This window comes from Amycolatopsis sp. NPDC059021 (assembly GCF_042739895.1).
In the GTDB taxonomy this organism is placed as follows: Bacteria; Actinomycetota; Actinomycetes; order Mycobacteriales; family Pseudonocardiaceae; genus Amycolatopsis.
The window spans coordinates 8,032-58,820 of record NZ_JBHYIQ010000063.1; the positions used below are offsets into that span (position 1 = coordinate 8,032).

At 67.1% G+C, this 50,789-nt stretch carries 46 protein-coding genes, 1 tRNA gene and 1 pseudogene; 22 read left to right on the plus strand and 26 right to left on the minus strand.

The window, feature by feature from the left end; genetic code table 11:
• Positions 1–98: 98 nt before the first annotated feature.
• The 3 genes from ACFWX1_RS30755 to ACFWX1_RS30765 all read right to left on the minus strand — a co-directional run bounded on the left by ACFWX1_RS30755 (position 99) and on the right by ACFWX1_RS30765 (position 4,352).
• Entirely contained in the window at positions 99–1,979 is a 1,881-nt protein-coding gene (locus tag ACFWX1_RS30755) for a Xaa-Pro dipeptidyl-peptidase (protein WP_378393259.1), read from the minus strand.
• A 78-nt stretch (positions 1,980–2,057) separates the two neighbouring features.
• Complete coding sequence (locus ACFWX1_RS30760) at positions 2,058–2,870, minus strand: alpha/beta fold hydrolase (RefSeq protein WP_378393260.1); 813 nt, start codon at positions 2,868–2,870, stop codon at positions 2,058–2,060.
• A 45-nt stretch (positions 2,871–2,915) separates the two neighbouring features.
• Positions 2,916–4,352, minus strand: a complete 1,437-nt coding sequence (locus tag ACFWX1_RS30765; RefSeq protein ID WP_378393261.1) for a phytoene desaturase family protein — start codon at positions 4,350–4,352, stop codon at positions 2,916–2,918.
• Between the two features lie 114 nt (positions 4,353–4,466).
• Here ACFWX1_RS30765 and ACFWX1_RS30770 point away from each other — a divergent pair, with 114 nt between their 5' ends.
• From ACFWX1_RS30770 to ACFWX1_RS30780, 3 genes are all read left to right on the plus strand, one after another.
• Positions 4,467–5,204, plus strand: a complete 738-nt coding sequence (locus tag ACFWX1_RS30770) for a DUF2786 domain-containing protein (RefSeq protein ID WP_378393297.1) — start codon at positions 4,467–4,469, stop codon at positions 5,202–5,204.
• A 79-nt stretch (positions 5,205–5,283) separates the two neighbouring features.
• A complete protein-coding gene (locus ACFWX1_RS30775) occupies positions 5,284–6,021 on the plus strand; it encodes a Long-chain-fatty-acid--CoA ligase (RefSeq protein ID WP_378393262.1) in 738 nt (245 codons plus the stop codon).
• 151 nt (positions 6,022–6,172) lie between these two features.
• The gene (locus ACFWX1_RS30780; protein ID WP_378393263.1) at positions 6,173–6,907 is read left to right on the plus strand and encodes a GNAT family N-acetyltransferase; all 735 of its coding nucleotides are present in this window, start codon (positions 6,173–6,175) and stop codon (positions 6,905–6,907) included.
• Positions 6,908–6,916: 9 nt separating this feature from the next.
• Here ACFWX1_RS30780 and ACFWX1_RS30785 read toward each other — a convergent pair whose 3' ends face one another.
• The gene (locus tag ACFWX1_RS30785) at positions 6,917–8,155 is read right to left on the minus strand and encodes a cytochrome P450 (protein ID WP_378393264.1); all 1,239 of its coding nucleotides are present in this window, start codon (positions 8,153–8,155) and stop codon (positions 6,917–6,919) included.
• Between the two features lie 135 nt (positions 8,156–8,290).
• Between ACFWX1_RS30785 and ACFWX1_RS30790 the strand changes: the two genes are divergently transcribed.
• From ACFWX1_RS30790 to ACFWX1_RS30800, 3 genes are all read left to right on the plus strand, one after another.
• Positions 8,291–8,647, plus strand: a complete 357-nt coding sequence (locus ACFWX1_RS30790; protein WP_378324395.1) for an ArsR/SmtB family transcription factor — start codon at positions 8,291–8,293, stop codon at positions 8,645–8,647.
• Entirely contained in the window at positions 8,644–8,892 is a 249-nt protein-coding gene (locus tag ACFWX1_RS30795; protein ID WP_378324394.1) for a hypothetical protein, read from the plus strand. The genes ACFWX1_RS30790 and ACFWX1_RS30795 overlap by 4 nt, the downstream gene beginning before the upstream one ends.
• Before the next feature lie 127 nt (positions 8,893–9,019).
• Positions 9,020–11,200, plus strand: coding sequence for an MMPL family transporter (locus tag ACFWX1_RS30800; RefSeq protein ID WP_378393265.1), 2,181 nt, complete (start codon positions 9,020–9,022; stop codon positions 11,198–11,200).
• Here the strand turns inward: ACFWX1_RS30800 and ACFWX1_RS30805 are convergent.
• Positions 11,124–12,533: an amidase gene (locus ACFWX1_RS30805; RefSeq protein ID WP_378393266.1), complete on the minus strand. Its 1,410-nt coding sequence runs from the start codon at positions 12,531–12,533 to the stop codon at positions 11,124–11,126. The two genes, ACFWX1_RS30800 and ACFWX1_RS30805, sit on opposite strands and share 77 nt — an antisense overlap.
• Positions 12,534–12,579: 46 nt before the next feature.
• Positions 12,580–13,038: a rhodanese-like domain-containing protein gene (locus ACFWX1_RS30810; protein ID WP_378393267.1), complete on the minus strand. Its 459-nt coding sequence runs from the start codon at positions 13,036–13,038 to the stop codon at positions 12,580–12,582.
• A 71-nt stretch (positions 13,039–13,109) separates the two neighbouring features.
• Here ACFWX1_RS30810 and ACFWX1_RS30815 point away from each other — a divergent pair, with 71 nt between their 5' ends.
• Positions 13,110–14,087 (plus strand): helix-turn-helix domain-containing protein, encoded by a 978-nt coding sequence (locus ACFWX1_RS30815; RefSeq protein WP_378393268.1) that lies wholly within the window; start codon positions 13,110–13,112, stop codon positions 14,085–14,087.
• 6 nt (positions 14,088–14,093) lie between these two features.
• On the opposite strand, the gene ACFWX1_RS30820 is transcribed toward ACFWX1_RS30815, so the two are convergent.
• Entirely contained in the window at positions 14,094–14,648 is a 555-nt protein-coding gene (locus ACFWX1_RS30820) for a snapalysin family zinc-dependent metalloprotease (protein WP_378393269.1), read from the minus strand.
• Positions 14,649–15,084: 436 nt separating this feature from the next.
• Between ACFWX1_RS30820 and ACFWX1_RS30825 the strand changes: the two genes are divergently transcribed.
• The 3 genes from ACFWX1_RS30825 to ACFWX1_RS30835 are packed head-to-tail and all read left to right on the plus strand — an operon-like array spanning position 15,085 to position 18,212.
• Positions 15,085–16,017, plus strand: coding sequence for a ParA family protein (locus ACFWX1_RS30825; protein WP_378393298.1), 933 nt, complete (start codon positions 15,085–15,087; stop codon positions 16,015–16,017).
• Entirely contained in the window at positions 16,014–16,793 is a 780-nt protein-coding gene (locus tag ACFWX1_RS30830) for a hypothetical protein (RefSeq protein WP_378393270.1), read from the plus strand. Before ACFWX1_RS30825 ends, ACFWX1_RS30830 begins: the two co-directional genes overlap by 4 nt.
• Positions 16,794–16,799: 6 nt before the next feature.
• Entirely contained in the window at positions 16,800–18,212 is a 1,413-nt protein-coding gene (locus ACFWX1_RS30835; RefSeq protein ID WP_378393271.1) for a CBS domain-containing protein, read from the plus strand.
• Between the two features lie 201 nt (positions 18,213–18,413).
• On the opposite strand, the gene ACFWX1_RS30840 is transcribed toward ACFWX1_RS30835, so the two are convergent.
• The 8 genes and pseudogenes from ACFWX1_RS30840 to ACFWX1_RS30875 all read right to left on the minus strand — a co-directional run bounded on the left by ACFWX1_RS30840 (position 18,414) and on the right by ACFWX1_RS30875 (position 31,968).
• Complete coding sequence (locus tag ACFWX1_RS30840; RefSeq protein ID WP_378393272.1) at positions 18,414–18,710, minus strand: hypothetical protein; 297 nt, start codon at positions 18,708–18,710, stop codon at positions 18,414–18,416.
• Positions 18,711–18,845: 135 nt separating this feature from the next.
• Positions 18,846–20,993: a BREX system Lon protease-like protein BrxL gene (gene brxL / locus ACFWX1_RS30845; protein WP_378393273.1), complete on the minus strand. Its 2,148-nt coding sequence runs from the start codon at positions 20,991–20,993 to the stop codon at positions 18,846–18,848.
• 13 nt (positions 20,994–21,006) lie between these two features.
• On the minus strand, positions 21,007–23,502 hold the full coding sequence (gene pglZ / locus ACFWX1_RS30850) for a BREX-1 system phosphatase PglZ type A (RefSeq protein ID WP_378393274.1): 2,496 nt from the start codon (positions 23,500–23,502) through the stop codon (positions 21,007–21,009).
• Positions 23,495–26,986: a BREX-1 system adenine-specific DNA-methyltransferase PglX gene (pglX, locus tag ACFWX1_RS30855; protein WP_378393275.1), complete on the minus strand. Its 3,492-nt coding sequence runs from the start codon at positions 26,984–26,986 to the stop codon at positions 23,495–23,497. The genes pglZ and pglX overlap by 8 nt, the downstream gene beginning before the upstream one ends.
• Positions 26,986–30,456, minus strand: coding sequence for a BREX system P-loop protein BrxC (brxC, locus tag ACFWX1_RS30860; RefSeq protein WP_378393299.1), 3,471 nt, complete (start codon positions 30,454–30,456; stop codon positions 26,986–26,988). Before brxC ends, pglX begins: the two co-directional genes overlap by 1 nt.
• Before the next feature lie 5 nt (positions 30,457–30,461).
• Complete coding sequence (locus ACFWX1_RS30865) at positions 30,462–31,061, minus strand: DUF1788 domain-containing protein (protein WP_378393276.1); 600 nt, start codon at positions 31,059–31,061, stop codon at positions 30,462–30,464.
• The gene (locus ACFWX1_RS30870) at positions 31,058–31,750 is read right to left on the minus strand and encodes a DUF1819 family protein (protein ID WP_378393277.1); all 693 of its coding nucleotides are present in this window, start codon (positions 31,748–31,750) and stop codon (positions 31,058–31,060) included. The genes ACFWX1_RS30865 and ACFWX1_RS30870 overlap by 4 nt, the downstream gene beginning before the upstream one ends.
• Positions 31,743–31,968, minus strand: a pseudogene (locus ACFWX1_RS30875) (helix-turn-helix domain-containing protein). The gene ACFWX1_RS30870 and the pseudogene ACFWX1_RS30875 overlap by 8 nt, the downstream one beginning before the upstream one ends.
• Before the next feature lie 996 nt (positions 31,969–32,964).
• Between ACFWX1_RS30875 and ACFWX1_RS30880 the strand changes: the two are divergent.
• Positions 32,965–33,444 carry a hypothetical protein gene (locus ACFWX1_RS30880; RefSeq protein ID WP_378393278.1) on the plus strand — a complete coding sequence of 160 codons (480 nt, stop codon included), beginning with the start codon at positions 32,965–32,967 and terminating at the stop codon, positions 33,442–33,444.
• On the plus strand, positions 33,420–33,701 hold the full coding sequence (locus ACFWX1_RS30885; protein ID WP_378393279.1) for a hypothetical protein: 282 nt from the start codon (positions 33,420–33,422) through the stop codon (positions 33,699–33,701). Before ACFWX1_RS30880 ends, ACFWX1_RS30885 begins: the two co-directional genes overlap by 25 nt.
• A gap of 603 nt (positions 33,702–34,304) precedes the next feature.
• On the opposite strand, the gene ACFWX1_RS30890 is transcribed toward ACFWX1_RS30885, so the two are convergent.
• From ACFWX1_RS30890 to ACFWX1_RS30910, 5 genes are all read right to left on the minus strand, one after another.
• Positions 34,305–34,377 (minus strand) — tRNA-Ala (locus ACFWX1_RS30890).
• A gap of 56 nt (positions 34,378–34,433) precedes the next feature.
• A complete protein-coding gene (gene glpR, locus ACFWX1_RS30895) occupies positions 34,434–35,246 on the minus strand; it encodes a gephyrin-like molybdotransferase receptor GlpR (RefSeq protein WP_378393280.1) in 813 nt (270 codons plus the stop codon).
• 165 nt (positions 35,247–35,411) lie between these two features.
• Positions 35,412–36,083 carry a GNAT family N-acetyltransferase gene (locus tag ACFWX1_RS30900; RefSeq protein ID WP_378393281.1) on the minus strand — a complete coding sequence of 224 codons (672 nt, stop codon included), beginning with the start codon at positions 36,081–36,083 and terminating at the stop codon, positions 35,412–35,414.
• Between the two features lie 8 nt (positions 36,084–36,091).
• On the minus strand, positions 36,092–37,354 hold the full coding sequence (glp, locus tag ACFWX1_RS30905; RefSeq protein WP_378393300.1) for a gephyrin-like molybdotransferase Glp: 1,263 nt from the start codon (positions 37,352–37,354) through the stop codon (positions 36,092–36,094).
• 35 nt (positions 37,355–37,389) lie between these two features.
• Positions 37,390–38,295, minus strand: coding sequence for a UTP--glucose-1-phosphate uridylyltransferase (locus ACFWX1_RS30910; RefSeq protein WP_378393282.1), 906 nt, complete (start codon positions 38,293–38,295; stop codon positions 37,390–37,392).
• Between the two features lie 24 nt (positions 38,296–38,319).
• Here ACFWX1_RS30910 and ACFWX1_RS30915 point away from each other — a divergent pair, with 24 nt between their 5' ends.
• From ACFWX1_RS30915 to mscL, 4 genes are all read left to right on the plus strand, one after another.
• A complete protein-coding gene (locus ACFWX1_RS30915; protein ID WP_378393283.1) occupies positions 38,320–38,910 on the plus strand; it encodes a 5-formyltetrahydrofolate cyclo-ligase in 591 nt (196 codons plus the stop codon).
• 134 nt (positions 38,911–39,044) lie between these two features.
• Entirely contained in the window at positions 39,045–39,374 is a 330-nt protein-coding gene (locus tag ACFWX1_RS30920) for an FmdB family zinc ribbon protein (protein ID WP_378393284.1), read from the plus strand.
• A gap of 130 nt (positions 39,375–39,504) precedes the next feature.
• Positions 39,505–40,176, plus strand: a complete 672-nt coding sequence (locus tag ACFWX1_RS30925) for an SAF domain-containing protein (RefSeq protein ID WP_378393285.1) — start codon at positions 39,505–39,507, stop codon at positions 40,174–40,176.
• 82 nt (positions 40,177–40,258) lie between these two features.
• A complete protein-coding gene (gene mscL / locus ACFWX1_RS30930) occupies positions 40,259–40,666 on the plus strand; it encodes a large-conductance mechanosensitive channel protein MscL (RefSeq protein WP_378393286.1) in 408 nt (135 codons plus the stop codon).
• Positions 40,667–40,680: 14 nt separating this feature from the next.
• Here the strand turns inward: mscL and ACFWX1_RS30935 are convergent, their stop codons facing one another.
• Together ACFWX1_RS30935 and ACFWX1_RS30940 are read right to left on the minus strand one after the other, a co-directional pair.
• Positions 40,681–40,851 (minus strand): hypothetical protein, encoded by a 171-nt coding sequence (locus ACFWX1_RS30935; RefSeq protein ID WP_378393287.1) that lies wholly within the window; start codon positions 40,849–40,851, stop codon positions 40,681–40,683.
• Positions 40,852–40,931: 80 nt separating this feature from the next.
• Complete coding sequence (locus ACFWX1_RS30940) at positions 40,932–41,426, minus strand: MogA/MoaB family molybdenum cofactor biosynthesis protein (RefSeq protein WP_345393810.1); 495 nt, start codon at positions 41,424–41,426, stop codon at positions 40,932–40,934.
• Between the two features lie 122 nt (positions 41,427–41,548).
• Here ACFWX1_RS30940 and ACFWX1_RS30945 point away from each other — a divergent pair, with 122 nt between their 5' ends.
• Positions 41,549–42,610 (plus strand): NAD-dependent epimerase/dehydratase family protein, encoded by a 1,062-nt coding sequence (locus ACFWX1_RS30945; RefSeq protein WP_378393288.1) that lies wholly within the window; start codon positions 41,549–41,551, stop codon positions 42,608–42,610.
• Between the two features lie 84 nt (positions 42,611–42,694).
• On the opposite strand, the gene ACFWX1_RS30950 is transcribed toward ACFWX1_RS30945, so the two are convergent.
• From ACFWX1_RS30950 to ACFWX1_RS30965, 4 genes are all read right to left on the minus strand, one after another.
• Positions 42,695–43,591 carry a serine hydrolase gene (locus ACFWX1_RS30950; RefSeq protein ID WP_378393289.1) on the minus strand — a complete coding sequence of 299 codons (897 nt, stop codon included), beginning with the start codon at positions 43,589–43,591 and terminating at the stop codon, positions 42,695–42,697.
• A 198-nt stretch (positions 43,592–43,789) separates the two neighbouring features.
• Positions 43,790–44,836 carry a sensor histidine kinase gene (locus tag ACFWX1_RS30955; protein ID WP_378393290.1) on the minus strand — a complete coding sequence of 349 codons (1,047 nt, stop codon included), beginning with the start codon at positions 44,834–44,836 and terminating at the stop codon, positions 43,790–43,792.
• Entirely contained in the window at positions 44,833–45,534 is a 702-nt protein-coding gene (locus ACFWX1_RS30960; protein WP_378393291.1) for a response regulator transcription factor, read from the minus strand. The genes ACFWX1_RS30955 and ACFWX1_RS30960 overlap by 4 nt, the downstream gene beginning before the upstream one ends.
• Positions 45,535–45,544: 10 nt before the next feature.
• Positions 45,545–46,957: a hypothetical protein gene (locus ACFWX1_RS30965; RefSeq protein WP_378393292.1), complete on the minus strand. Its 1,413-nt coding sequence runs from the start codon at positions 46,955–46,957 to the stop codon at positions 45,545–45,547.
• A 158-nt stretch (positions 46,958–47,115) separates the two neighbouring features.
• Here ACFWX1_RS30965 and ACFWX1_RS30970 point away from each other — a divergent pair, with 158 nt between their 5' ends.
• The 5 genes from ACFWX1_RS30970 to ACFWX1_RS30990 are packed head-to-tail and all read left to right on the plus strand — an operon-like array spanning position 47,116 to position 50,639.
• On the plus strand, positions 47,116–47,760 hold the full coding sequence (locus ACFWX1_RS30970; protein ID WP_378393301.1) for a glycosyltransferase family 2 protein: 645 nt from the start codon (positions 47,116–47,118) through the stop codon (positions 47,758–47,760).
• The gene (locus ACFWX1_RS30975) at positions 47,757–48,446 is read left to right on the plus strand and encodes a DUF2064 domain-containing protein (RefSeq protein ID WP_378393293.1); all 690 of its coding nucleotides are present in this window, start codon (positions 47,757–47,759) and stop codon (positions 48,444–48,446) included. The genes ACFWX1_RS30970 and ACFWX1_RS30975 overlap by 4 nt, the downstream gene beginning before the upstream one ends.
• Positions 48,443–49,066, plus strand: coding sequence for a methyltransferase domain-containing protein (locus ACFWX1_RS30980; RefSeq protein ID WP_378393294.1), 624 nt, complete (start codon positions 48,443–48,445; stop codon positions 49,064–49,066). The genes ACFWX1_RS30975 and ACFWX1_RS30980 overlap by 4 nt, the downstream gene beginning before the upstream one ends.
• Entirely contained in the window at positions 49,063–50,196 is a 1,134-nt protein-coding gene (locus ACFWX1_RS30985) for a molybdopterin-dependent oxidoreductase (protein WP_378393295.1), read from the plus strand. The genes ACFWX1_RS30980 and ACFWX1_RS30985 overlap by 4 nt, the downstream gene beginning before the upstream one ends.
• On the plus strand, positions 50,193–50,639 hold the full coding sequence (locus ACFWX1_RS30990) for a hypothetical protein (protein WP_378393296.1): 447 nt from the start codon (positions 50,193–50,195) through the stop codon (positions 50,637–50,639). Before ACFWX1_RS30985 ends, ACFWX1_RS30990 begins: the two co-directional genes overlap by 4 nt.
• Positions 50,640–50,789: the final 150 nt, after the last annotated feature.

Below are 50,789 nucleotides of genomic sequence, written 5' to 3' on the forward strand. Positions count from 1 at the left end.
TGTGTTTTTTTGTTGAGGATACGGGGTTTATAGCGCGTTTCGCCATCTTACATTGGGTTGAGCGCTGTGAAGGAGGCCTTCACGGACCACTACCGCTCTCAGCCGACCACGGGGAGCCGGATCGAGCTTTCGCCCAGTGTCACCGAAACCTTCGTCCCCGCCGGGTAGTGCAGCGTGTAGTCCCGGTCGGTCACCAGGAGCACGACGCCGAGGCGGTGCCCGGCCTTCAGCTGGTATTGCCGCGGCTGCAGGTCCCAGTCGAAGGAGTACGTCCGCCCGGCCTGGATCGGCTCGGTCCGGCTGTCGGAATGCCGGTTCCGCACGTCCAGCCAGCCGCGGCTGATCACGTCGTACGGCGTCTGCGCGGTGGTGTAGGCGTACTTCGGCCGGCACCCGGAATCAGCGCCGAGCGTGTCCCCGAAGCACCAGCTGTCCTTCGTCGGGCCGAATCCGGTGATCCGCTGGTCGGTGCCGTAGTCCACGAGCAGCGCGCTCAGGTACGGCGACTTCCCGTCCACCGACGCCCGCACGCTGACCTCGGGCGTCCCGGAGATGCGGACGTCCTTCGGCAGCGGCTCCGACACGTACAGCAGGCGGTTCGGATCGGTCTTGTCCTGCGCGGCGATCAGGCTGTCCGCCGTCCTCGCCGGGTCGTCCACGAACTGCTGCTTCCGCCCGTAACCGGGCACCCACGGGCCGAGCACGCCCGGCTGGTCCCCGTGCGACGCGCCGAGCCGCAGCGTGACGTCGTGCGCGCCAGGTTCCGGGTAGTCGCGGTAGTCGGTCCATTTCCCCGGCGACGTCTCGAAGTGCACCTTCGGCTGCTTCAGCACGTTGTTGCGGACGCCGTAGAGCTCGTGGTCGAACCACTGGTGCACCGCGTCGAGCCAGAACTGCTGCGCGACGTAGAGCGGGTCGTCGTGCGCGGCCTGGTGCAGCCACAGCTTGCGGGTGATGTCGTTGCGGCCCAAGGCTTCCCACAGATCGGTGAAGTTCTTGGGCTTGACGTTCCAGTCGTTGATCCCGGCGACCTGGAACACGCTGCCGTGGTAGTTGCCGAGGTCCTTGGCGAAGTTCCGTTGGTCCCAGAAGGCGTTGTAGTCCCCGGAAACCCGGTCCATCGCCTTCTCCATCTCGTGGATCGGGCCCGCGCACACCTCCGGGTTCTTGCGGGTCAGCACCACTTTCGCATGTAGATCGGCGTCCTCGCCGACGTACCCGCCGGGCGACACGACCCCGCCTTCCGCGCGGTAGTAGTCGTACCAGCTCGCGATGCCGGAGATCGAGACGATCGTCTTCAGCCCCTTGACCCCGGTGCTCGCGACCGCGACCGGCAGCGTGCCGTCGTAGCTCTTGCCCGCCATCGCGACGTTGCCGGTGGACCAGGAGGCCTTGATCTCCTTGCCGTCCTTGGTGAACGCCTTCGCCTTGCCGGTCAGCCATTCCACGACCGTCTTCATGCCGGTCTTCTCTTCGGGCCCGATCGCGCTCGGGCAGCCGTCGGAGTCGCCGGTGCCGAGCGTGTTCGCCGACAGCACGGCGTAGCCGCGGGAGACGAAGTAGTTGTCGTAGTAGACCCGGTTGTAGTTCACCGGGGGCTGGGGGCCGGTCGGCGGTGTCCACGGCGAGATCCGCGGCACGTCGGTGACGTCGGCGGGGTGGTACGGCGCGTCGATCGTGCCGCCGAAGTACGGGCTCGGCTCGATGATGCTGGCGACCTTCAGCCCGCCGTCGGTTTCCTTCGGCCGGGTGACGTACACCGACACCCGGTCCCGTTTGCCGTCGCGGTCGCTGTCGACCGGTGTTTCGACGTAGACCTGTTCCCGCACCGCCTTCGCGTAGTCGTAGACGGGTTTCGTCTCGCCGTCACGGATCACCACCTGCCTCGCCGGATCGTCGGCTGCCGACGCCGGCACGGCGGTGGAGAGCAGGGAGACGCTCGCCAGCCCGATCGCGGCGAGCACACGCATGGTTCGCATTGCCCCTCCAGAGCCACCCAGTAATAGGTGTGACACTGGCCCCTGCGGTGCCCTGGCGCAACCCACTTAGCGCGGGTTTCACTCCGCCCGCGCAAGAAAGGGCAGGAGGAGCGCCGCGGTCCGCAGTGGATCCTCGAGCATGGGCGAATGCCCCACGCCGGACAGCAACTCGACGCGCGCGCCCGCGACCACGCCGTAGTCGGCGGAGGAGGAAGAACGCCATCTCCGGTCTTCTTCGCCGAAGATCACCAGGAGCGGTTTACCGAGGGATTTCAGCCGATCAGGGAGTGGCCGCTGCGCCAGATAGCCGCTGGACGCCCGGAATGTCTCGGTGAAGGCGTGGTAGGTCATCCCGCGCACGTCGTCCACGAGCTGCTGGGGAATCACGAAACCCGGGCGGCTGAAGGCCGGGCTCATGGCCTGGCGGATCTGCTCGTCGGTCAGCTCCGGCCACTGTGCGGGGCCGATGGCGAACTCCTGCGCGATGAACGCGTCCGAGCAGGGCCCGGTGTTGATGAGCGCGAGCGCGGTCACCAGGCCAGGGCGTTGCTCGGCGAGGGCGGTGGCGACCGAGCCGCCGGTGGAGTGTCCGACCACGACGGCACTGCGCACGCCGAGCAAATCCAGCACCTCGCCTGCCCGCCGTCCCTGGTCCGGGATCTCGTAGCTCGCGCCGTCCGGTTTGGCGGATCGGCCGTGGCCGAGCAGGTCGAGCCGGACGACGCGATGCGCCCCGGCCAGCATCGGCACCAGCGGATCCCAGGAACGGACCGACGACGCGGACCCGTGGACGAGCAGGACCGCGGGGGCGTCACGGGGGCCGTCCTGGCGGACGTGGAGAGGCCCGTCGGCCAGGGGCAGGGTCGATTCCTCGGTGGTTTCGTCAGTCATGAGCCCACTTTGCGCACCGGTGCGCTCCGAAGGCTTGGAAGAATGTTACGTGTCCCAGCCGGCGGGAAGGCCCTGGATGCCGAACTCGCGGCGTAGCACCGCCTTCGCCGCGTGCATTCCGGCCATCCCGTGGACACCGGATCCGGGCGGCGTCGCGGCTGAGCAGAGGTACACGCCACTCAGCGGCGTGCGGTAGGGGTTCCAGCGCGGTGCCGGGCGGGCGAGCAACTGCCGCAGACTCACCGCACCCCCGGCGATGTCCCCGCCGACGTAGTTCGCGTTGTAGGCCTCCAGTTCCGACGCCGGCCGGGCGGCCGACGCGAGGATCGTGTCGGAGAAACCGGGCGCGAACCGCTCGATCCGGCGCCGGACGGCATCGGTGGCGTCGAGTGGATCGCCGTGCGGCACGTGCGCGTATGTCCACACTGGACGCTTGCCGGGCAGCCCCCGGGACGGGTCGGCGGTCATCGGCTCGGAGAGGAGCACGAACGGCTCGTCCGCGCGCCTGCCCGCCGCGACGGTGTTCTCCGCCGCGTGCACCGCGGCCCGCGTCCCTCCGATGTGGACGGTCCCGGCCGTGCCGATTCGCTTGTCGCGCCACGGAATCGGTTCCGATACGAGGAAGTCCACCTTCGCCGCACCGGGGCCGTACCGGTACCGCTCCAGTGCCCGGCGGTATCCGGCGGGCAGCAGTTCGCCCGCGATGCCGAGCACGCCGCGGGGCACGAGGTCGAGCAGGACGGCGCGGGCGTGCGCGAGCTGCCGCAGGTCGGTCACCCGGCTGTCGCGATGGATCCGGCCGCCGTGCGCGACCAGGTCCGCGGCGAGTGCGTCGACGATCGACTGGCTGCCGCCGCGCGGGATCGGCCAGCCGGTCGCGTGCGCGAGGTGACCGAGGAGCAGCGCCGCGCCCGCCGCGGGCAGAGCGGGCAGCGGGGACATCGTGTGCGCGGCGACGCCGGCCAGCAGGGCGGGGGCTTCCGGACCGCGGAACCCGAGGCCCTGGGTGAGGATCCGGGCCAGCAGCAGGGCGGCCGCGCGCGGGTCGCGCGGGAGGTGCCGGAGGTCGCCGAGCAATGCCTCGACGACGCCGGGGCTGCGGGCGACGAGCGGCCCCATGAGACGTCGCCAGCGATCGCCGTCGGCGCCGAGCCCGGCGCAGGTCCGGTCCAGGCCGGGATAGGCCAGCGCGGTGCGGTGCTCGTCGATCGGATGGGCGTAGGAGATCTCCGGGTGGAGCAGCTCGACCCCGTGGGCGGCGAGGTCGAACCCGCGGAAGAACGGCGAGGCCGCGGCCATCGGATGCACCGCGGCGCAGACGTCGTGCCGGACGTCGGCGTCGAACAGCGGCACCGTGCGGGCACCACCGCCGATCTCGGCGGCGGACTCGTACACTTCGACGCCGAGACCGGCTCTGGCCAGCAGGACCGCGGCGGCCAGGCCGTTGGGGCCGGAGCCGACGACGGCGACTTCGGCGGACACACCGACCACCTCCCCTGCCCGAACACCTGATCGAATATTGTCGTACCCGCGTCCTATGTTGTCCCCGTGCCCACCCAACCAGGCTGGGCCTCGCCCGAACAGGAAGGGGGACCATTGCCCGACCACGACATGCTGCTCGCGCGGGTCCGGAAGCTGCTCGCCAAGGCGGAGGACCCGGCGGTCACCGAGGCGGAAGCCGAGCTGTACAACACCAAGGCCGCCGAGCTGATCGCGCGGTACGGGATCGACCGCGCGATGGTCGCCGACGCGGGCGCGGGAGCCGACGAGATCGGCATGCGCAAGATCCCGCTCGACAATCCCTACAGCAGGGACAAGGCCACGCTGCTGACCAACATCGCGTTCCCGTTGCGCTGCCGCACGCTGCTGCATCGCGCGGCCAAGGGTGTCGAGGCGGTGACCGTCTTCGGGTTCCGCTCCGACCTCGAACGCGTGGAGCTGCTGTTCACCAGCCTGCTGTTGCAGGCGACAACACAGCTGACCAGGGTACGGCCGGAGAACCGCGTCTTCCGCGGTGAATCGCTGGCCGCGTACCGGCGGACGTGGCTGCACGGGTTCGCGCGGGCGGTGTACGAACGGTTGCGCCAAGCCGAGGAGCGCGCGGTGCAGGGCCACACCGCGATGTCGGCGAGCGGGCGCTCGGCCGAGCTGGTCGTCCGCGATCGCACCGCGATGGTGCAGCAGGCCTTCGACGAGCAGTTCAGCGATCTGCGCGCGGCCCCGCCCCGGCGGCTGTCGGGCACCGGCTACCTCGACGGCCACCACGCGGGCACCAACGCCAACCTGAGCCCGACGACGCTGACCAAGCGGAGGAAGGTGCTGCCCATGCGCTGAGTTTCCCGCGGAGCCACGATCCGCGCGCTTCGCCCGGAAGCAGGTATCCCGGCCATGATCATCTCGGTTTACTGTGCCGATGCGCGTTGTGGATCTCTCCGGCAGGCCGGATCTGGTCGATCCCGCACTGCGGCTCGGTGACGTCGGCGGCGAATTCCTCTATCGCGGCCCCGGCGGCAAGGTGATCGCACCCGAGCGATTGCTGAAGCACTGGGGCCAGTATTCCCTTGTTCTTCTCGATGACGACGACACGCTGATGGCGCGGGCGCTGTCCATTCCGGTCGCGTTCCCGACCGCGGACCGCTCCGAACTGCCCGACGACGGCTGGGACGCGGCACTGCGCTGGGCCGTCGAGGACCTTGTCGACGGTCGCGCACCGACCACTCTGGTGGCACTCGAAATCGTGGTGGCGCGGCACCTGCTGGGCACCGGTCTCTCGACGCACGCGCTGAAGGCGTTCAAGGCTCGCGCCGTCGAAACCGGACTGACCCGGCTGGTAGCGCCGGTGCGCCCGATCGGCAAGGAAGCCGAGCCGGACGTGCCGATGCCGGAGTACGCGTTTCGCCGCCGGGACGACGGTTTGTTCGCCGACCGCTGGCTGCGGACCCATGAGCGGCTGGGCGCGCGGCTGGTGAAGATCGCGCCCTTCGCGCTGACGGTCACCGGCACGCTCGCCCAGTGGCGGGAGTGGACCGGGGTCAAGCTCGCCGATGGTCCGAACCGGATCCCCGGCGGCATCGCCCCGGTCCACGCCTCGGTGTCGCACGACGTCGGCATCTACGTCGAGCCCAACGTCTGGATGGACCACCCGCTGTAGGCCGAGTCGTCCGTCCAGGTACGCGAGTTCGCCATCCAGGTACGCGAGTTACGCGTCCAATCACGCGAGTTCCGTGCCCGATCACGCAAGATCGCCGTTCCCGCACGGAATTCCCGTGGTCCCGGCCGGGCAGATCGGCTCTACTGGGCCGATGCGCATGGAAGACCTGGCGACCCGCCCGGATCTGCGGCGGCCCGCGCTCGGCCTCGGTGCCGTCGGCGGGGAGTTCCTGGGCCACGACGTGGTGGGCCTGCTGGCGAAGTCGAAGCGGCTGGCCGCGCGGTGGCCCGAGTTCTTCCTGGTGCTGCTGGACGACGACGTCCCGGTGGCGCGTGCCGCCGCGATCCCGGTGGAGTTCCCGACGCCTGAGCGGCCGGAACTGCCCGAGCACGGCTGGGACGGCGCGTTACTGTGGGCCGCCGAGGACGTCATGGACGGGCGGGCCCCGACCACGCTGGTCGCCATCGAGGTCACGGTGGCCGAGCACGCGCGGGGCCGCGGGCTCGCCGCGGTCATGCTCTCGGAGCTGAGGGCGCGGGCACGTGCCGCCGGGCTGTCACGACTTGTCGTCCCGGTGCGGCCGACCGGACTGGAGCAGCGACCGGATGAGTCCATTGTGGACTACGTGACCCGGAAGCGTCCGGACGGCTCGTTCGCCGACCCGTGGTTGCGCACGCACGAACGGCTCGGCGCGCGGCTGATCGGCGTCGCGCCGTTCGCGATGACGGTCACCGGCACGCTCGCGCAGTGGCGGGAGTGGACCGGCGTCGAATTTGTCGACGGGCTCAACACGGTCCCTGGCGGTCTCGCGCCCGTGCTGGCTTCGGTGGCGCGCGACCTCGGCGTCTACGTCGAGCCGAACGTGTGGCTGGACCACCCGCTGTGACACCCCGGCTCACCACCGGACGGGCAACGCGTCGAGCTGCCACGTGCCCGGATTCGGTCCGTGCCGGAGTTCCTCCGGCTCGACCGCGAGCGCGAGTCCGGGATAGCGCCGGAACAACGCACCGAAGGCGATCTCGGCCTCTTGCCGGGCCAGCGCGGCGCCGAGGCAGTAGTGCGGTCCCGCGCCGAAGCCGACGTGGGTTTCCGCGCGCCCGGGATCGCGGGTGATGTCGAGCCGCTCGGGGGTGGCGAATTCGCGCGGGTCGTAGTTGGCTCCGGCGAGCACCGGCATCACGGCCTCGCCGCGGCGGACCAGTTCGCCGCCGATCTCGACGTCTTCGGCGGCGTAGCGCATCCGGGTGCCCAGTCCGGGGCCGCACCAGCGCATCAGCTCGTGCACGGCCTTCGGCAGCAGGGCGGGGTCGGCGCGGAGCAGGGCGAGCTGATCGGGATGGGTCAGCAGCGCGGCGGTGCCGTTGGCCAGCAGATGCGCGGTGGTCTCATGCCCGGCGACCACGAGGTTCTGCACCAGCGCGATCATCTCGACGTCGCTGAGCCGGTCGCCGTCCTCGGCCTGTGCGCGGACCAGTCCGGTGATCAGGTCGTCCGCGGGGTGGTGCCGCCGGAATTCGAGGAGAACCCGGACGTGATCCACCATTCCCGCCAGTGCCTCGGCCACTCCGGGCCCGAATCCCGCGGCCAGCGCGGCACTCCAGTCCCGCCACTGCGGCCGGTCCTTCTCGGGGATGCCGACCAGTTCGCAGATCACCGCGATCGGCAGCGGATAGGCGAAGTGGCGCAACAGATCGACGACGCCGTCCTCGGCTCGCCCGGGTAGCTCGTCCAGGAGGCGCTCGGTGAGTTCGGCGATCCGGGGACGCAGCTCGGTGACCCGTCGCACGGTGAACGCCCTGGTGACCAGCCCGCGCAGCCGGGCGTGCTCGGCGCCGTCGACCTCGCTGACTCCGGCCTTCAGGTAGACGAAGTGCTCTTCGGGGATCCCCGTGGCACGCCACAGCTGTTCCCGCAGGTCCACCGCGCCCGGCACGGCCGCGGCGGAGCTGACGAACCGCGGATCGCTCATGACGAGCTTGACGTCGTCGTACCGGGTGACCAGCCACATCGGCTCGATGCCGGGCACGACCGCCTTGGCCAGCGCCGCACGCTCCCGGATCCGCGAATACGCCGTGAACGGATCCCGCACGAGTTCGGCGTCGGTGAGGTCCACCATGCCTTCGGATGTCGTCATCACATGTTCCTATCATCTGAATGTGATCCCATCCTGGCGTGCTCGTGAAAGGCCTGTCAACCGCCACGAATCCGGACCACGTGGTAATCCGAGTCGGCACCTGCTAACTTTTATTGGCATGTGGGGGACGTCGTGGTGAGCGGCTCTTCGCCGACCGGCGACGAGCTCGTCCGGCTGCTCGGGACGCTCGCGAATCCACACCGGCTGCGCATCGTCGCCGCGCTGCTCGCCGAACGCGCCTACGTCAGCGAGCTGGCGCGCGAGCTGCGGATCAGCCGCGCGCTCCTCCAGGTACACCTGCGCAAGCTGGAGGCGGCGGGGCTGGTGACGTCCAGTCTCGAGGTCTCGGCCGACGGCAAGGCCATGAAGTTCTACGAGGTCACGCCGTTTTCGGTCCAGCTCACCCCGCAGGCCGTCGCGGCGGCGGTACCGACACTGAGCACACCGGATTCCGTCCAGGGGGACGGCTCGGACGAGGGAGCACGGTCATGAACTGGCACCAGTGGCAGGAAATCATCGGCGTGACCGGGGTCTTCGTGCTGATCACCGTCGTGCTCACCGTCGCCATCGTGCAGCTGGCCTCGACCTGGCGGGCCAAGGCGGCGCTGGCGCGCGAGCACGAGTACCGGGCACTGGCCGACCGGGCGACGCGGTCGCAGGAGGAGACCGAACGGCGTCTCGCGGACGTCCAGGACCGGTTGCGCTCCATCGAGCGAGTCCTCAAGGAGGTCGAATAAGACCGTCGGATAAGACCAAGGCCCTGGGCCGCCGAGCGGCAACTCGACGGCCCAGGAGGAAGAAGCACCACCTCGCCCGAAGGCGAGTCCTTACGCAGATCGCTCCTTCACGGAAGGACTTTAGTTCATGCTGCCCACAGGCACCCCGGACCGGCGGGGGCCGGTGATCGAGCGGATCGCGGGCTGGTCGATCCGGCACCGCGCCGCGGTCCTCCTCGGCTGGCTCGCGCTCGTCGTGCTCGCACTGACCGTCGGCTCGCTCGTCCCCGGTTCCAGTCTCCCCAGCTCCGACGCCGGGGAATCCGGTACGGCACAAGGGATTCTCCGCGCTCAGAACATCTACGAGCCACTGCTGGAAAACGTCCTCGTCCAACGACGTGAACAGCGCGACGACGTCGAACTCCGTTCGGCGACCGACGATCTCGTGCGCACCCTCCAGGCGTCGGGCGCGGTCACCGGTCTCCGTACGCCGGTCGACGCACCGGACGGCAGGTCGCGGCTGGTGACGTTCCAGATCACCGGCACCGACACGGAAATCCGTCCGCATTTCACCGCGGCGAGCGCGGCCGTCGACGCCGTGGCCGCGCGGCATCCCGCGATCCTGGTGGCGCAGGCCGGGGATCTGAGCCTGAGCACCGTGGTGGACAAGAGCATCAAACAGGACATCAAGCGGTCCGAACTGATCTCGCTCCCGCTCACCGTGGTGATCCTGCTGTTCGTCTTCGGGTCGCTGATCGCCGCGTCGATCCCGCTGCTGCTGACCGCGACCACGGTGGCCGCGACGTTCGGCTTTCTGTCCGCTGTGGACAAAGTGGTACCGATCAACAGCGCCACCACCGTGATGACGCTGCTCATCGGGACCGCGGTCGGAGTCGACTACTCATTGTTCTTCCTCCGCCGGGAACGCGAGGAACGCGCTGCCGGGCGCCCGGTCGACGACGCGATCCGGACCGCCGCCGGCACCTCGGGCCGGGTCGTGGTCGTCTCCGGGCTCACCGTCGCGTTGTGTGTGGCCGGGCTGGGTTTCACCGGGCTCGACCAGCTCCGCGGGTTCGCGATCAGCTCGATCCTGGTGGTCGGCCTGACCGTCGCCGCGTCGGTGACCGCGCTGCCCGCGCTGCTTTCGCTGCTCGGGCACTGGGTCGACCGCGGCAGGCTGCCCTGGCTCGGCCGGCGCCGGACCACGGCCGATCATTCCCGGTTCTGGGCCAAGGTCGCCGAGGTCGTCACGCGGCGCCCGACGCTGTGGGGCGGGCTCGCCGTCGTGCTCCTCGCCGTCCTGGCGCTGCCTGCGAGCCGGATCCAGCTCCAGGCGCCGCTGGCCACGGAAAGCCTGCCGCGCAGCGTCCCGGTGATCGACGCCGCGGTACGCATGCAGGACGCCTTCCCTGGTGCGGCCATCCCCGCACACGTCGTCGTCTGGAACGAACGCGGCGGGCCGGTCGACACCCCGGCCGTGCGCAACGCCATCGGCGAACTCGGGGCGCGGACCGCGGGGCCGGTCGTGACGGTGTCCGTCGACCGGGCACTCGTCGTCCGGGTTCCCTTGGCGGGTAACGGTTCCCTGGCTTCCGACCAGGCACTGGGAACGCTGCGGGACCATGTGCTCCCGCAAACCCTGGGCAAGGTCGGCGGGGTCGGATTCGCCGTCGCGGGCAAGACCGCCATCGCACACGACTTCGCGGCGAAGGTGGCCGACCGGACACCCTACGTCTTCGGGTTCATCCTGCTGCTCGCGTTCGTCCTGCTATGGGCGGCGTTCCGCTCGATCGGCGTCGCGATCATGTCGATCGCGCTGAACCTGCTCTCGGTCGGCGCCGCGTACGGGGTGCTGACGTGGGTGTTCCAGGACGGGAATTTCGCGTCACTGCTGGGATTCACCCCGTACGGCGGCGTGCTCGACTGGCTCCCGGTGTTCCTGTTCGTGCTGTTGTTCGGGCTCAGCATGGATTACCACATCTTCATCCTTAGCCGGATCCGCGAACGCTGGCTGTCCGGGATGAGCGCCCGCGACGCGATCATCGGCGGCACCGCCTCGGGGGCGGGCGTAGTCACCAGTGCGGCGGTGATCATGACCGGTGTCTTCAGCGTTTTCCTTACGCTGAGCGCGATCGAGTACAAGATGATCGGCCTCGGGATGGCGTTCGCGATCCTGCTCGACGCGACGCTGATCCGCGGGGTCCTGCTGCCCGCCGCGCTCACCGTGCTCGGGCGCCGGCTGGGGAAACCCGTCAGCCCAGCAGACCGGGACGCCGGTCCGCGAACCGTGTCGCCTGCTCGAAAGCGTGTCCGGCCCGTAGCACGCTGAGTTCCGCGCGGTGCGCTCCGACGAGCTGCACGCCCACGGGAAGCCCGTCCGGGGTGAAGCCGGCAGGCACCGACAGCGCCGGGCTTCCCGTGGCGCTCACGAAGTACGCCGAGCTCATCCAGCCCAGATAGTCCTCCATCGGCACGCCGTCGACCGACGCCGGGTACTCCAGCTCGGCGTCGAACGGCGGCACCTGGCTGACCGGCAGCAGCAGGACGTCGTACCGCTCGAAGAATTCCCGGGTGCGATGGAACAACGCGGTGTGCAGCACTTCGGCCCGCGCGATGTCCACACCGGACAGCCGGAGCCCTTCCCCCACGTTCTGCGCCAAGGTCGCCTTGAGCCGATCGCGGTGCTCCGCGTGGGTTTGCGCGAAACTCCACGCGCGCAAGGTGCGGAACACCTCGTCGGCGCCGGTGAAGTCGACACAGTCCCGTTCGACGTGGCAGCCGAGATCCTCGAAGGTCCGCGCAGCCCGCTCGACGACCGCGGCCACCGCCGGGTCGACCGGGAGACTGCCGCCGAGATCCGGCGACCACGCCACGCGCAGCCCGCGCGGATCGGCCTCGAGTGGTTGCGCGAACACGGATCCCGGCGTTTCCAGCGACGTCGGATCCCGCGGATCGGGCCCTGCCATGACCGACAGCAGCAGCGCCGCGTCGGCGACAGTGCGGGCCATCGGGCCCTTCACCGCCATCGTCGTCCACCCCATCGCGCGCGGCCAGTCCGGCACGCGACCGGGCGAGGGCCGGAAGCCGACGACGTTGCAGAACGACGCCGGGTTGCGCAGCGAACCGCCCATGTCGCTGCCGTCGGCGAGCGGGTGCATCCCGCAGGCGAGCGCGGCCGCCGCGCCGCCGCTGCTGCCGCCCGCGGACCGCGTGGGGTCGTAGGGATTGCGGGTCAGGCCGAAAACCGGGTTGAACGTGTGCGAGCCGGCGGCGAACTCGGGCACGTTCGTCTTGCCGATCGTGATGACCCCGGCCGCGCGCAGCCGTTCGACGAGCAGTTCGTCGCGCTCGGGCACGTAGTCGGCGAGCAGCGGCGAACCGTAGGTCGTGCGGATGCCCGCGGTCTCGTGACTGTCCTTGTGCGCCATGGGAATCCCGTGCAGCGGCCCGACGTCCTCGCCTGCCGCGAGCCGCTCGTCGGCCGCCGCGGCCGCACTGAGAGCGCTTTCGGCGGTGCGGGTGACGACGGCGTTGACCTGCGGGTTGACCTGCTCGATGCGGTCCAGGTGCGCCTGCGTGACCTCGCGCGCGGACACCTCCCGCGTCCGGAGCCGATCGGCGAGTTCACGAGCGGTCAGGGCGCAGATCTCGGATTCGGCCACCCGGCCATCTGATCACCACGCCCCGGCTCACGGCAAGACCTCGGCGTCAGCAGCCGCAGGCGACGGCGGACACCGGCGCGGCCAGCGGGTCCGCGTCGGTCTTCCGCCGCCCGCCCGCGGAGTCCACCGGAAAGCCCTCGCGGACCCAGTACTCGTAACCGCCGATCATCTCCTTGACCCGGTAACCGAGCCGGGCGAAGGCGAGCGCGGCGCGGGTCGCGCCGTTGCAGCCGGGGCCCCAGCAGTAGGTGACCACGACGGCGTCGTGCGGGACGAGGTCGCGGGCGCGTTCGGCGATCCGCGCGGTCGGCAGGTGGAGGGCGCCGGGAATGTGCCCCTGGTCCCAGGATTCGACGCTGCGGGAGTCGACGACGACCAGGCCCGCGACGCGGGCTTCGAGGTCGGCGTGGACGTCGCTGACGTCGGCCTCGAACGCGAGGCGCCCCGCGAAGTGGGCGGCGGCCTCGGCCGGGGTGGCCGGTGAGGTGACGAGAACTGTGCTCATGGCGTTCATCGTGCTGGGCGTGGCTCCGGGCGAACAGTGGCGTGAACGCCGCTGTTCGCTAAGATCCCGCCATGCCCACGGTCTCGGTCCTGCTCTACGACGGCATGTCCGCATTCGAACTGGGCATCGTCACCGAGGTCTTCGGCCTGCCCCGGCCGGAGTTCGACGTCGACTGGTACCGGCTGACGATCTGCTCCGCACGTCCGGGCCCGGTGCGGGTCGTCGGCGGCGCCACGCTGCACGCCGACGGCGACCTCGACGCCTTCGCCTCGGCGACCACGGTCATCGTGCCCGGCGTCGGCGATATCCACGGCGACTGCCCGCCCGCGGTGATTTCCGCTCTACGCTTGGCTTTCCGGCGCGGCGCACGGATCGTGTCGATCTGCTCGGGCGCCTTCGCGCTAGCCGCGGCCGGACTGCTCGACGGCCGCCGCGCCGCGACACACTGGCAGTACGCCCCCGTCCTGGCACGCCGCTTCCCCCGCGTCGACGTCGACCCGGACGTCCTCTACCTCGACGATGATCCGATCCTGACGAGCGCGGGCAGCGCCGCCGGTCTGGACCTATGCCTGCACCTGGTACGCAAGGACCACGGCCCCACGATCGCCAACGCGGTCGCGCGCCGGCTGGTCGTCCCCGCGCACCGAGATGGTGGCCAGGCGCAGTTCATCGAATCGCCGGTGATCGCCGACGCGGACGACAGCCGCGTCACCGCCAGCATGTCGTGGGCGCTCTCGAACCTCACGGAACCCATCACCGTCGAGACGCTCGCGCGCACCGCGAACATGTCCCCACGCAGCTACCTCCGGCACTTCGCACGCAGCACCGGCACCAGCCCGATCCGCTGGCTCATCACCCAGCGCGTGCACGCAAGCCTGCCACTGCTGGAGAAGACCGCACTGCCGATCGACCACGTCGCCACGTCCGTCGGCTTCGACACAGCCGTGACCTACCGGCACCACTTCACGCGCACCATGCGCGTCACGCCGACGGCCTACCGCCGGAGCTTCGCCGTGTCAGGGGATGCCGGGCGACATCCCCTGACGTGACGTGAATCAAGGCGCGTCGACGAGCACGCGCCCCGCGTCGGCGTTCTGCCGCACCAGGCTTCCGGCGTAGTTCCGTTGCACCTGCGCGGCTTCCGCGGCGTTGGGTTTCGTGTTGGCGCAGCTGACGCCACCGGTGGACCCGGACATCAGCGACGAGCACGGACCAGGCTTCCGGTCGGGCAACCCGAGGCTGTGGCCGAGCTCGTGCGAGGCGATCCGGACCTTGTTGTAGCCCTGCTGGACGGCTTCCCTGCCGTACCAGACGGTGACCTGGCCGCCGGGACGGACGGGCCCGAGCGTGGCCCGCGGCCACCCGGGATCCGCGACCACCCGGATGTTCGCGCGTTGCCCAGGAGACGCTTTCACGATGCGCACGTTGGTCACGCTGGTGTTCCAGACGTTGACGCCCTGCGCGACCACGTCCTTGAACTCCGCGGCCTGGCTGTCGTCATAGGTGAGCGTCGTCGCGTTGATCTCGGCCGCGGCGGCGGTGGGCACCACGGTGACCGGCAACAACAGAGCAGCACCGGCCACCACGCCGGCGAATGTACGTCGAAGCACGATTTACTCCTCGGGTCGGAGCGGAGCCTGTGTCGACATCAGGGACTCGTGCGGCAGCGGGCAACGCACTGTACGTGCCCCGCCAACCTCACAGCGTGATGCTAGAACCGCCCACACCCATTCAAAACCCGCCATAAGTCGCGAAGAACAGCGGTGGCGCATGCGTCTCGCCAGACCCAAGGCTATGCCCCGGGCTCCTCGCCCGCGGTGCGGTGCTGACCCCAGGCGAACCAACCGTAGCGCCGCTCACCGAACCGGACGCGCGGGTACGACAAACGGCCTATCGCGCGGCGCACGTTCGTGTCGATGTTCAGGCTCGCCGGTTGCCTACGGCACACGGTACCTGCGAAGGTCGTCGAGCCAGTTCGCGAGCGAATTTGATCACTATTCGTTGATGTAAGTCGAGCGCGAGACACGGGGAGGGCACGTGCGGGTCATGGCGGTCATGAACTACAAGGGCGGGGTAGGGAAAACAACCATCACCGCAAATCTCGGCGCGGTCGCCGCCAGTCGCGGCTTTCGTGTACTACTCATCGACCTCGACCCCCAGACCAATTTGACCTTCTCATTTTTCTCGGTCGATGAATGGCAGGACCGCCTCAAGGACAACTATACGATCCGGCAATGGTATGACGCCGAGGTGCCCGGACGAGACAGTTCACTGGCAGACCTTGTCACCACGCCGGAGCGGGTCAACAAAGTCCTCAAGAACACTGATGGAAAGCTCGACCTGATCTCCTCCCACCTCGGTCTCATCGACATAGACCTCGAACTCGCCGCGCGGCTGGGTGGGTCCACCACCCTCGACGGGTCGAAGCGAAAGTTCCTGGATCTGCATAGTTGTCTGCGACACGCGCTGGAGGACAGCCGCTTCAGCGGCTACGACCTGACACTCATCGACTGTGCACCGAATTTCGGCCTGGTCACCAAGACCGCTATCGCAGCCAGCGAGAAGATCCTCGTGCCGGCCAAAGCGGACTATCTGTCCACGTTGGGATTGGACTACCTGGCGGGAAATTGCGACACACTTGTGCAACAGTTCAACGCCTACGTCGACCACAAGCGCGACAATGGAAACTACCGGCCGATCGAGCCCAGCATCCTGGGCGTGGTCTTCACCATGGTTCAGATCTATTCGCAGCGAGTGACCGCCGCTCAGCATTCCTATATCGAGCAGGTAAGGCTGAATTCGCAGGTTCCCGTGCTGAACAGTACTGTCCGTAACAGTTCCCACTTCGGCGACTCTGGCGAGAATGGCGTACCGGCCATGCTGCGCGCTGCCGGCAAGGACGACGTGGTCAGGGAGTTCGACCAGCTGGCCGACGAGGTTCTGGGTGCGCTCGCGCTGTCGCCGGGCGGCAGCCGATGAGCGAACTGAAGAGTTTTGTTCTCCTGCAGGCCAGGTTGTACGAGTTCCTGGCGCAACAAGACGAAACCACCCTGCAGGCGATCGTCAGTGGAGCAGCGGAACTGGCTGTTCTTCGCACCGACGACGCACGAGCACCCGACAGCTTCGTCCCTCGCGAAGAGGTACGAAGCACTTCGCGCTCGGCATCAGCTGACCCCACCAGACCGTCCTCCGATGACCCATACCAGGCTGCGCGGGACCTCTCGGAGCTGACATCGGAACAGGAACGGCGACTCTACTTGAACGCGACCGGGCTGCCCGTGGCAGGACTACGGCAAGTCGCCAAGTTACGTGGCTTGGCCCGTTACAGCAGACTCAGTCGCGCCAAGCTCATAAACCTACTGGTCAGCCACGGACTGGATCAGCCCGAAGTGTTCGCGGATCAAGCGAAGACCCCGACGCCTCCCTCCTCGGAGTCGGTCGACAGCAACTCGGAGGCCGAACCGCAAGCCACCCCCCAAGAAGCCGAGCCGTCGACCGCAGCGCCGTCGGCTGGAACCGCAACCCCAACTGCCGATGTGGCGGCCATCGCCTCGCGCTTACGTGAAACCGAGACCGAGGAAGAGGGCGCCGCGTACCTCCACGCGCTGCGGCTGGACCGAGAGGCCCTGCTCGCTGTCGCTGCCGAGTTGCTGCTCACACGCGTGGATCGCCTGAGCCGAAAGGAACTCGAGAAGAGAGTCCTCAAACAGGCGATCGGTGCTCGGCGCAAGTTCGCCGGGCTACGGAAGTGGTGAGCACTGGTGACCGACGAGACGACGGTAGGACGAGGCCAGGAGACCAGCGGCCGCTCGATGTACCTCATCGGTGGTCGCCGCGTCAGGATTTCAGACCTGCTGGACGCCGGTCTGATACGAGCCGGTACCAAGCTCAGGTTCAAGCGCAACCGTATCGGCGTGACCTACGACGCGACCGTAACCGAGCAGGGGAAAATCCGGCTCGATCCCGGCGGCGAGGAAATCCGCTCACCGTCGCGGGCGGCCATGGTGGCAGCCAACATGCGTGCTGTCGACGGCTGGCGGGCGTGGCTGGTTGTCGACCAGAACCGGTTGCTGGACGCCGTGCGCCAGGAATTTCTCGATCGAGCAATTTCGACAGTGGCGACCGCGGCCAACCGGCAAACCGAGGACAAAGACCGCCAACGCATCCATACGCGGTTGAGGCAGGCGCGCAGTCGCGCCGACGAGCACGACCCGGAGAGCATCTCCGTCCGCGAACTTCTGTCGCTCTGGGGAGCGAAGGATCGTGGCGACCAGGTCAGTCAGATTGAAGCGGACCTGGCCAACCACGGGCTGACGACGTCGCCCAGTTTCCGGGCGGTGACTCTCGACACGATGATTTCGCTGACCACACCGCTCGACGAAGCGGAGGACACCGCAGCGGCTGAGTCGCCCGAGATCGACGACATCCCGGGCGCTGAGGATGACGAGGAAGGTAACGACCTGAATGTCCGCCTGACGGTGGGGAACCTGTCCCCTCTTAGCGGCGTGGAGTTCGTCGAAGTCAACAGCACGCTTAAAGAAGCGATCACGAAGATGCTTCTCAATGACTTCTCTCAGCTCGCTGTCCTCAATGGCCCTCGTAACCTGCGCGGCGCCGTGACCTGGCGCTCGATCGCACAGGCGATGCATCGGAAATCGGACGCGAGCGTCGCCGATGCAATCGTCGCTCATGTGGAAGCCGTCGCGTACGATCGTGACCTCTTCGACGTCCTTCCCACCCTGCTACAGCGGGAGTTCGTGTTCGTCCGGGACGAAACCAAGGTCATCAAGGGCATTGTCACGACAGCGGACGTGGCGCAGCGCTACGGCGAGATGGCCACCCCTTTCTTTCAGCTGGGCGAGCTGGATCAAACACTTCGCTGGGTCTTGAACCGCGCCTTCGACCTTCAGACCATCCGACCGCTTTGCAGCAGGAAAATCACCAGCTTCGATGATCTCACCTTCGGTGACTACCAACGCGTTCTGGAGAGCACGGGCCTGTGGGAAAAGCTGGGCTGGCCGTTGGACCGTTCTTACTTCGTCTCCCGGCTGGAGGAGATCCGGCTCATTCGCAACAAGGTCATGCACTTCCACCCCGACCCGGTACCCGAGGACGCGATCGACAAGCTACGGACCTTCAACAGCATGCTGCACCGATACCGCGATCCGGCGTAATCAGCCGACACCTACCCAACGTGACCACCCAGGGGTCCGGGGCTTGCCCCCAAACGGGGTGTGGGGTTTGCACCTTCACAAAACACGCGGAACGCAAAAGGCTCGTGCTCTCCGCGAGCACGAGCCTCCTAGCGTGGACCTTGGGGAACTTACTACAACACAAAAACCCAGGTAGAAGCCCTGGAGGCCCTACTCCAGGAACTACCAGACTCCACCGAACCGACTCCACCACCCGTCGACCGACTCAAACTTCGACGGGCACGCCAGCTCGACGCGGACGAGGCCCAGGCACTCATCGCCGCCTACCAAGCCGGAGCCACGGTGTATAAGCTGGGTGCCCGGTTCGGAATCGAACGGCGGACGGCCAGCAACATCCGCAAACAACACGACGTGTCGATACGCAGATGCGGCCTCTCGCCCGAGCAGATCGACCACGCCATCCACCTCTATAACCTCGGTCGACCCCTCGCCCGAGTCGGCGAACACCAGGGCGTCCACCACACCACCGTACTGACCAAACTCCGCGAACGTGGTATTCCCACCCGGGACACCCATGGACGCCCACGGGCTTGATCTGACCATGCCTTCCTTCTCCTGTTGCTGGCGGGCGAACTCCAGGCGCTTGACCCGAGATCAGGCACCGATGCTGTGGTCCGCATTGTCCAAAGCACGAAGATACGTGACGCCAAAGGCCTTGATCTCGCGGTGTTTCTGGTACCTCGTGGCGAGATCGAACGGACCGTCACTCGTGCGCTGGAAGATGTCGAGGCCGCGCCCGAGCAGGATTTTCCAGCCGGTATCGGTGCTGATCGAGCGGTCGTGGACCGACTGGGGATCGACGAAATCGACGTCGAAGACGATGCCAAGCGCGGCTGTGCTCTGCTTGATCTGCACGAGGTACTCGTACTGCTTCTGCAGCTTCTCCCGGCCGTCCTGGTTCTCGACCGTGATGAGCTTGATCGCAACCTCGTCCGCGGGGTCCTTGCCGCGAGCGATCGCCTCGGCGAGCTCCATCAGGTTCCTGGCTTGGTGGAACAGGCGCACGTAGGGATCAACGATCGTGATCTGCGAGGCACCCTGCAAGTACGGGACCAGCAGCATGTCATACGAGACGCCAATTTGACCTTCTTGGTACTCTCGATGTCCCTGAAACAATTCAGGCTTGGACTGTGTGACCTTGTCAGGGTCAGCAGTGCCAGCGGACGCCGCGCCCGCTCCCCGCAGATCTGCGTTTGCCGGTGCCTCAACCGGATCACTGCCCTTGCGCACCCGGTGGTAGTGCGCGGGGTACTCGTCCTCCTCACGCGTAGCGACGGTGTACCAGGTGCCTTCCTTGTCGAGGTAACCGAACTTCACCTCGGCCATGGTCGAGTCGATGCGCAGAATCTGGTCCTTGACGCGTTTACGTCCCTCGATGGCGATCCGTAGGAGTTCCTCGATCTCCTTTCGGGTGGCCTCGCCGCCTGGATAGAGGATCTTCATCAGGCCGGAGAAGGTCTTGTGAATACCGTCGCGGTCACGGGTCGAGATGTCGGACGATAGCGTGAAGTGCTGCTGGTAGCGGTCGGAGTAGTCCTGCGAGCGCATCGACTTGAGAACTTCGGCGATGTAGTCGACGACGAACCCGTAGCCGTCGGAGAACATCTCGCCACGGATGATGTCCACCTCCCAGCCGGGGATGTAGTGGTGCAACCGGTCGAGGTAGGCCGGGTCGTGGTAGGCCTCAGGCAGTTCGTCGAACAGGTCGGAGTGCCTGAGCATGTACGGCACGGTGTGCGAGGTGTTACCGACGAATACCATCGACGCCTCGGCGCCCAGCGTCTCGACACCACGGGAGAACGATTTGTTCGCCATGTAGTTCTTCATGATGTCGACAAGCGCCTTGTCCGTGCGCTTCTTCTTGCCGGCGAACTCGTCGAAAGCGACGACGTCCCAGTAGCCGACAAGGCCGATGCGTCCGTTGGAGTTGTTGACGAAGAGCTTGGGGACGGTAACCTCGCCACCGGATACCAACATTCCGTGGGGCGAGAACTCCGAGAAGATGTGGGACTTGCCCGTCCCCTTGGGGCCGAGCTCGACCAGGTTGTAGTTGCGCTCGACGAACGGAATCAGACGCACGAGCTGGAAGAACTTCCCCCGCCTGCTGAACATCTCGGGGTTGAACCCGATCGATTGCATAAGCAGGTCGATCCACTCGTCGGTGGTGAATCCGCGCCGCCCCTCGAGGTACTGGTCGACATCGAACCTCGACAGCTGAATAGGCTTGATCGAGCCGAGGATCCAAGGTGCGACACGCTGGTCATCGCTGTGGAAGTATTCGATATCGCAGATACACCAGACGCCACCAACGAGGAGCTTGGGGTGCGCCTTGATCGTTGGCGACTCGACGACCACGCCCATGATGCCGAGGTTGGCGAACTCGGCTTGATAGACATCAGCCTTCTCATTGAGGGTGACGGTGACCTTATCAATGATCCGGTGGCGACCGCGCTCTTTGATCGTGGACTTGACCAGCTCGGACTCGCTGCGATGGACATAGTGTTCGGCGAGGATCTTGCGCACGGTGTCGATGCCAGCCTGGATGGTGGCTTCGTCATCCGAGGCTGCATATTGCCCAAGGAGGTATTCGAGGACATAGGACGGCACGACGGCGTTGCCCTTGACGGTCTTGACCAGGTCCTTGCGGACGACGACTCCGGGGAACAGCAGGTTGATCTTGTAGTCGAGATCGCTCTGCTGCGGTGCGCCGGCGTCGGGCGCCTCGTTCTGGGTCTCGCTCATCGCAGCTCCCCTCCTAGAAGTCGAAGTCCGACGCGAACGAACGCTTCAGCGTGTAGGCCGCCCTGCGGAAGACTCGCCACTGGTTGGTGTTGGGGATCCGCTCCTCCAGGCGGAACTCCACGGCTCGGTTGTTGTAGCCGCTCGACTCCTGACTGAGCAGCATCCGGGCGCTCTGGTACCGGTCGCGCTTGTCGGCCGAGGTCTGATCGAAGGTCAGGTCGACGAGGTTGGAGATCAGAGTCTCGCCGACGTAGAGCCCGGCCCTCAGCGTGCGGGGCCGGACCTTGTCGCTGACTGGCTCGGTCTGGAAGAGCCGGACGACGACCTGCCCGGTGGTGATCTTGTCGGATTCCGGCCAGACCTCGACGTTGACCAGCCGGGTGTCGCTCTTACGCTTCTTGTTGACCGCCAGAACCGGCACGACGATCTCTTGAAGCGCCGCCCCGCCGTGGACGAAGCGCGAGCCGCCACCGGGCAGCTTCAGCCGGTGGATCGACTTGGGGATCTGTACTTCCAGGTCGCTCTCAAGCCCGAGCTGGGCGGCGTCGAAGGCGGCGAAGGCAGTGTCGACCTTGAGGCCGTTGCCCAGCACGAAGCGTCGTTTGACGACCTTGATGTCATCGCCCTGCGGCTGAGTCGACAGGAAGAATGTGTCGGCCAGCTCCTCATCCTGGAACAGGAAGCCATGGTCGGCCGTGACGAAGATATTGGTGGCGTTGGCGCTGGCCAACTTCTTCACCAGGTCGACGATATCGCGCAATGTGTCATCGACGGCTTCGAAAGTCTTACGCTCGGTAATGTGACTGTCGCCCGTAGCATCGATCTGATTGTGGTAGACGTACAGAACCCGGTTGGCCTTGTACAGCTCGCGCCGCTCGTCAGCGTTCAAGGCCTTGAATTCCTCGGCCTGGATCGCCGAGCCGCCGACACCCCCCAGGATCTTGCCGCGGAAGGCGGTGTTGTTGGTCGGCTGGCCGTCGGCCATTACGGTCTTGGCGTCAAGCGAATGCTTAAGCGTCGAATGCGGCAGCAGCGCCGCCATGCCGAGCTGGGTGTAGCTCGGCAGCACTCCGAGGACGGCGTCCAGGTTGGCATCGAAGCGGTCCTCCTGCCGGATGAGTGAGCCAAGCTCGTCGGCCACTTCGTAGCGCAAGGCATCAGAGATGATGACCACGGCCTTCTTGTCGCCGTCCCGCACCAGCGGCTCGACGTAGCGAGAGTAGAAGGCGGCCTGCGAAGGCAGCATCGTCGAGCGCCACCGCTCAACTTGGTCGAGCTGCTGCTGCCAGGCGTTACCCAGCTCGTAGACGTACTTGTTGGTGTAGCGCTTCTCAACCACCTCGCGCAGCGCTTCGAGGGGCTTCGGGTACTCCGCCGTGCGGGCAGCATAGACAAACTGCCGGTAGAGCTGGTCGATGCGGAACCACTCGCGTCGGTAGCGCTCCAACCCGTCGTCGAACGACTCCATGCCGAGATTCAGCGAGGCTAGCTCGCCGAGCAGCTTCGACGCCCGGGCAACGGCTGTGTATAGCTGCTTGTAGTTGTCGATCCAGAAGCTGTTCTGCCGAGCCCGGACCGTCTCGTCCACCTCGCGCGGGGTGACAGTCTGTTCGGCTACCGCCCGCCCCAGGTCGCTGATGATCTTCTGGTCGGTCTCTTCGAACAAGTCGACGGTTACCAGGTCACGGAAGCTCGTGTCCTCGATCCTCGACTTGTAGTCCAGGTCGTGGGCTGCCCGCTTGGCAAGCGTGGCCATGGCCGCCTGACTACGCCGGTCGTTGCGCAGGCTGGCGAAGTCGAGCTGGATGTTCCGCAGTCCGCCCTGGCGGTCGGACTTGAAACCCTCGATGGCCTTAAGGAAGATCCACAACACCAGGTCGTCGATGCTCGGCGAGGACGACTCGTAGCCGTAGATGCTGGCGACGCCGCGCCAGTAGAAGTCATCAAGGCCATAGTCGACGAGAGCGTCGTACTTGGCGTGAGCCCCCTTGGCGTTCTCCGTCAGTAACGTCCTGGTGATCTCCAGCAGACTATGCTCGCGTTGGCCAAGCACGACAGCGCTGATCTTGGCTCGCAACCTGACAGCGTCGTCCTCCGAGCTCAGCAGTGCCTTGAGACTGTGGACGCGCTTGGCCGCGTTGAAGAACTTCTCGTGGGTCTGGACGACCTCGTCGATACCCTGGCCGACCAAGCCCAGGTCCTGAGCCACCAGAGCCGTGCGGTCGGCCGTGAAGACTCCATAGGCCAGCTCCAGATCGAGCAGCCAATTCCCGATGCCACTCGGCACCGGCCCTGAACGGTAGACGAGAAATTTGCCCTTAGGCTCGTCACGCAGCAGCCGGTTCTTGATACCGAACTCGTCATTAGAAACCCGGATCGTCTGGACACCCGGCAGGTCGAGACTGTCCAGATCCTCGATGTACTGACCATCCGGGTCGTGCCAGAAGACAATCCGGCGGCTGTCAAACCAGCGCAGCAGGTGCGGGCGGACCGAAGTAACGTCACTCATCGCTGGCCCCAAGACCGGCGATCTTCTTCAGGGCGGCACCGAACTTCGGGTAGTTCGCCTTCACACCGTCGTCCAGGTCGATCGCCAGCTGACGAGAAGCCAGTGGGTACAACACGTCGTGCTCGTACTCCTCAAGCTCCACAAGCACCTTGCGCAACCGATCGGCCTCCTTCTGAGCCGCCGCCTGCTGACGTGGCGTACCGCCGCCAGCCGCCAGGCGCTCCTGCTGCTGCAGGCTCGACGAGAGCTTGGCCCGGAACTCGCGCAGGTACTCGTTGAGCACAGTCGAGACTGTGGACGGCGTGTAACGGTGCATGTAGATCAGGGCGTTGAACGAGCCCTTGGGGCTGGAGAAGAGCCAATAGATCGGGCGCTTCTTGTACCGTTGTACGTGGTCCTTGTAGAAGGACCTCACGAAGTAGTCACGGATGTTCTTAACACCGAGCGACTCGGTCACGAAGCGCAGGTTTTCCTCGAAATGCTGCTCTCCGAAGGCCGCACGGAGGAACGTGCGGAAGCGAGCAACGATGTCGTCCTCGAACCAATCCCCATTCACAACGGGGATGACGTTGTCCATGTCTGGAGCGAACGTCGGGCTTGGCACCTTGGCGAGGTAATTCTGGACCGTGGCACCCTGGTCGGCGAGGATGAGCCCCGGCTCATCCAGGCTGTAGCGACCGAACATGCAGCCGATGGCGTAGGAGACGAAGTCTTCGACCAGGAGCCGAGCAGCGGCCAGCCGATCGCGGAGACAATCGTCAATGAGACCAGTCGGACGCTGAGCCTCCAGTGCGAACGCATCCTCACCAACTGCGCCAGAGGCTCGGAAGTGGTCTTCAATCTCCCGCTCGATCCCCAAGATAGCGTCCTCCTGCGCGAGCCGCTCAGCACAGTCGGCCTCAAGAGCGTCCCGAGTCTTGAGTAAGGCTTCGCTCGACCGAAGGTGGGAACCGCTGAACGATGGAGATGTCTCCAGCCGGCTCCAGATAGCAGTTGCGTGGGCCAGCGCCTGCTCGACGCGGGCGGTCACGAAGGTCGGATCGTTCGGCGGGATGACAGGGATACGACCGACGGGACCCTCGTGATAGTCCAAGGTTGGAGACAGAGAGTCGATCAACTCCCGAGCGATCGGCGTGTTCAGATAGCCAAGCAACCAGCGAAGGTCGCTCTCTCGCGACGGGAACAGCATCGAGCCCTTCGTCTCAAAGATATATCCAGCGGGAGAGAACCGCATTGCGAACTCGCCCGACAGGCTCGACCAGGTTGCTCCCTCCCGGAAGTAGTACGCTGTATTCTGGGCTCGCGACTTGGGCCGACCGCCTGACTCGGCACCAAAGGCCCTGATCTCCTTGCCGTCTTCGTACCAGTCGACGATATACTCATCATTGCCAGCCCATCGGCGTGGAGTTCCTCCCTTCTGCAAAGGGAACCACTTGGCCTTCGAATTTGCAGCCTCAGTGCCGTCGGTTGCGTTTCGATTGGTCCGCGAAGCCGACACCTCCCACCAATAGCGAAGGAAGCGGTTATTGTCGCCCGTCGCAAGCCCCTGACGCGTCACCCCAAGCGTTGAGAGTGGGGGGAAGTCACGGTAGATGGCGAGCTCCTCCGGTCGCAACCAGTAGGCGAACGGACTGCCATCAATGCCAAGGAATAAAAACTGCTTAACGACAAAACTCTGATACGTGGGGTTAAGAAAGAATTGCTCAAGCGCGTCCCGCTGCCTCACTTCGAGCGCACGCTCATAGAGCTTCCGATAGATAGCGGAACAGTTCACGTCAGGCTTGGACCGCAGGACAACAAATGCCGCCGAAGCCCAGTCGGACCCGAAGACGCCACGGCCGAAATGCACAAGGCTCGTGAGAATATTTTCCGACAGGAATAAGCGTCGCCAATCCGCGAATGACGACTGGAACATCCAGCCATGCGGAGAGATAATGCCCCAAGCTCCGCCCCCGAGACACAAGGAAGCCGCCCGTTCCATGAACATGTTGTAGAAGTCAGACCTCGTCATCGGGAAGTTGTTCTTGGCAAACCGAACAAGCACGTCGCCCATGCTGTTGCTACCCATGTAGGGAGGGTTTGCGACCACTACAACATACCGCGGCGCAAGGTACTCGGCCTGGAGAACGACCCGCTCGGCCCGATCAAGCAGGTCGGTCAGGAGAATATCCGTGCCATCGTCGAGTTCGGAGAGGTGCTGCTTGAGACTAGCGGTGAGCTCGGGGTCAGGCTGAATCAGTGATCCAAGGACGTCCCCGTGCTCGAACTGGTTCCAGAACGCCGACTCAGCATCACGGTCACCGCCACGTATCAGCAGGAAGTCAATCTCGGCCAGTGTGAAGCGGATCGGTTCGAGGACGCAGACGTTGGGCTCGATCTGTTTGTTGAAGAACATGCGCTGCTTCGCGCGGGCCTTCATCGTCAGGGCGAAGGCTGCAAGTGCCCCAGCACGCGGGTCGATCTCGATCCCGTAGAGATTGTTGGTCAGGATGAGCCCAGGAATCTCGGCCGGGGCGTAGCCCTCTTCCTCATAGATGGCGTAGAGCAGGTCGAAGGCATAGGTCAGCATGTGTCCAGAACCACAGGCGGGGTCGACGACCTTGAGCTCCTTGGGGCCACCGATCTTGAGGAAGTCGGTCTCCTCGTCGGCTGGGGCGATGTAGTACTGCATCTGGTCAACGAGCCGAGAAGACGGACGATTGAGCATCCACAAGCGACCGAGGGAGTTCTCGACGAGGTAGCGGACGATCCAGTGCGGCGTGAAGAGCTGAGTGGCTGCGGGGATCTCGTCTGCGCCGGCCTTCTTGTTCTTCTTGAAGCTGGCGAAGACCTCATCTTTGCGCTCCGAGATGTAGAATTGGTACAGCCAGCCGATCACCTCGACGTTCTGGCAGGCATCGGAGGTGAGTACTTTGACGGCACGGCTCAGCACCGAGTCGTCGGCCAGCAGGTTAGCCGGGATGAGCAGCTCGGTAAAGTCGCCCTCCCGCTCGAACATGAACGGCATGGCGCGGTTCCAATAGCGGCAATAATCCGCGAGCAGCAACGCGTAAGCCTCGCTTTGAGCGTCGCCGCTGCGCCGGGTACCATTGAGGAGACTCATCACCATCTCGCGAGTCTTGGTCCCGACCACCGTGGCGTCGATGTTGCCGCGCTTGGCTTCGGCCAGGATCTCGGGCTGACCTGACTCGACGCCAGGCTGTGGCGAGACGACTCCGACGCCGGTGTATCCGTTGGCGTCCATGAAACGCAGGGCGATGATCCGGTTGAACCAGGTGTAGGCGCCCCGATCGGCAACCACCGTTTTGCCCTTGTCGCCGCCACCAGCCGTCGCGATGGCCTTCTCCAGGGCTTCTACGGCCCCGGGTTGCTCGACCCGCTCGAGCGAGGCTTGGGCCAGCACCACGGCGATACGCGCGCTCACCTCGCGAATGAGCGCCGTACGTGCCCAGGTGGCGAACGACTTCAGCGGTGCGGTTTCCATCAGAGAGAGATTCGCTTTCCGTCGTTCAGGGTCTGGACGAGTGCTGTGCGCAAGGCGGCAAGATACCGATCGACGTCCTCTTCCGTTTCCAGCACACCCGAGACGCCGGTGGCTGAGATGGCCTTGACCGACACGGTCTGCTTCGGTGGAGAAGCATCGTCTCCTCCTCCACCCTGCGTTGATGCGGCCAGCAGATCGAGCAAGCCCGGATAAACGGACGCCTCGAAGCTCGAGCCGATCTCCCGGATGAGGGCGATCTGGTCTTGGGAGCGGACGTGGGAGACTGTCTGGTCAATTCGGCCAAGCACGCTCTTCTGGGCATCCAGCGCTGCCTTGGCGTAAATGGCAGTCGCTTTGATCTCAGCCTTACGTCCCTCGATTGCCTCGACGACCTCCGCGCAGTTCGACGCGACGACTTCGTCGATCTGGGCGCGTAGCTGGTCGTTGGCTTGCTTGAGCTGGGCCATCTTGCTGCCGCGAAAGGCGTTCGGGTCGTCCAGGGCAGCGCGCACCGCAGTGTCGCTCCCAGACGGCAGATAACCGAGGTTGATGCTGTGAGTGGCCAACAGATCGACAGCCTGGTCGTAGATGACCTTTTGGCCACCGCTGAGGAATGCCTGGATCGGGTCAATCGTGCTGTCCTTGGCGTCGAGCAAGTCGTCGCCAAGGTTGAAGTCGGTCAGGTACCAGTCGTCGGGTTTTCCGACCACTCGGTCAAGCAGGGCGATCGGAGTGGAGAGCTCCGCCACGAAGGGGTACTTCGAACCCGTGATGGTCGCGTTGAGCTCGTCGCGCTTGGCCTTCAGCTTGTCGGCCCCGTGGCGGGCGAGTTCCAGCGGGTCTTTGGGGGTGTTGCCCTCGTCGAAGAAGTCGGTGCAGAACTTGCGGAAGGCGGCGACCTTGTGCTCGTCGAAAGTCTTTTGGGGAGACACCACGACGTGTGCGTGCTTCTGGGTGTTGCGCAGGACAGCGGCAGCTTCGGAACGTTTGAGGACATTCCCGTCGACCGTGAGCGTGAGCTTGGATGTGCCCACCAGGAAGGCGATCAGAACCTCGATCGAGGCTAGGTCCCAGCCGTAGGGCTTCGCCGTGAAGCTGTCGACGATGGTCCTGATCGTGACCTGCTCACCGAGCGCCTCCTTGCGGAGAACGAAGGACAACACCTCCTCCGTTGGGGCGAAGAGCTTGCTGGCGGTATCTGCATCGAACAGCCCGCTGTCGGGCTTGACAGCCGCGGCGACCTGCTGCTCGCTGTAAGTCGTACCGCCGAGCAGCTTGAGCTGAGAATAGGTGCGGCTGACGAGGTCCTGGAAGCCGTCGGTCACTCGAACGAGCGCGTCCTGGGAGCTTGGGGTGATGTCGGCGGCGTTGATGACCAAAGAGGACTTGCCCACCGAGGCCTTTACCCGCTCGATGAGCTCCTTCTCGCGGCCGATGTTCTGTGCACCCTTGGTCTGCAGGATCTGGCCCTCGATGACCGAGATCGAGTTGCTCTGCTTGCGCTTGATGTACTTCTCGGTCCTGACCAACAACCTCAGATCCGAGAGCACTCGGGCGTCCGGTTCGAGGATGACGCGCAGCTCGTCCTTGCCCGCGCTGTGCATGCGGATCTCTTCGGGCGAGTGCGGATACTCCGGCGAGATGAAGTGGATCGCCAGCTCGCGCTGCGGACCATGGGCCTGGTCGTCGAGCTTGAAGCCGAACGGGAAGTCCTGACCGTTCTTGACGTAGCGGATCTTGTTCGTCTTGATGACGTCGCCCGAGAGCATCTTGAACAGCCGCGCGCTGATTTCGGAGTCGTCGATGTCGACGTTCTTGATCTCTTCCTCGATGACCTGCTCTTCGTTGGTCAGATACTCATAGGCGTTGCCGTTGCGCTGAATGTAGGTCTGCGCCTCCAGCACGGTCAGCGCTTCCTTAACCTGCTCCGAGAGCGCGGGAAGGTCGAGGCCGAAGTGGTCGTAGACCAGCACCGTGAGGTTGCGCCGGGTCGCCTGAAAGCTCTCGACGTATTTGACCAGGAACAAAGCCTTGAGCAAGCGGACTGCCAGCGGGTTGTCGAGGTTGCGCTCGGCGACGTCGATCGAGCGCTGGGCGGCCGACTTCAGCGCGGCGCGGATGCCGGCGAACATGCTGTCGAACGTGGCGAGCTTGCCTACCTCAACATTGCCGACGTCCTTGGCGACCTGCTGGACGACGCCGAGCAACGAGCGCTCGCCCACCGACCTGTTGCGCCCCTCGAAAACGTTATGGTCGGAGAGGCCCTCGATCGCGGCCTGGAACAGCGGGAACTGATAGCTGACGAACGGGTAGGTCCCGACGAAGTGGGATTCGTCGGTGTAGTTGCGGTAGGTCTTGGCCCCGTCGACGAAGTCGAACAGCGTTTTGAAGTTAGCGTGCTGGTCGGCGTGGATCGTACTCAACACAGCCGCACCGGCGTCGTTCTTCTCAAGCAGACGCTTGCGGATGACCTCCTCAACATCGGCACTGGTGAGTTTGAGGCGAGTCTTGAAGCGGGCCTGGATCTTGGAGAAGTCGTTGCCCTGCTGTCTGGTCCGGTCGCCGATGACCTTATCCATGTCCTCCTGCGAGGTCACGAAAACCCACGCCCGGCCAGAGCACCTGGTGTTGAGCGACTCGGTGATGGTCTGCAGGTTGAGCATCAGCTTGGTGTCCGAGCCGATGAACTGGCCGACCTCGTCGACGAAGAACGCCAGCCGGAAGGTCGGGTCGCCCTGCTTGTCCAGCCAGGCCTTGACCTCGTTGGCGAAGTCGTCGATCGAGACGGAATACGAGGCGCTGTACTGCTGGATGATGCTGTCGGCGGTCCCGCCATTGACCTCGGCGAAAGCCTGGTCGATGCTCGGACCTTCCAACGCGCTCTGCTCGCGTCCCTGTGTCCAGGGGATCCCGGCGATGCGTTCGAACGCCGATTGGAAGGCCGCGTACTGGCCGCGGTTGTCTAGATCGCGCTCGAACCGGGCGACATGGCCGTGGTTGCCGTAGTAGCCGCAGCTCTCGTCAAACACCTTGACGAACACCTTGAGCAAAGCGTCGGTTTGGTCCTTGCTGATCAGGTTGGCCTTTTGGTCGATGTTGAACAACAGGCTCTTGGCGGGAATACGGTCGGCCTTGTTGAGCAGGCCTGGGAGAAAGGCGTCAGAGCTCTTCGCCCGGAAGCTGTCAGAGACGCTCTGGCGCGGGTAGTCTTGACCCTCGACGTCACCGAGGAGGTGGGCGAGCATTTTGAGCATGTGCGACTTGCCGGAGCCGAAGAAGCCGGAGATCCACACACCGTTGGCGTTGGTGTAGGACGTGTACTCCTCAAGTAGAAGCTCCAAGCCCTTCGCGGCTTCGTTGGTCAGGACGTACTCCTCGACCTCAGTGCCCAAGTGTGCGACGTCGTCGGCCTTAATAACGCCTTCGATCGGGCGCTGGATGTCCTTGGCGAAAATCTCGCTGAGCTGCATCGAGCTCACGCCTCCTGTTCCAGGATGTTCTTGGCTCGGTAGTACTGGTCGTCCTTAAGCCGACCGAACAATACGAGCGAGGAGCCCAACGTGGCGGACTGCTCGTAGCGGCCTGGGAAGAACATGAGCATCGGCTTGACTTTGACCACCGACTGCAGGTTGTTCAGCACGTTGTGCGAGCGAATATGCGGGAAGACCTCTCCGATCCCGGTAAGGAAGAAGATGTCGAAGTCGACCTGCGCGAGCCGGTCACGGATCGCCGGGGCGAGGTGCAGTTGCGGGTCGAGCATTCCCTGGAGCATCTCGCGGAAATCGGCCTTGTCCCGGTCGGGCTCGATGGCGAGGACCCGATCCCAGACGCCTCGCTCCCTCAGGAGTTCGACAGACAGGTCGTAGAGGTTGATCTCGAACACGGTGATTCCGGTGTTGGACAGCCGGTTCTTGATACGCTTCTTGGCCGCCGCGACAGCAAGTGCGTCCTCCGGCGGGTACGGGTAGATGAAGAACGGGACTTCGTTGCTCAGGCCCTCCATCTGCAGGAACCGCTTCCCGCTGAGTACCGCGAACAGGTGGTCTTCCTGCTGCGACAGAGTTTTCGGGATCACAGCGCAGCCCCCTGTTTCGCGGTTGGCCGGGTCGGGAAGAACCGCAGGTCACTCGGCGTGCGGGCGCTGAGGGCGGCAACGACTCGCTCGGATAGTACGGTCGGCCTGATGCACCCAGCCGCCGACAACAGCTCGGCTTCCCGCAGCATCTTAAACACGTTTGACCTCAGCTTCTGCAGCGTCGAGTCCTTGATCGCGGCCAGCTCTTCATGCCACAGCGCCTTGGTTCGGACGAAGCTGTCGAAGTCCTGGTACTCCAGTGTCGAGGCCAGGAGCAAAAAGCGCTCCCGCACGACCTCCTCGGCAAACTCACCGATGAGCTTGTAACGGCGGCAAGCAGCGGCCCACATGAGGTATCCACGCTCGGAGGATGTCGCCTTGGTCAAGAGCGCGACTTCGTCGTCGGCAAGCACGGAGAGCCGCTTCACGGTCTCGCGGACCAGACGGACTCTCGTGCTATGGGTACGTGCCTGAAGCAGGTTGCCCTGTACCGCTTGGTCGCGGACCTGCTCCCAGTCACGCCGCTCGAGGTAGACGGGCACAAGCACCGCGGCCTCACGCGCCAAGAGGGCGCCCGTGGTGAACGAGAGCGCGTACCGCCGCGCTGCCGCCAACGGGCCGTTCATCGATCCTTCCTTCCGGTTTCTGGGCAGGTCGAACAGGCCATCCAGAGTGGCCGTCTTACTCATCGCCAAGAGAAGTTCCTTCACCCGACGACGCCGCGCCACCGCTTCGAACCCACTCGTCGACCTCTCTCGCCTGGAACTTCCACAACCAACCCCCCTCGTGCGCCACCATCTCCTTCTCCGCGATCCACGAGTAGACCGTGTCCTTTCGTAACACCGAGGTGAGTCGCGATGTTGTCAGCGGAGAGCCAGGGGTCAGCCACGAGGCAACCTCCAGCCATCCAGCAGTCACGAACACGCTAAGGATCTCACCTTACTGGGAAGACCCTGCTTGACCCGTCTAGTCTGATGCGACAGGCAACAACCCGTCTCAGGCGGCTCCGCCTCGTAGACGCCCAGCTGCAAGAACCCATCTGTTCAGCTGTCGGCACCGACAGGACGGTTCTGCGAACTGGCCGCTGCCGATGCGGTCGCTGGTTCCGCGACGTGGGCCCCCTATTCGTGTCATGCCCGAGCCGGCTACGCATCCAGCACATCACGAACGCCAAGTCATCAACCTTGCGACTGCACCGCGATCCCATCGGGCGGTGATCTACTTGCGGATGTCCTCGGTAAGTCACGTGAGGCGAGATTACGCCCCAGAGGATCTCGATCCCTCCGGCGCGAGGCCTGCTGCCGCGGAGTCGAACAGCTCGGCTTGGTGATCGTGGAGGAGTACGCCGAACCAGGCCGGTCAGCCGAGAAGATCGCCAAGCGTGCCGCGTTCAAGCGTGCGGACTGCACGCCGGGCCCGAGGAGAAACGACCTCCTCGGCACCGCCCTGCCACGCAGCGTTGCAGGCGCTGGCCGGCTACGCGCAATACACTGAATTAACTCAACATGAGGCCGGCCTGACAGGGAGACAGTTGTTACGCTGCGCGACACGATCAAGGAGTGTGTCGACCGGCTTGACCGCTATGGCCGACAGGGACAGCGGATCGGCGAGCAGAACACCAAGGCCGGTCTGATCGAACCCGTGATCGCTACGCTGGGCTGGGACATCGTCAACCCTGACGAGGTGCACCGTGAGTACGTCGCCGTAGCACGGACAACCCGGTCGACTACGCCCTGCTGATCATGCGGACGCCACGGCTGTTCATCGAGGCAAAAGGCCTGGGCGAGAACCTGGACGACCCGAGGTGGGCCAACCAGACAATCAGCTACGCCGCCGTCGCCGGCGTCGAGTGGGTCGACTGACCGATGGGGCGGAGTGGCGCATCTACAACGCCCACGCTCCCGTGCCCGTCGAGCAGAAGCTGTTCCGTTCCGTCCGGCTCGCCGAGGACCTCAACCAGGCAGCCGAGGTCCTCGCGCTGCTTGGCCGCGATGATCTACGCGATAACCGCATCCGGGAACAGTGGGAGAGCTACTTCATCGATCGCCAAGTCCACCGTGCACTCGTCGCCTTGTTCACTGGCCAGGAGCCTCCTCGTGAGCTGGTGAACCTGGTCGCCAAGCAGGCGTCAAATCTAACCCGCGCCAACGTCAAGGCCAGCCTCATGCGCACCCTGGCCAGCTTCGATTTCCCCCTCACCACCCCGCTCCTGCCCACCCACCCCTCAATCACGGCGCCACCATCCGCCATCCCAGCAGTCCCAAACCGATCGATGACCACCACCTCACGCCCCGCAAATAGGGTTGCGGTCAGCGACGCCGAACGCTCCATCACCCTCCGTGACCTCATGCTGCGGGCATGCTTACACCTGGGCAACCTTTGATCGCAGAAGGGCGACAACAACGCCGACAAGCAGACCTGCTTCCCGATGGGACGCTCCGTGTCAACGGCCAGACCTACACCTCACCCAGCGCCGCCGGTGAAGCCGTCAAGATCGACATCGCCGACCCTGACCTCAAGGATACAACCCGAGCCACGGACGGCTGGGACTTCTGGAAGGCGCTCGATCCGGCAACTGGCCATCCACCAGTGCGCCTCAAGGAACTACGCCGACGTCACGCCCAACGTGCCGCCAAATAGGTCATCCCGCTTGACGACCCAATGGCCGCATCGGACGCCTGCCTCAACTCCGTCATCCCGATGAATGACACTTCGGCTGGCCGAGCAGTGCACTCGATGCTGTGCTGAAGCGGACAGCCAGACACGAGGTCAGCACCGTCATCACCGGTGCTGGTACTCAGGCGCCGTGACCGCCCACCCGGAGAAACGATGTCCGCCAGCCCGGAGGCCCAAAGCCGCACCCCGGAGATCACGACGACCATTGACAAGGGTCTACAACCTTGTCCGAGCAATCCTCGCGGTGGCATGCCAACAGGGCATCGATCCGCACCCCCGACAAGGACAAACAAGGCTAGACACCCTAAGTGAATAGAACCATAAAACAACCCATGACCAGCGAGTTTACAGAAGCATCGACGTAGCACCAGACTATGAACACAACTGCGCTGATCAAGTGCATGTAGAGGACTCAGGGTGGCCCTAGAGGAGCTTACTCGAACACCAGGCCACAGACTGGGGGTCCGGGGCGGAGCCCGCCGGGCGGCATTTGGGGTTGCACCCCAAATAAAACAACAGAGCGAGCCGGTTGGCGCTTCTCGCCAACACAACTCGCCCTATGTTACGTGGAGCTGAGGGGAATCGAACCCCTGACCTTCTCGATGCGAACGAGACGCGCTACCAACTGCGCTACAGCCCCTTGTTTTGAAGCTCCATGAGCCTATCAGTGGCTCATGGAGCCCCTTGCACCGGGGGTCACTCTCCGGCGGCCCGGCGGAAGGTCCTGGTCCCCGGGTCGTCGAGGTCCACGAAGGCGGGGTCCTCGTCGTCGAGGTCCACGACGACGGCCTGCCTGCGGGCGCGGAGCATCGGCGACGGCTTGCGTTCGACGACCGGGCGCCGGACGGGGGCAACGACCTCGACGTCCTCCGCATCGTCTACTACAGGCTCCTCGTCGGCCTCGGGGGCCATCGGGCGCCGAGGCGCGCGGGTGCTGTTGAAGCGCGCCATGCGGCGCTGCCGGATCTCGTTCTCGATGCGGACCTGGCGGCGGAGGTAGCCCAGGTAGCCGACGAGGACGACGTCGGCGGCGGCGTGGGCCCACCAGACGAGCGGGATGAGGAAGCCGGCGACGGCGGCGGTGGCCACGGCGACGATGAGCAGGATGACGACGACGCGCTGCCGGAAGGCGTACTTGGCGCGGGCGGCGATCTCCGCGGCTTCGGGGTCGAAGCCGCCCCGGCCGGGCCGGTAGCCGTGCCGTTCGGACTCGGCGCGCTGTGCGCGTGACGGTTGCGGCAGGGGGTCGGGTTCGGGCTCCTCGTCCTCGAGGTCCGCGTCGAGTTCGGCTTCGAGCTCGGCGAGGTCGTCCTCGACCGTCGGCTTCGCGCTGTCGGACATGGCGAACTCCTCCTGTCCTTCGTTGCGTGCGCTCCCGCTCCGCACCACTCGCGCGGCGAGCGCGGAGTCGGCCGTCCGCGCGACCTGCTGGCGCTTGCGGGCGACCATGGGCACGAGTACGACGAGCCATGCCGCGGCGAGCGCGACGATGATCACGGAGCTGGGCATCTCCCGTCACCTCCCCCGATATTTCCTGTCCTGAAGTCACGCTAGCCACAGGAGTAACAGAACGGGCGGAGGCTCGCCGGGTTCGATCACGGAAATGCATCACCGGATTAGGTGAAACTCACGGAATGTGGTAACGCCGTTGCGGAGCCGGACGAGTAATCACGATCAGGCCTGCTCGGCACGTCCCGAGGCGATGAGCCGGGGCACCAGGCCGTTGCCGGTTTCCTCCTGGGTGATGGCGTAGCAGTAGTGGTCCCGCCAGCCGCCGGCGACATCGAGATAACGCTCGAAAAGGCCTTCCCGCCGGTACCCCGCCTTGGTCAGAACGCGCAGGCTGGGCCCGTTCTCCGGGCGCACGGTGGCCTCCAGCCGATGCAGTCCGGCCAGCCCGAAAGAGTGATCCGTCACGAGCGCCACGGCGGCGGTCGCGACACCCCCGCCGACGAAGTCCGAAGCCACCCAGTACCCGATCCACGCGGACCGCAGCGACGCGCGGATGACGTTACCCACAGTGATCTGCCCGGCGAACCGGCCGTCGACGGTCACCGTGAACGGCAGGCACTGCCCGCGCCGCGCCAGCGATCGCAACGCGGCCCACTGCGACGGCCACGACCAGAAGGCGTTGCGATCGGGCCATGGCCCGATGCCGGTGGGCTCCCACTGCTCCAGGTGCTCGCGGTCGCGCTGGCGGATCCGGCTCCACTCGCCCGCGTCCCGCAGCCGGATCGGCCGCACCGCGACGACACCCGCCTTGACACGCAACGGCCCGAGCCGGGCGGGCCAGCCGGGATGCCTGCTTTCCACCGGGTAGGACACGCCGGACACGGGCGAGGTCATCCGCCGTGCTACCCCCGCTGGGCCAGGAAGGTGACCTTGACCTGTTCGCCCGCCGGTACCTCGGTGAGATCCTCATCCACGTTGATCAGGCAGTTCGCCTCCGCGAGCGAGGCGAGCAGATGCGCGCCGGACGTGCCGAGCGGCTGCACCAGGTACTCGCCGTTGGCCTCGTCCCGCAGCAGCTGGCCACGCAGGAAACCCCGCCTGCCCTTCGTGGACGTGACGGGCGAGAGCAGCCGTGCCCCGACGACCCGGCGATGCGGGTTGCGGGTGCCGCGTGCCGCACGGATCAGCGGCCGCACCAGCACCTCGAACACCACGAGCGCGCTCATCGGGTTGCCGGGGATGAGGAACGTCGGGACCGAATCCGGCCCGAGCCGTCCGAAGCCCTGCACCGAGCCCGGGTGCATCGCCACTCGCGTCGTGTCGATCCGTCCGAGGTCCGACAGCGCGGCATGCACCTCATCGCCGATCGTGCCGCCGGCGCCCCCGGCGACGACGACGATCTCGGACATCAGGAGCCTGCCCTCGACGACCTCGCGCAGCCGCTTCGGATCGCTGGACACGATCCCGACGCGGCTGACCTCGGCCCCGGCGTCCCGCGCGGCCGCGGCGAGCGCGTAGGAGTTGACGTCGTAGACCTGCCCGACCGACGGGGTGCGGTCGATGTCGACCAGCTCGTCGCCGACGGACACGATCGACACGCGGGGCCGCGGGTAGACCAGCACCTTCGCCCTGCCGACCGCGGCGAGCAGGCCGACCTGGGCCGAGCCGATCGTGTCGCCGTTGCGCACCGCGACGTCGCCGATCTGGACGTCTTCGCCGGCACGCCGCACGTACCCCGCAGAGGGCACCGGGCGGTGCACGGTGACCTTCGCCTGGTGACCGTCGGTGTAGGCGGTGGGCACGACGGCGTCGGCCAGCGTCGGCAGCGGCGCGCCCGTGTCGACCCGCACTGCCTGCCCCGGCTGGAGGCGGCGCGGCTGCCGGGATCCGGCGGCGATCTCGCCGACGACGGGCAGCTGGACCGGTTCCTGACCCGCGGCGCTGACGTCGACGCTGCGGACCGCGTAGCCGTCGACGGCGGCCTGGTCGAATCCGGGCAGGGCGTGCTCGGCGATCACTTCCTCCGCGCACAGCAGGCCCTGTGCCTCGGAGATCGCCACTCGCACCGGCCGCGGGCGCACGGCGGCGTCGAGGGTCAGTGCGATCTGCGCGTCGACGGAGCGGAATTCGCCGGGCTCGGCCGGGATCTCCGTCACGTCGGCCATGCCGGCTTCTTCGGTCGGTGCGTCGAGGGAGTCGGTCATGCGCGATCTTCCCCGATCCGTTCGCTCAGCCACGCCCGTAACGATGGCCCGTACTCGGGGGTTTCGAGCGCGAAATCGACGGCGGCACGCAGAAAACCACCCGGATTCCCCAGATCGTGCCTGCCGCCGCGGTGGACGACGATGTGCACCGGGTGTCCCTCGGCGATGAGCAGCGCGACCGCGTCGGTCAGCTGCAGCTCGCCACCGGACCCCGGGGTGATCCGCTTGAGCGCGTCGAAGATCGCCCGGTCCAGCAGGTAGCGGCCGGCCGCGGCGAACGTCGAGGGCGCGTCTTCGGGCTTCGGCTTCTCGACCATGCCGTGCACCCGTTTGACGTCGGGGTTGTCGGTGTCGGTGACGTCGAAGACGCCGTACGGGGAGATCTGTTCCTTGGGGATGTCGAACGCGCACAGCACGCTGCCGCCGTGTTCGGCGCGGACCGCGGACATCCGGTCGAGGACGCCGGTGGGCAGGACGAGGTCGTCGGGCAGCAGGACGGCGACCGCCTCGTCCGCCGGGGTCAGGTTCGGCTCGGCCTGCGCGACGGCGTGCCCCAGCCCGAGCGCCTGCTCCTGGATCGCCACCTCGACGTCGAGCAGTCCTGGCCCGCGCCGGACCTTCTCCAGCAGTTCGGTCTTGCCCTTGGCCTCGAGCGTCTTCTCCAGCTCCGGCTGGTCCTCGAAGTACTTGACGACCGATTCCTTGCCGGGCGAGGTCACGATCACCAGGCGCTTCGCGCCCGCGGCGGCGGCTTCGCTCGCGACCAGCTCGATGCCCGGCGTGTCAACCACCGGGAGCAGTTCTTTCGGCACTGCTTTCGTGGTCGGCAGGAAGCGTGTGCCGAGGCCCGCGGCAGGCACGATGGCGGTTTGGAACGTCTGCGAGGTCGTAGCGCCCGTCATGGGCGCAAAGCCTAACCTGGTCCCATGCAGGGGCTGGGCAATGAGCACCCGAGCAAGGCGGAGTGGCGTACCCGGCTCACCCGGGCGCGGGGTGCCGTCTCGCCCGAACAGCACGCCGCGGATGCCGCCGCGCTCGCCGAAACGGCCGCGACGCTGGCGCACGGGACCGTTTGCGCGTATCTGCCGTTCGGCACCGAACCGGGGTCGACGGCGATGCTCGACGCGCTGCTCGCGGGCGGCGCGCGCGTGCTGCTCCCGATCGTCCCGCCGACGCCGGGACCGTTGGAGTGGGCCGAGTACACCAGTGAGGATGCCCTGGTCAGTGGCCGTTTTCGTGGGGTCAGGGAGCCGTCGGGGCCGCGGCTGGGAACGCGCGCGGTCGGTGAAGCCGGGCTGGTGCTGGTGCCCGCGCTGGGTGTCGATCGCCGGGGTGTCCGGCTGGGCCGGGGCGCGGGTTTCTACGACCGTTCGCTGATTTTCGCCCCCGACGCGGATCTGCTCGCCGTCGTCCGTGACGACGAGCTGGTCGATCTGCTGCCCGGCCAGGAGCACGACATCCGCATGCGTGGAGCGCTGACACCCGGGCGTGGTGTGGTCCGGTTCACAGAACTGTGAAAGCAGCGGCACTACCTGTGGCGTGTCCCGGACGCCTCGCGCGCGGAGCAGGAGGGGAATTGCGCGAAAGGAATGCTGTGGCGCACAATCGCGTTAGCACTCTTGTAGAGCGAGTGCCAGTGAAGGAGCAAGCCGTGCCGACCTACCAGTACGCCTGCAAGGAATGCGACCACCGCTTCGAGGCCGTGCAGTCGTTTTCCGATCCCAGTCTGACCGTGTGCCCGCAGTGTTCCGGCCAGCTCCGCAAGGTCTTCAGCTCGGTCGGCGTGGTCTTCAAGGGCAGCGGCTTCTACCGGACCGACTCGCGGGAGTCGTCGAAGTCGTCGAGCACGGCCGCCACCCCGGCGAAGAGCGAGGGTTCGAAGTCGGAGTCCAAGTCCGACTCGAGCAGCTCCGCCGGCTCGAGCACGAGCTCGTCATCCTCCTCCTCGGGTACGACGAAAACGGCCGCGGCCGCCTCCTGACGACCCGGGTTATCCACAACACCCCAGTTGTCCACAGCTCGCGGGTCCGGCCCTTTCGCCGGGCCCCGCGTCGTCCCTAACGTCGGATTCATGCGGCACCGCGCCGCACCGATCCGACGAGGGGGACACCATGCACGCACTGCTCCGCACTCACCTACCTGCTCTTGCCGGGCTGCCCGTATGGGGGTGGCTGCGCGGGCGCCGGGCCCGGTTGCTCCGCCGCTGGCTCGCCGCCGGTCTGCTGCTCACCGGGTCACTGGCCCTGTTGCTCCCCGCGTCCGCGAGAGGCGCGCCCGGCACGCCGACCGTCGTCACCGTCCGCGATCTGCCCGCGGGCACGGTGCTACACGCCACCGACGTCAGACTGGCCGAGCTACCCGACCCGGTCCGCCCCACGGGCGCCCTCGGAGATCCCAGCGTCCTCGAAGGACGGTTGCTCGCCGGCCCGGCACGGGCGGGTGAGCCGCTCACCGACGTCCGCTTGGTTGGCGAGAGCATCCCCGGAACGGGTGATCCGACGACGTCCACGGTGCCCGTCCGGCTGGCCGACGCGGGCGTCGCCGAGCTCCTCCGTCCTGGCCGGCGTGTCGACGTCGTGGCCGCCGCGGAAGCGGGCAGCCCGGCATCGGTGCTGGCCAGCCAAGCCGTGGTGGTGACCGTCGGCCGGGCCGAGACCGGTGGGGTCCGCGGAATCGGCCCGCCGGAGAAGGGCCCGCTGGTGTTGCTGACGCTCCCGGCGGCGGTCGCGACACAGGTCGCGGCGACTTCGCTGGAACGACCGGTAACAGTTACTCTCCGCTAGCCCGCGCCCCTTCGTGGCGTGACGGCGTCCCCTGGAGTTAGCGGGTCGGTCGAGTCACCGTCCCCGGTTTTGAGGAGTCAGCGTGCTCAAAGGTTTCAAAGACTTCCTGATGCGCGGCAACGTCGTGGACCTCGCTGTCGCGGTGGTCATCGGCGCGGCCTTCACCTCGATCGTCACGGCGTTCACCAACGGGCTGATCAAGCCGTTGATCAACGCGATCGGTGGCACGGACGCGGCGCAGGGCCTCGGGTTCCGGGTCCTGGGCGCGAACGAGTCGACGTTCATGGACTTCGGCGGCGTGATCAACGCGGCGATCAACTTCGTGCTCGTGGCCGGGGTGGTGTACTTCGCGATCGTGCTGCCGGTGAAGCACCTGCAGGAACGGCGCAAGCGTGGCCAGGAATCCGGGCCCGCCGAGCCGACCGACGTCGAGTTGCTGAAGGAAATCCGGGACCTGTTGCGCGCGCAGCAGCAGAACGGCCGGAACTGACTCCGGTGGCCGCGTCAGCGGTCGTGATGGGGCGGGCGGTTCTCCAGGTACCACGAGTCGGGGTCCGGGCCACCGGGCTCGGGCCCCCGCTCGTCGGACGTCGTCTCGGGCAGCACGTCCCCGAAGATCTCGTCCACCCGCCGCTTCTCGCGGGAGCTCTGGGGTCTGCGTTCCTTACCCGACATGACCACATTGTCCCACTGCCGCCACGGCGGCTCATCCGCAGCTTGAAAACTCCAGAGAGATGAAATGCCGGGCAGGCCGGTCAGTCCAGGCCGGAGAGCTCGTCGATCACGTGCGGGACGAGCGACGACAGGGTCGCCATACCGTCGCGGACGGCGGCACGTGAGCCGGCGAGGTTGACCACGAGCGTGCTGCCGGAGACTCCGGCGAGACCACGCGATATCCCGGCGTCGACGGCGCCCGCGGCGAGCCCGGAGGCGCGCAGCGCTTCGCCGATGCCCGGGATGGGGCGGTCGAGGACGCCGGCGGTGGCGTCGGGGGTGCGGTCCCGGGGCGAGACCCCGGTGCCGCCGACGGTGATCACGAGGTCGGCGCCGCCGATGACGGCGGTGTTGAGCGCGTTGCGGATGCCCGCGGTCTCGGCCTCGACCACGACGACACCGTCGACGATGAAGCCCGCTTCTTCGAGCAGCTCCGTGACCAGCGGGCCGGTGTTGTCCTCGTGTTCGCCGTGCGCGACGCGGTCGTCCACGATGACCACGAGAGCGCGGCCCAGCCGTTGTGCACTCCGTTCCATGGCGACCACCGTAGCCGGTTCCGGGCGCCCCGGCTCGTGCCGGTGCGGAGAGTTTCTGACGATTCCGTGACATGATCGGCTTCCGCGGGGTACCGGCCGCCCCGCGGCCCTAGCGTCGGGGTGTGCGCGTTCTCATCACCGGCGGGGCCGGGTTCATCGGCTCCCACATCGCCGACCTGCTGGCTGATTCGGGCGATGAGGTCGTGGTCCTGGACAAGCTGTTGTCCACGGCTCACGGCTCGTCGTCCCCACCGGCCTACACGCGGCGGCACCGGTTCCTGCGGGGTGACGTGACCGACACCGAGATCGTCGCCGAACTGCTGGACGGCGTCGACGCCGTGTGCCATCAGGCGGCGGTGGTCGGGCACGGCGTCGATCCCTCGGACGCGCCGTCGTACGCCCTGCACAACGACTACGGCACGGCGGTGCTACTGGCCGGAATGTATGCCGCCGGGGTGCGGAAGCTGGTGCTGGCCTCGTCGATGGTGGTCTACGGCGAGGGACGGTACGCGTGCCCGGACCACGGTGTCGTTCCGCCTTCGCCACGCCGTCAGTCCGATGTGGACGACGGACGGTTCGAGCCGACGTGTCCGCGGTGCGGCACCGAGCTGGGCTGGCGGCTCGTGCCCGAGGACGCGCCGCTGTCGCCCCGCAGCACGTACGCGGCCACCAAGCTGGCCCAGGAGCACCTGGCGGCCGCATGGGCGCGGCAGACCGGTGGCACGGTGTGGGCGATGCGGTATCACAACGTGTACGGCCCACGGATGCCGCAGAACACGCCCTATGCCGGAGTGGCGTCGCTGTTCCGCTCGGCGCTGCTGCGCGGCGAGGCGCCGACCGTGCTCGAAGACGGCAGGCAGCAGCGGGACTTCGTCCATGTCCACGACGTCGCCAGGGCGAACGCGCTCGCCCTGCGCACCGACGGCCCGTCCGGCGACCTCGTGCCACTGAACGTGTGTTCCGGCGAACCACACACCGTGGGCGAGCTGGCCGAAGAACTCGCTCGCGCGTGTGCCGGTCCGGCACCCCGCGTCGTCGGCGGCGCGCGTCCTGCCGACGTCCGGCATGTCGTCGCCGATCCTGCCCGGGCCGAGGAGTTGCTCGGGTTCACCGCGGAAACCGGCTTCGCGGAGGGCATCGCGGATTTCGCCACGGCCGAGCTACGCGACCCCGTGGGCGGTTGACGGGTGGTCGTAGCGGCGGTGGCCGGTTTGCACCCGGTTATGGTCCACAGTGGACCAGGCGGGGAGAATCGGCTCCGGGCGTGACTAGCTGAGTTTCCAGGCGCCGCTCACGGTGAGTGAGCCCTTCAGCACACCGGTGGCGGCGGTGAGCGCCGTGCTCGCGGTGGTCCAGTCGACGGTTTCGTTCCAGGAGCCCATCACCGCGACGGCGAAGGTCCGGGACGCGGTGCGGACCAGGCCGGTCGTGTTGAGCACGCGACGGCCGCCGGAGGTGCCCCAGCCCTGCTTCACCGCCCAGTCCGCGCCCGGGAACGCGCGCGGAATCCCGAAGTGCTGGTCGAAACCGTCGGCGGCGCTGCGCGGGGCGCTTTCCATTGCCTCGGTGACGAAGTCGCGTTCCTCCTCGGGCAGTTCCGCGGTGATGTGCCGGTAGACCGTGATGACGTCGGCGGGCGACATCTGGGTGGAACCCCACTGGCCGATGTCGGCGGGCGGCGAGGTGTTCGCGAGGCCCAGCTTCTCGGCCTGCCGCCGGACGATCGCCGGCCCGCCCTGCTGTTGCCACAGCTGGCTGGCGACGCGATCGTCGCTGGCCGCGAGCATCTCGTGGACGGCCGTCGCCTTGCCGCCCGAGGGCATCCCGGAACTGTCCATCAGGTCCAGCGCGATGAGCAGCTTCACCACAGAGGCGGTGGGCTGCGCCTGATCGGCTTTCCAGCTCAGCTCCACCGCGCACGCGTCCAGATCGACGACCTCGATCTCGAGGCGGGGATCGTTTCCCTTGCTCAGCAACGCTTCCCTGGCTTCGGCGATAGCACTCGCGTGCTTGCCCGCCGTCTCGGCCGGAGCCGAGCGGCACCCGGCGTGCCAGTCCTCGCCTCCGGATCCGACGATCACGGCGATCGCTGCGCACAGAGCTCCCACCACGAGGAGCGCGGCGATCCCCACGAGCACCTTCATCTGCGCGAACTGCTTCAGCAACGGTCCACCTCCGCCGGAAAACGCGAGCAATGCGAAGGTATTCAGGACGGGGATCGCGGGTATCGTCCGAAGAGCCGGTCCATTCCGGCCAGCCGGTGGGCAACCTCGCCGGAACCGGCGCGTAGATCAGCCGAATGGCCGATCCCCTGCGATCCCAGCCGCGCTAAGCCGCGGACACGCTCCAGCCCGGCGGCGAGCTCAGGACGTGGCCAACGGCAGGCGGACCTCGAACCGGCAGCCGGGGCCGTGATTGAGCACGCCGATCCGGCCGTGATGTGCCTCGACAAGGCCTTTGGCGATCGCGAGACCGAGCCCGCCACCGGCTTCGCCACCGCGTTCCGGTGTCCGCGCCCTGGTTCCGCGGAAGGCGACGTCGAAGACGCGGCCGATTTCGTCCTCGGGGATGCCACCGCAGGAGTCATCCACGGCGAGCAGCGCGTCGGTGCCGTCCACGCCGAGCTGCACCGCGACCGTGCCGTCCGGTGGGGTGTGCCGGATCGCGTTGGACACCAGGTTCCGCACGATCCGCGCGAGTTCGGGGTCGCTGCCGGAGACCACCGGCCAGGCATCGGCGTTTTCCAGCACCCGCACGTGTTTGCGCTGGGCCACCGGTGCTTGCGCGGCGACCGCGTCGCTCACGACGTCGCGTAGCGGCACCGCGGACATGGTCAGCCGCAAGGCACCCGCGGTGATCCGGGACAGCTCGAACAGGTCGCCGACCATGCCGGACAGCCGGGTGGTCTCGCCGGCGATGCGCTGGGCGTACTCGGTCACCTCGGCGCGCTCGGAGACGACTCCGTCCGCGAGCGCCTCGGCCATCGCCTGGATTCCTGCCAGGGGGCTGCGCAGGTCGTGGCTGATCCACGCGACGAGTTCGCGGCGCGAGGCCTCGGCGGCCCGTTCGCGCTCACGGGCCTCCCGTTCCCAAACGCTGCGACGCGCGATGGCCCGGCCCAGCACGATCGCGGCGGGCACGGTGATCAGTGCGACGAGCAGGCATACCAGTGCCATCGTGGTCAGGGCCGGGGTGAACATGAACCCGCTGACGCCGAGCACGCCGACGAGGGTGGCGAGCACCGGGATCAGCACGAGCACGGTCAGCGTGCTGGCGAGCGAGCCGCGGCGCAGCACATAGAGCACGACGCCGCCGAGTATCGCGACCGGCAGTGAGAACAGCAGCGCGACCGGCAGGATGTGCCAGACGTGCGCCAGCATGGCGCTGAAGGACTCGCTGGGTTCGATCATGGCTGTATCCGGTCGTAGCGGTAGCCGACGCCCCACACCGTCGCCACGCGGACGGGTTTCGCCGGGTCCCGTTCGATCTTTTCCCGCAACCGTCGCACGTGGACGGTCACAGTGGACTGATCGCCGAAGTCCCAGCCCCACACCTTCTCCAGCAGGTCGGCGCGGGAGAAGGCGACACCGGGGTGGGCGAGGAAGAAGGCGAGCAGGTCGAACTCGCGGGTGGTCAGCGGCAGTTCGGCGCCGTCGAGGGTGGCGTACCGGGCGGGCATCTGCAGCCGGAGGTTGCCGTCGGCGAGTTCCGCGGTGGCGGGCTGCGGCTGTGGCATCCGCGCGCGGCGCAACACGGACGTCACCCGCAACGCGAGTTCCTTGGGGCTGAAGGGTTTCGTGACGTAGTCGTCGGCGCCGAGCTGGAGACCGGCGATCCGGTTCTCCTCCTCGCCGAGTGCGGTGAGCATGACGATCGGCACCTGGCTCAGCTGCCGGAGCCTGCGGCACACCTCGAGTCCGTTGACGCCGGGCATCATGACGTCGAGCACGACCAGGTCCGGCTCCTGGCTCGCGAACTTCGCCAGTCCCTCGGCGCCGTCGCCCGCCATGTCGACGGTGAAGCCGGCGACTTCGAGGTAGCGCCGCACGACGTCGCGGACGGTCTCGTCGTCGTCCACCACGAGCACCCGGCCGGGTTGTTCGGTCATCGACATCCCCTCACCAGCTCGTCAGCAGCAGATGGTTGACCGCCAGCGCCGTCATCGCCTGCCCGGCCAGCCACCAGCGGCGGGCTGGGAATGGCAGCAACGCGGTCAGCGGCAGCACCCACGCCACGAACGGTAGCCAGATCCGTTCGACCTCCGCCTTCGACAGGCCGGAGACATCCGCCGCCACGATCGTGAGCAGTGCGGCGAGCCCGATCAGCAGCACCGGGTCACGCAGTCGGGACCACCGCGGTTTCGGCAGGAACACCTCGGTGACACCGCGCCGGGCGGCAGCGATGAGGGCGGGTCCCGCGGCGATGGCCACCGCGGCCAGGTCGGCCCACACCCAGTACGAATACGGCCTCAGCGTGGCGATGCCCTGGTAGTACCGCTCGACGACCAGGTGATATCCGTCCAGCCACCAGAAGCCGGCGACGGCGAAGGCCGCGACGACACCCAGAGCGGCGGCCAAGGCGAGCGCGGCCGCGCCCCATTGCCTGCCCAGCACGGCCACCACGAGAGCCACCAGCCCCAGCAGCACCAGCCCGTAGGACAGGAAGATCCCGAACCCCAGCAGCACTCCCGCCGCGAGGGCCGAGGGCGCGGCGTAGCGGCGGCCCCGCGTGAATCCGGCTGCCGCGAGCGCCAGCAGGGCGACGCCGGTCGCGGTGACTCCGGCGAAGAGGCCGTCGGCGGAGACGCCCATCCACACCGCGGCCGGGCTCAGCACGGCGAAGGGCAGTACCGCGCGAGCAGCGTCGGGACGTCCGAGCAGCGACACGGTGGCCGGTACGGCGACCGCGACGAGACCGCCCACGAGGACGACGAGCGTCGAGGCCCAAGCGCCACCATGCAGGCCGAAGCGGTCGAGCCAGACGAACACGAGGGTGGCGCCGGGCGGGTGCCCCGACACGTGGGTTGTCCAGGAATTCGGCTGGAAATCGAGGATGCGCGAGGAGAATTCCCGCAGCATGCGCGGGATGTCGGTGATCCCGGGTACCTCGTGCAGGTATTCGTCCGGTGTCGTGAGCCGTCCGGTGAATCCGCGCGTCCAGCCGTCGACCATGGCCAGCGAGAACGTCCAGCCCAGCGACCCGAGATAGCCGACGGCGAGCGCGCGACGCCACGGCAGCCGGGCAGCGAGCGCCGGTCCCCACGCCACGACGGCGAAGGCGATCAGCACGGCGAAGACCGAGCCCGGCCCGACATGCGACAGCCAGACCGCGAACAACGGCGGTGCCTGGGCGTAGATGACCACCCCGGAACCCGGCCGGTTGTAGTACAGCCCCACCGCGGTGGCCGCGGCGATCACCAGGAGAGCCGCGCCGACGGCGATCAGGTCGGCGCGGGGGAACCGGCGGGTTCGGACAGGCGCGGGCGGGCCCGGCGCGTCGGCGACCTGGGCGGCCGGAATCGACTCGCTCATCACCGGCACCTTAGCCCCGTTCCGCACCGTCCACCGGGTCTCGCGGCGATCCGTCACCGGTCGGTAAGAATTCGCCCGCCGTCACATTTTGGTAAGCAGCGCAAGGATTTCACACCGTCCATCCTGGACTTACCGTACGAGGCGTGAGGGAATTCGAGGTGGATGTCGTGCTCCCGTGCCTGGACGAGGCCGGGGCGCTCCCAGCTGTCCTGGGCGGGCTGCCGCCGGGTTACCGGGCCATTGTCGTCGACAACGGCTCGGCCGACGGGTCGCCCGAGATCGCCGCCGCGTACGGCGCGAAGGTCGTCCACGAGCCCCGGCGAGGTTACGGCGCGGCCGTGCATACCGGATTGGAGTGCGCCACGGCGGACATCGTGTGTTTCGCCGACGCGGACGGCTCACTCGATCTCGCCGACCTGCCGCGTTTGGTCGAGGCGGTGCGCTCGGGCACGGATCTCGCTGTCGGCAGGCGGGTGCCGACCAGCCCCCGGGCGTGGCCGTGGCACGCGCGGGCAGGCAACGCGGCGCTGTCGCTGCTGTTGCGGAGCCGGGGTCTCCCGGTGCGCGACATCGCGCCGCTGCGGGCCGCGCACCGGCAGGCTCTGCTCGATCTCGGTGTCGTCGACCGCGCTTTCGGGTATCCGCTCGAACTGCTGGTCAAGGCGCAGCGTGCGGGATGGCATGTGCGCGAGTTCGACGTCAGCTACGGCGAACGAGCTGCCGGGACGAAATCGAAGGTGTCGGGTTCCGTGCGCGGCACGCTGCGCGCGGTCCGGGATTTCGGGCGGGTGCTGGCCCGATGACCGCCCGGTTCTGTCTGCTGGTGGTGGCGAAAGCGCCCGTGCCGGGGTTCGCGAAGACCCGGCTGTGTCCCCCGGCCACCGCGGCCCAAGCGGCCGGGATCGCCGCGGCCGCCTTGCTCGACACGCTCGCCGCAGTCCGCGCGACCTCCGGTGCCGTGCCGGTGGTGGCGATGACCGGTGACCTCGGCGATGCCGCCCGAGGCGCGGAGATCGCCGAGGCGCTGAGCGAGGTCACGGTCATCGCCCAGCGGGGTGGTGATTTCGGTGAGCGGCTCGCCAACGCTCACGCCGACACCGCTGCCGCATACCCCGGGCTCCCTGTGCTGCAGATCGGCATGGACACCCCGCAGGTCGCGCCCGGCCTCTTCGAGAGCGCGATGACTTCCCTGCTGCGCAAGGAATCCGAGGCGGCACTGGGCCTCGCCGAGGACGGCGGATGGTGGGCGCTCGGACTGCGCGACCCGCTCGAAGCGCGCGTTCTCACCGACGTCCCCATGTCGCGGCCGGACACCGGCGAGCGGACCCGGCAGGCGCTGGCCGTCTCCGGCTTGTCCGTCACTCCGGTCAGCACACTGTCCGATGTGGACACCATCGCCGATGCCCACCATGTGGCCGCGCTGTGCCCGGGAAGCCGATTCGCCCGCGCAGTCGCCGAGGTCGCCGTGCTTCCGGTACCCGTCCGATGAAGACGGGCACGGAGTTCGACCACGGTCTGCTCGGCCACCGGTGCTGGCTGGAGCTCGCGAACGGCGAGCGGGTCGAACTGCCGGTGGAACGCTGGACCGGCCGGCCGTGCCCCGGGGACGACGTGCTGCTCGACGCCTGCACCGGGCCGACCCTCGACATCGGCTGTGGACCGGGGCGGCTCACCGCGGCGCTGACCCGGCGGGGTGTCGCCTCGCTCGGCGTCGACAGTTCACCGACCGCGGTCCGGCTGACCCACCAGCGCGGCGGGGTTGCCTTGTGCCGCAGCGTTTTCGACCGCATGCCCGGCGAAGGCCGCTGGCGGCACGCGCTGCTCGCGGACGGCAACATCGGCATCGGCGGCGAGCCCGCGGCGTTGCTCCAGCGCACCGCGGCGCTCATCGCCGAGGACGGCGACGTCCTGGTCGAGCTCGACCCACCGGGCTTCGGCCTCCGGCACGAACGGGTGCGGCTGCTGCCCGGCCGTCCCGAGGGCCGGTGGTTCACCTGGGCGTGGGTCGGCGCGGACCGGATCACCGAGGTCGCGGCGACCGCCGGACTCCACGTCGCCTGGATCGCCCGTCACGGACATCGCTGGTTCGCACGGCTGGAGAAGGTATGAAACGGCTGCCGGTTCCGGATGAAGAACGTTTCACGGCCGCGGCCCACTCGCCGCGGGTGACGGCACGGGTCGGGCTGTGGCTGGCGATCACGTTCACCACGTGCTTCGTGACCGGACTGCTCAGTCACCTCATCCAGCATCCGCCGGAGTGGTTCCTCTGGCCCAGCAGGCCGATCTGGCTCTACCGCGTCACCCAAGGGTTGCATGTCGTCGCCGGTGTCGCGTCGATCCCGCTGCTGCTGGCGAAACTGTGGAGCGTCTATCCGAAGCTGTTCGGCAAGCCGCTCGTGCGGTCGATCCCGCACGCGGTGGAGCGGCTGTCGATCCTGGTGCTGTCCGCAGCCGCGTTCTTCGAGCTGACCACCGGTCTGCTCAACGTCGCGCAGAACTACCCGTGGACGTTCTACTTCCCGCAGGTGCACTACGCCGTCGCGTGGGTGGCGATCGGGTCGATCCTGGTGCACATCGCGGTGAAACTCCCCGTCATCCGCCGGGCACTGACACGTCGACCGGCCGATGATCCCGAACCGCCGTCGGCCGGATTGTCCCGGCGCGGGTTCCTGCGCACCACGTGGCTGACCGCCGGGGTGTCCGTGGTCGCGACGGCGGGCGCGACGGTTCCGTTGCTGCGTAACGTTTCTGGGCTGTCGTGGCGCACGGGCAACGGAACCCAGGGGCTGCCGGTGAATCGCACCGCCACCGCCGCGGGCGTGGTCCAGGCGGCGCAAGCCACGACGTGGCAGCTGTCCGTGGTGACCTCGGCCGGGACGCGGACGTTCTCGCTCGCCGAACTCCGCGCACTCCCGCAGACCACGGCCGAACTGCCGATCGCCTGCGTCGAGGGCTGGAGCCAATCGGCCATCTGGCGCGGTGTCGCCTTTCCGACGCTGCTCACGGCCGTTGGCGCGCAACCAGGCGCGACGGTACGAGTGTCCTCTTTGGAGCGTTCCGGGCTGTACGGCGTGAGCGTGCTGCCCGGCGAGCACACGGCGGACGCGTTGACGCTGCTCGCGCTCGAACTCAACGGCGAGGTGCTCGACCTGGACCACGGCTTTCCCTGCCGGATCATCGCGCCGAGCCGTCCCGGTGTCCTGCAGACGAAGTGGGTCTCGAAGCTGGAGGTCTGGTGAAAACGACCCGTGTGCTCCTGCTCCTTCCCGGGCTCGCCGCGCTGGCCTGGGGCGCGATCCTGTTCGGCGAGTACCTTTTCCCGCTCCGCGCCGACGTGATCGGCACGCTCGGCTGGCTCGTCGGCAGCCCGCTGGTGCACGACGCGGTGATCGCGCCGGTGGTCGGTCTCGCCGGGCTCGGCGTGAGCCGCCTCGTGCCACCGTTGTGGCGAGCGCCGGTGCTGACCGGGGCCGCTTTCAGCGGGGTGCTGGGGCTGCTGGCGTTTCCGCTGTTGTGGCGGCCCTACGGCAATCCTCCGATGCCTGGGCTGCACGACGGGCATCCCGGCGCCGGACTGCTGCTCACGCTCGCCGTGGTCTGGGCGCTGGTCGTGCTGACCGGTGTCGGCCGGACGGTGCTCGTCCGGCGCCGTACAGACAAGAGCCACGCGCGACCGGTGTGAGTGCCGGGTCGCGCGTGGCTTCGAAGGTCCGGCCCACCCAGAGGCCGGAGCTGGTCTCGGGGGGGGGGCGGGCGCGGCGGCGCGCGCGGGCGGGCCGGCGGCGGCCGGGCGCCCGCGCGCCCCCCACCCCCACACCGCCAGCCAGAGGCT

Excerpts from the sequence above, each read along its gene's own strand:
- ACFWX1_RS30755 (WP_378393259.1), bottom strand. The coding sequence starts at position 1,979 with ATGCGAACCATGCGTGTGCTCGCCGCGATCGGGCTGGCGAGCGTCTCC.
- ACFWX1_RS30760 (WP_378393260.1), bottom strand. The coding sequence starts at position 2,870 with ATGACTGACGAAACCACCGAGGAATCGACCCTGCCCCTGGCCGACGGG.
- ACFWX1_RS30775 (WP_378393262.1), top strand. The coding sequence starts at position 5,284 with ATGCGCGTTGTGGATCTCTCCGGCAGGCCGGATCTGGTCGATCCCGCA.
- ACFWX1_RS30780 (WP_378393263.1), top strand. The coding sequence starts at position 6,173 with ATGCGCATGGAAGACCTGGCGACCCGCCCGGATCTGCGGCGGCCCGCG.
- ACFWX1_RS30785 (WP_378393264.1), bottom strand. The coding sequence starts at position 8,155 with ATGACGACATCCGAAGGCATGGTGGACCTCACCGACGCCGAACTCGTG.
- ACFWX1_RS30795 (WP_378324394.1), top strand. The coding sequence starts at position 8,644 with ATGAACTGGCACCAGTGGCAGGAAATCATCGGCGTGACCGGGGTCTTC.
- ACFWX1_RS30800 (WP_378393265.1), top strand. The coding sequence starts at position 9,020 with ATGCTGCCCACAGGCACCCCGGACCGGCGGGGGCCGGTGATCGAGCGG.
- ACFWX1_RS30810 (WP_378393267.1), bottom strand. The coding sequence starts at position 13,038 with ATGAGCACAGTTCTCGTCACCTCACCGGCCACCCCGGCCGAGGCCGCC.
- ACFWX1_RS30815 (WP_378393268.1), top strand. The coding sequence starts at position 13,110 with ATGCCCACGGTCTCGGTCCTGCTCTACGACGGCATGTCCGCATTCGAA.
- ACFWX1_RS30825 (WP_378393298.1), top strand. The coding sequence starts at position 15,085 with ATGGCGGTCATGAACTACAAGGGCGGGGTAGGGAAAACAACCATCACC.
- ACFWX1_RS30830 (WP_378393270.1), top strand. The coding sequence starts at position 16,014 with ATGAGCGAACTGAAGAGTTTTGTTCTCCTGCAGGCCAGGTTGTACGAG.
- brxL (WP_378393273.1), bottom strand. The coding sequence starts at position 20,993 with ATGAGCGAGACCCAGAACGAGGCGCCCGACGCCGGCGCACCGCAGCAG.
- pglZ (WP_378393274.1), bottom strand. The coding sequence starts at position 23,502 with ATGAGTGACGTTACTTCGGTCCGCCCGCACCTGCTGCGCTGGTTTGAC.
- pglX (WP_378393275.1), bottom strand. The coding sequence starts at position 26,986 with ATGGAAACCGCACCGCTGAAGTCGTTCGCCACCTGGGCACGTACGGCG.
- brxC (WP_378393299.1), bottom strand. The coding sequence starts at position 30,456 with ATGCAGCTCAGCGAGATTTTCGCCAAGGACATCCAGCGCCCGATCGAA.
- ACFWX1_RS30870 (WP_378393277.1), bottom strand. The coding sequence starts at position 31,750 with ATGAGTAAGACGGCCACTCTGGATGGCCTGTTCGACCTGCCCAGAAAC.
- ACFWX1_RS30885 (WP_378393279.1), top strand. The coding sequence starts at position 33,420 with ATGCTTACACCTGGGCAACCTTTGATCGCAGAAGGGCGACAACAACGC.
- glpR (WP_378393280.1), bottom strand. The coding sequence starts at position 35,246 with ATGCCCAGCTCCGTGATCATCGTCGCGCTCGCCGCGGCATGGCTCGTC.
- ACFWX1_RS30900 (WP_378393281.1), bottom strand. The coding sequence starts at position 36,083 with ATGACCTCGCCCGTGTCCGGCGTGTCCTACCCGGTGGAAAGCAGGCAT.
- glp (WP_378393300.1), bottom strand. The coding sequence starts at position 37,354 with ATGGCCGACGTGACGGAGATCCCGGCCGAGCCCGGCGAATTCCGCTCC.
- ACFWX1_RS30910 (WP_378393282.1), bottom strand. The coding sequence starts at position 38,295 with ATGACGGGCGCTACGACCTCGCAGACGTTCCAAACCGCCATCGTGCCT.
- ACFWX1_RS30915 (WP_378393283.1), top strand. The coding sequence starts at position 38,320 with ATGCAGGGGCTGGGCAATGAGCACCCGAGCAAGGCGGAGTGGCGTACC.
- ACFWX1_RS30925 (WP_378393285.1), top strand. The coding sequence starts at position 39,505 with ATGCACGCACTGCTCCGCACTCACCTACCTGCTCTTGCCGGGCTGCCC.
- ACFWX1_RS30935 (WP_378393287.1), bottom strand. The coding sequence starts at position 40,851 with ATGTCGGGTAAGGAACGCAGACCCCAGAGCTCCCGCGAGAAGCGGCGG.
- ACFWX1_RS30940 (WP_345393810.1), bottom strand. The coding sequence starts at position 41,426 with ATGGAACGGAGTGCACAACGGCTGGGCCGCGCTCTCGTGGTCATCGTG.
- ACFWX1_RS30955 (WP_378393290.1), bottom strand. The coding sequence starts at position 44,836 with ATGATCGAACCCAGCGAGTCCTTCAGCGCCATGCTGGCGCACGTCTGG.
- ACFWX1_RS30960 (WP_378393291.1), bottom strand. The coding sequence starts at position 45,534 with ATGACCGAACAACCCGGCCGGGTGCTCGTGGTGGACGACGACGAGACC.
- ACFWX1_RS30965 (WP_378393292.1), bottom strand. The coding sequence starts at position 46,957 with ATGAGCGAGTCGATTCCGGCCGCCCAGGTCGCCGACGCGCCGGGCCCG.
- ACFWX1_RS30975 (WP_378393293.1), top strand. The coding sequence starts at position 47,757 with ATGACCGCCCGGTTCTGTCTGCTGGTGGTGGCGAAAGCGCCCGTGCCG.
- ACFWX1_RS30980 (WP_378393294.1), top strand. The coding sequence starts at position 48,443 with ATGAAGACGGGCACGGAGTTCGACCACGGTCTGCTCGGCCACCGGTGC.
- ACFWX1_RS30985 (WP_378393295.1), top strand. The coding sequence starts at position 49,063 with ATGAAACGGCTGCCGGTTCCGGATGAAGAACGTTTCACGGCCGCGGCC.